The sequence below is a fragment of the Helicobacter sp. NHP22-001 genome (assembly GCF_030270165.1).
Lineage (GTDB): Bacteria > Campylobacterota > Campylobacteria > Campylobacterales > Helicobacteraceae > Helicobacter > Helicobacter gastrofelis.
The window spans coordinates 1-57,047 of record NZ_BSWS01000008.1; the positions used below are offsets into that span (position 1 = coordinate 1).

Below are 57,047 nucleotides of genomic sequence, written 5' to 3' on the forward strand. Positions count from 1 at the left end.
ACCGCTTTGGCTTTTTAACCTTTGGATTTTTAAACCGCTTTAAACTTTGGCAAAGTGCGATTATATGCTTTTGAAGCTTAAGGGTTGCTTAAATGGGGGGGAGGTTTTAGCAATTGTGTATCATTTGGTTGTCATGTTAAATCTTAGTTTATTTTTTTGGCATAGAGTCCTAAAGTTACGCCAATAGAAACATTAAAGGTTGTTTGCATGGATACCTTCACCCTCAATTGGCACATCACAGAAGCCTGTAATTTCCAGTGTCAGTATTGTTTTGCAAAATGGCAGAAAAGAGAACAAAAAGAGCTCTTGCATACCCCCGCAAAAGTGCGTCTTCTATTGGATGAAGTGGCACAATTGCCTGTTTTGCTTAACTTTAAGACCTTGCGTCTCAATTTGGTGGGCGGTGAGATATTTTTATACCCTAGGGATCTTTTAAATATCATCCAAGAAGCCAAAGCTAGAAAAATGCATTTGTCTGCCATCACCAATGCAAGCCTGTTAGATCAGCATCTAAACAACCTCATCGCCACCCATTTTGAAACCATTGGCTTTAGCGTGGATTCTTTAAACACCGCCACCAACACCGCCATTGGCCGTTGCACCAAGAAACAGGCGATGGATGTTGCAAAAATGAAGGCACACATTGCTTCTATCCGCACACATAACCCCAAAATACAAGTGAAAATCAACACGGTGGTGAATTTACACAACCAAGGAGAATACCTTGGGGATTTTATCCAAGATGTCAAACCCAGCAAGTGGAAGATTTTTAAAATGCTCCCCATCCTGGATAAACGCTTGGCAATCAGCGATGGGGAGTTTCAGGCATTTTTAGACAGACACCAACAATTCGCCTCGATCATCAGCTCTGAAAATAACGATGAGATGACGCAATCTTATTTAATGGTCGATCCCTTTGAGCGGTTTTTTCAAAATGGCCAAGAACAGGGCTATTTTTACAGCGAGCCCATCATTAAAGTCGGGGTTTGCAAAGCTTTAAAACAAATCCCTTTTAGTTTAGAAAAGTTTTCTAGACGCTACTTGATGCATGCCGGTCTTTAATGGCTTTTTTTGAATTTTAAAGGGTGTTTAAATTTACAAATCGTAACTGATGGAGGTCATTAAGTAGCTGTGACTTGGGTGCTGGGGGCGAATTTGGGATTAGGCGCGCCAAAGTGGGCGGCTTGGTAGCCTCGATGCATCGTGACTTGGTAGCCACTTAAGCGCAACATTAAATGGATATGCCTAGTTACAACGCTCCTTATTGAAGCTACAATAAAGCCCTTTTAAGATATGGGGTTGGGGGGGTACACTTCATCGCCCTTGTTTGCTCTGCCATAGAGAAGATCATTGCCCAAAGTTTTCTGTGTGAATTAAAAGGCATTGAGCGAGCTAACGAGCTAATAAACAATTCAGTCAGCCTTAGTAAGACTAATTTAGTCGCTCCCAGCGACTTAGAAGAGATTAAACAAGCGATCTCAGACTAGCTAAGTCTGCATTTCAGCACCCAAGAATCCCTAGAGTTTTTAGACGATCACAATGGCAGGGTTGTTCTCAATTAGATGTTAGGGCATATCGATAGTGAAATGCTTCAGGCGCATTTTTCATGTACACTTAGAATTGCTTTACACAGAGATGCGATTACAATTGCAAACAGAACTAAGGGGGCTACATAGCAATCAAAAAGAGAATCAAACCCTAATCCAAAACTTACAAGGGGGAATGGCTCAGATTGAAACACAGAGACAACAGGCTCTAGAACAAACACAAAGCCGTTATGCCAATCATAACCTGGAGGGGATTAACAGAGGTCAGGCAGGCGTTGGAGGGCAATGTCAATCTTGTGCAAATTGTCTTACAAGGAGGGAATTTTGAAAGAGAAATCAATAACATCACCCGCCCCGTGTTATTAGCTGAAATCAAAAACTCATTGGGATCAACCAACACATCATTGAAGACTTTCAGGTGAGTGTGCATGGCATTGTGAAGCGGATAATCTCAACACTTGGGCAGATCATCTAAAGAGTTTTGTAGAGAGCAGTTGTTTCGCTGCGATGCGGGCTTTAGAGAGCAAGCAAGAAGGCAAAACAGGGTTTTTCTCCAATCTTGCCCTAGCTTCTTTAGGGGCAGTAGTTCTGCAAACTTTAGAGCGTTTGGGCTTTACAATTAACCCATTAGTGGGTACAATCCTAAGTACACTCTTGTCTATCTTGCCTAGTATCTTCTCCAAATTTGTGGAGAGCAAGAAAGAAGAGTTAGTCAGAGGAAAGGTTACTAACCAAGTAATTCCTAGTATCCTGGCCCAGATTAGACCTGAGCTGGGTGCTTGCTTTAGCACTCAAGTCTCTGTTACACTCAAAGACTACGAAAAAAGGAACAAGACCAATGCCTCTACCCCCTAAGCCTTATAAACTCAAATGCCCTTGTGGGTTTTCTAAGATTGTGGCTTTTAGGAGCGATGCCCTAAGCGCCCTAGACTTAGCCAAAATGACAACAACTTGCCCCAAGTGTGGGCAACAAATGCAAAAGGTTTCTTTAAATTTATTCGATCAAATATTCAAGGTGTTTAAAAAATGATCCAAAATCTTTTAATTCTTTACAATCCCTTTTACCAAGAAAATGTCATTGAGTTGCACTTAGAAATACTGAAAGAAAAAGGCAAAGTCGCCTTTGGTAAAATCCGTCCCCGGAGCAAAGACCAAGAGCACAAACACCCTCAAACTTTAGAGCGCATTTACCAAAGCACCACGTCCCAAAACTTTTTACAACTTTTTTTAACTAATTTCGCCAGCTTATTCGTGGCAAAAGTGGAGGCGGTGCAAAAGGATTTAGAAGGTGTGAGCGCGCCAGAGTATTATTTTAGCGAAGATAGAAAGTTTAGCGTGGAGGCGTGGTTCATCATCACAGACATGCGCGAACTAGAGCGCAACGATTTTACCGCTGTGCGCGATCGCTACCTACCCAACTTCACCACGCCCGATCATAACAACCACACCTTTAGAATTTATGGCAATGATTACGATTACCCACTCGCCATAGAGATGAAAAAAGAGATCAATTACTTTGAAGACCCCAAAAAACACTACCCAAATGTCTTTAAAAGCGCGGAGTTTTTAGAGCTCAAAGAGCGCTTGATTGAGCTCAACTTTGGGGCTACTGCCTACAAGCTCCACCACGCCAGCCTAGACAATGTCATTTATGCCGAAATGGAGTATCAAAAGAACAAACAAGACCCCCTCTATGACTTTGGACCCATCGCGCTCAGGTATTCTAAAATCTTAGAGCAAGAAGCCTATGCTTTGTTTAAGGATTTAGTGCGCTTTTTAGCCCAAAACAACCCTAAAATCCTAGAAATGCGCTACTTCTCCCACTCTAAAAAGGAGAATACCCCTCTGGGTCAAATCTTAAGCGATGACTACAAAGACAAGCCCGTCTTAGCCGACTACAAAAACATCATCGCCTTGCCCAGCCTCCAACAGCCCCTTTTAGATTTGCTCCCTAGCCCGGTGCGTGTATTCTTATCTAAGAGCCTTTTAGAGGTGATTGAAATTTTCCGCTCTGTCCGCAACAAGAGCGCGCATGGCAACGAGCGCACTTCTTTAAAAGAGGCGCAAGCCTTACGCAATAAAATTTTAGGCATCACGGGGATAAATATTTTAAAAGAGATCGTCAACTACAAAGCCACCCTCACTCCGCCCAAACCCAAAAATAGCCCCAGAAAGGTGCTTGAAAACATCGGAGAGATTCGGGTTGTGGGGTACAAGTAAGAAAGGTGAATATGAGCAAAAATGACGATTTAACACAGACACAAAGAGACTCCCAAGAGGGCGGGCTAGGTGGTTTAGCAAGCGCACAAGGGGCGCAAGATACAAATTTGCAGGGGCAAACGCTAGAGCAAGGTAAAGGGCAAGTTTGGCAAAGGCAAAATATGGAGCAAGCGCAAGCGTTAAATGCGCAAAACCCTTTAAAATCCCAAGTTTTAGAATTATTTCAAGATAGCGAGGTGCAAGAGGCGATGTTTCAATGGTTATTAAATCTTCTTAAACGCAGGGACACCACACTTTTAACGCAAGTTGAGAGAGCCGAGCAAGAGGCAAGGCGGCAATATGAGCAGGCACAAGCGCAAATCCAAGAGCAACAAAGCACCCTAGCACGGCTAGAGAGAGATTTACTAGCCTTGCAAAAAACAGAGAGAGAAAACCAAGCCAAGCTAGCCAAAGCGCAAACAGAATTAAGCCAAAGCCAAAGCGCACTAGAGAGCACACAAAAAGAGCTAGAAAACACCCAAGCAGACTTAAGAAAGCATAAAGTGCAAGCCTATGAATTGTTTTTGACTCTGCCCCCTAATCTCAAGCAGGGTTTGAGCAATCTTTTTAGTGAGAGCGACCCACTTGCCTTTTTAGCCATCGGCACGCAGGGCAAGAATATCGAAATGCTGTGGGATTACACCAATAACGCCCTGAAGGAAAACAAAGAGGGGGCGCAAATTCTGGTAGAAATCTTTTATAGCCTCTTTGGCTACTATGCAAAAGCCACCCCCTATAAGCTAGACCCCCTAGAAGTGGGGCAGCCCTACAACCCCACCAAGCACCAACGCCACCACTCTAGCTTGAACGCCAGCGGGAGCATTACCCAAGTGTTGTTGCGTGGCTACCTACACGCTAAGAGCGGGGAAGTCAAAAGACAATCTGTGATTAAACTTTAAGGAGCAAACATGGAACACACAAAAGCGATCAAAGGAACTTACCTTTCTAAAGAAGCCCTAGAGGCACAAATGGCAGAAAGCTGGCAAGAGTTTATCAAAAATGAAGCCCTAGAAAATCCTAAACAGCCTTTCACCAAGCACATTGTGGCATGCTTTGAACTTTTTAAAGAATACGCCACAAAAACAGAGGTGATTACACTCAATGAAACAAGCTTTTACTTGCCCCAACAAAAGCTTTTTGGGTTTGTGTATCACCACAATGACTATTATTATGTCTATATCCCAAGCCCACTACATGTTCTATGCGCCCATTTAGCCGGCGATGCCTACCACGACACCAAATTTAGCCAAGAGCAAGTGGAAAATGCTTTTAAAAGTCTTTATCCTAAATTGCCCGTCTTAAGAGACCAACAACAACAAAAAATTACAAATGGTATCCGCATTTGGCGCAATAACCTAGATATCTTAGATAGTTCTTGTGAAAATTATTTGAGGGATAACAATTATTACTACCGCTCCGGAGATAATGATAGTTGGTTGTGCGATTACAACCCAAACTACACCCGATGGTTTTTAGACCTTGTCCCCGCCCCCAAAGCCTTACAAAAAATATTTAAACGCTTTTATCGCACCCCAAAAACCCAAATTGGCATTAAATGTTTAGAGGGGCAAAATTGGTTAAATATATTGAGAAACGATATGCGCAATAACTACACATCAAACGCACAAGATTATCTACAGCGTTACACTTTTAGCCAGCTTGCCACCCAAGAACAAAAAGATTTTTTAGCAAAAATCTTAGAGGTCTGCAACGCAGGGTTACCCCTTGAAAAAGCCATAGAGCAAGCCTACAAAAGAAGCCTTGTCTACAATCAAAATCAACCGCCTCAAAGCCATTGTAGAAAGCCCCGATTACGCCGTGTTGCAAGCCTTTAGCTACGACTCCCAAGCACAAAAATACACCCTCAAAGACCCCAAAGCCCTAAGCGCTAGGGAGGATTGCTTTGAAGAACTTTTGCAAGCCGATACAATCCGTGCCAATCTCAAGCCCTACGACTCTAAAATCTTAAGCGATGCCAACCGCGGGCTATGGGAGCTTTGGGAGGATCAAGGCACAGGGGAGGGCGAGCTAGTCCCCTTTAAAAGCCCGGTTATGGCGCGCAACCCCAAAGCCGACATTAAAGAGGGGATTGTGGGGATTGACTTTGGGACCACAAGCAGCGTTGTGGTGTGCCAAGAGGAGAGCGCGCACATTTATCCCCTGCGTATCGGGTTAGGGGATTTAACCCAAGAGATCGAGAAAAACCAATACGAAAACCCCACCATCATCGCCTTTAACGATTTGACCGCCTTTTTACAAGCCTACAACGCCCAAAAAGGACGCCCCAAAACCAAATGGGAGAGCGTGAAAATCGCCCACGAAGCCAAGAATGACATGCACAACAGCCCCTCTAACCATTACAATTCGTTTTTCAGCGCGCTCAAGGCATGGGCGGGGGATAAGTCTAGAAAAATGCAAATCTTAGACAGACAGGGGGCGCATTTTGAGCTAAAGGGGAGCTTGGATTTGAGCGAGGGGGATTTAAACCCCATTGAGCTTTACGCCTACTATCTAGGGCTTTACATCAACAACCAATACAATGGGATTTTTTTAAATTACCTCTTGTCCTTCCCCGTAACCTACGAGCTAGAGGTGCGTGAAATGATCTTAGAGAGCTTTAAAAAGGGCATTGCTAAATCCTTGCCCAATGCTTTGCATGCTCAAGGGGTGCTAGATCGCCTCAAGGTTGAAAAGGGGGCAAGCGAGCCAGCCGCCTATGCGATCAGCGCTTTAGAGGGCTATGGCTTTGAGCCTAGCGATGAGGAGCAGGTGTATTATGGGGTTTTTGACTTTGGGGGCGGGACGACAGATTTTGACTTTGGGCTATTCATGGAGGCACCCGAGCATAGCCGTTATGATTATGTCTTGGAGCATTTTGGGGCGGGTGGGGATCGCTATTTGGGCGGGGAGAATTTATTAGAGCTCGCTAGCTTTGAGGTCTTTAAACGCAACCAAAATTTATTGTTAAAACAGCAAATCCCCTTCACAAAGCCCGCTGAGGGGCAGTTTTTTGCCGGTAGCGAGGTGCTCCTTAGCCAAAGCCAAGAAGCCCGTAGCAACACAAAAAACCTAGTGGAAAAACTGCGCCCCCTTTGGGAGGGCAGAGAGTTTAGCGATGAGGGCGAACTGGCCTTAAATCTCTTTGATAGCCATGGGCAAGAGATCGTGGGTGTGCGCTTGGATTTTAGCGTGCAAGAAGCGCAAGAGCTTTTTAAGGAGCGCATTAAAAGAGGGGTGGATAATTTTTTTAGCGAGTTTTTTAGGGCGACCGCGCGCTTTTTTGAAAAGAAGGGCATGTTAGAGGAGGGGCAGGGCATTAACACCTTTCATATTTTCCTAGCGGGCAATTCAAGTAAATCGCCCCTCGTCAAAGAACTCTTTGAAGCAAAGATCGCCCAAATCAGCGAGCAAGATGCCAACCAAGCCCAAACCCCCATTAGCTACAAACTCTACGCCCCTTTAGAGAGTGCGGATTTTGCTAAACCCAATGGCAAAACCGGGGTCGCCTTTGGTTTGGTGCAAGCCCGCAAGGGTGGGTCCATTCTAGTTATCGACTCCAATGTAGAGGAGAATATCCGCTTTAAATACTATTTAGGGCGATCTAAAAAGCGCAAGTTTTATACACTCATCGATCGCGATCACCCTTACAATAAATGGGTAAAATTCTTAGATGCCTCTGAGAGCCAATTTGAGGTGTATTACACCACGCAAGCCAGCGCAGTCAATAATCATTTAAGCCTTGAGGATCACGCCATTAGGAAAAAATCCCTAGAAACGGGCGTGAGCAACCCCCATGCTTTTATTTTTATCCGTCTGGTGAGCCCGAGTGCCTTTGAGTTTGTGGTGGCTACTGATGAAGGGCTAGCAGACGAGAATTATTTAAGCAGCGTGCAAAAAGTGGAGTTATGAAAATAAACAGATAAGGGAGGCTAGAATGATGGCATGGGTTGCAAAAATGCGGGGGTCTGTGGTGTTGCTCGCCGTGTTGGGGGCTGTGGTGTGGGTTACAGAGAAAATTGCCCCGGGCATGCTGAAATCTTTCTTGGAATTTGTGTGGGATTTTTGTTTGGGTTTGGTGTGCTTTGGGATTGTCTTTGGCTTGTGCTGGGCTGAGGGAGTGCTTTGGTATCGGCTGATTCAAAGATGGGGCAGTCCATTTTTCACAAGAGTTTTTAAAGAGGAACGCTTTTTTTGGCTTAAGAATCGCTTGATTGCGTGGGTTGTAGGGGTTTTAGTGTTTGCCATCGCTGTATCAGCCACAAGTGAGGGGTTATATTTTCTCTCTTACTGTGCTTTCTTGTGGATGGGCTATTCTATTTTTGTGTTTTTAACAACCAATAACAATGCTCCCTTTAGGGATAAAGTGAGGGCAGTGTATCAAAATGCGTGGCAAGACATTTTGGACAAAAACACCCAAGCCTCACGCTACTTGTCGCATGTGTCCTTGCTTTTGACAAGCATTTTAGCAGGCATCATGGTCTTGGGCGTGCTTTGGGCGATTTTTGGGTCTTTAATCCTCTTTGCTTTGCAAATCATTTTATTTGTGTCTGTGGTGTGGCTCGTGTATTTATTTGTCAAAATACGCCTTGACTCTAAAAAGAGCATTAAAAGCGTGCAGGGCTTGACTATGCCCCAAGAGTGGGCACAAGATTACATTAATGCCCTACTCCAAGCTGACAGAGTGCGTGCCGACATCACCCCCTATGACCCTAAAATTTTAAGCGATGCTAATCGGGGATCTTGGGAGCTGTGGGACTTAGCAGAGAGTTTGAGCGTGCCTAGGGCAACTTTTGTGCGTTTTGAAAAGCCCTTGATTGCTAGAAACCCCAAAGCGGACATCAAAGAGGGGCTAGTGGGGATTGATTTTGGCACGACTAGTAGTGTCGTGGTGTGCCAAGAGGAAAACCAAAGCGTGCCCATGCGCGTAGGGTTAGGGGATTTAACCCAAGAGATTGAGAAAAACCACTATGAAAACCCCACTATTTTAAGCTTTAACGATTTAGCCAGCTTTTTACAAGCCTATAAATCCCAAAGAGGCAGACCCCCCACAAAATGGGATCAAGTGCAAGTCTCCCACGCCGCTTATAGCGCCTTTTTAGGCAGCCCCTCAAGCGATTACAACGCCTATTTGAGCGGGTTAAAGCAATGGGCGGGGGACAAGCAGAGAAAATTACAAATTTTAGACAAACAAGGGGCACATTTTGAGATCAAGGAGAGTCTAGCGATCAAAGAGGGGGATTTAAACCCCATCGAGCTTTATGCCTACTATTTGGGTCTATACATCAACAACCAACACCATGGGGTGTTTTTAAATTATCTCTTATCCTTCCCGGTAACCTACGATTCAGCGGTGCGTAACATGATCTTAGAGAGTTTTAAAAGAGGTTTGGCTAAATCCTTGCCCAATACTTTGCATTCTCAAAAGGTGGTAGAACAACTTAAAGTTGAAGAAGGGGCAAGCGAGCCGGCGGCTTATGCGATCATCGCTTTAGAAAATTATAATTTTGATCCGAGCGAAAACGAGCGGGTGTATTATGGGGTCTTTGACTTTGGGGGTGGGACAACGGATTTTGACTTTGGGGTTTTGCAGGGCACGCCAGAATCTAGCCGCTATGATTATGAATTGGAGCATTTTGGCGGGGCAGGGGATCGCTTTTTAGGCGGGGAGCATTTATTGGAATTAGCCAGCTTTGAAATTTTCAAGCGCAACCAAGCTTTATTGTTGTCTAGGCAAATCCCCTTTAAAAAACCCGCCGAGGGGCAAGGCACTTTAGGCATTGAAACCTTGTTAAACGACTCGGCAGAAGCCCACACCAACACTAAAACCCTCATGGAGAAACTCCGCCCCCTTTGGGAGGGTAGAGAGTTTGAAGATGAGGGGGTGTTGTCTTTAAACCTCTTTGATAGCGGTGGGCAAAACATCGCCGGCGTGGATTTGGATTTTAGCACCCAAGAAGTGCAAAATCTTTTCAAAGAGCGCATTAAAAGGGGGGTAGATTTATTCTTTAGCGAGTTTTGGCGCGCTACAGATGCGCATTTTGAGAGTGTGCAAGAGGCAAGAGACATCGATACTTTCCATATTTTCTTGGCAGGCAATGCGAGCAAATCGCGCCTTGTGCAAGAACTCTTTGAGGCAAAGATTAATCAAATCACCCAAGATACCCAAGCCCGCTACCAAGTCTATCTGCCCCTAGAAAGCCCTGATTTAGCCAAGCCCAATGGCAAAACAGGGGTCGCTTTTGGGCTGATACGCACCCGTAAGGGCGGGCAAATCCAAGTGATCAACAATTACACGCAAGGCGGAGCACATTCTAAATATATCTTAGGGCGGGGGCGCAAACAAAAATTTGAAATCGTGCTAGAAAGAGATCAGGCCTACCAAGAATGGGTCAAATTCTTAGATGCAAGTGAAAGCCGATTTGAGCTTTACTACACTTTGCAAACCAACCCCTATAATTGCCACTTAAGCGACCCGGCCATTAAGAAAAAATCCCTAGAAACGGGCGTGAGTAACCCCCATGCTTTTATTTTTATCCGTTTGGTGAGCCCGAGTGCCTTTGAGTTTGTGGTGGCTACTGATGAAGGGCTAACAAGTGAGAGCTACCTAAACCTAATCCAAAAAGTAGAATTATAGGGTTAGCGTTTTTTGCGCTCTTTGGCGAGCATGCGCTTGGCATGCGCGACTATGCCCTCTTTGCCCTCTTCTGTGGGGTTTGGCTCGGGGTATTTACCCCGCATTTTACCCTGTGCAATTGCCTCTAACAACGCTAAAATTTCTTGATCTTGCATACAATCCTCTAAACTTTAAATGCGCCTAAGTCTTTAGGGCTGAGTGCCCAGCCATTAAATTTCACTCCCTGCTCATCCACCAACACCTCAACTTGCACTTGGCTTTTAAAATCTTTGAGGCTATAAGTGTCCGTAAAAAAGTGGATTTCTTGGTTGCTTGATCCCACAATCCCCCGACTCTCATCATACAAAGAGTCCACATACTCCCCATCCACCAGCACATCCACAAAGTCCAATAATTCTTGTGCCCCCTCAAGGGGTAGTTTTTGTATTTGTGCCAAAGTGTAGCCACTAAAGAGTAAAACCGATAGGTTGTTTTGCTTGCACCAACGCACCACCGGCAATAAACCCTTAGCCTGCAAAAGGGGCTCCCCGCCCAAAAGCGTGATCCCACAAATTTGATATTTCTCATAGGCTAAATAAATTTGCTCTATCAATGCCCCCTCTTGCATGAGTTCTTTTTTAACAAGGGGTTGCATGTGTGGGTTACAGCAATTAAAGCAACGCTTCAAACAGCCTTGCAACCAAATAGCCATGCGTTTTCCGGGACCTTCTGCTTGTGTGCATAAGCGCATGCTGGCGACATTCAACATGGCTCTAACTTAAATTCAAAGCTGTCAAATTCGGGCATAGACTGCTTGATGTAGATTTTTTTACAACCCTCCCTTTCTTCCCATTGATCGAAGATAGAAAGACTCAAAGCATCTACAATTTGTTTTTCTAGGCGATTGACCACCCCCCGCCCCCCTTGCCCTTTATTGACATTCTTTGCTAATGCCTTAAAGCCCTTTTGTGCATCCTCTGGGGTTTTAAACTCTAGGCTGATATTGTATTTTTCGGCGACTTGTTGGGCGATCTTTTCAAATTTGCTTTGAATAATGGCGATCAAAAAGTCCTCATTTTTGATGAAATTAAAGGGGACAATGTTATCGCCTATGCGGTTTAACAATTCGGGTCGCCCTAATGTATGATTAAAATGATCCCGCACGGCTTGCATGAATTTTTGTGCTACTTCTTTAGGATCGTCATCAATGCTAATATCTTTGTCAGCCGCCCCAATGTTGGAGGTAAAAATGATCACCGACTCGCCAAAAGAGGCGGTTTCACCCCGCCCATCTGTGAGCCGCCCATCCTCTAAAATTTGCAAGAATTTATCTAAAATGCGCCCATGCGCCTTTTCAATCTCGTCAAATAAAACCACACTAAAGGGCTTGGCACGGATCGCGTTGGTGAGTTGCCCACCATCTTCATGCCCCACATATCCCGGGGGCGCGCCCACAAGGCGTTGATCGCTTTGCTCATGATTAAACTCGCTCATATCAAAGCGTAAAAATGCGCTCTCATCGCCAAATAAAAACTCGGCTAAGGATTTGGCAAGCTCGGTCTTGCCCACCCCCGTAGGTCCTACAAAAAATAAAACCCCCTTGGGCTTTTGGCTCTTGCTGGAGTGTGCTGCCCCTGAAAACCCCGTAAAGGCACGGATGATGACCTTTTCTACCTTGCTAATGGCATGGCTCTGCCCCTTGACACGCTTTTCTAGGGCTTGGCAAATGCCATCTAATTTATGCTTGTCTAAATCCTCCCACGGGCTGCGACTCTGTTTGTAGCGGTAGAATTTCACGCTTTTTTCGGGGCTTAAATGCTTATTGTTTTGGGAGAGTTGCAAAATTTGGGCAATTTCTTTGAGCATAAAACCCTCTAGCATGTCAATGAAGTCGGCTAATTTACTGGGGTCTTGGGTGATGGGCGGTTTAAAGGGGAGTTCTCCAAACCTCTCGATAAAGCTTTTGCGCTCGGGACGGCTGGGCAAGGGGATTTCTAGGCTAGCGATGTGGCAGTCATTGATGTAAAAGGAGGAGGGCAAAGCGGTGCGTTTGTGGGCTAAAAAGATCACCAAATTTTTAGATTGCATGGCTTGAGTGGCATCCAAGGTGTAATGGGCGTTGCGCTGGATGGCTTTTTTGAGCCGAATGATCCAATGGCGTTCTTGTTCGCTAAGGCTGGCTTGCGTGCCAAAAATATAATCTGTGTAATCTAAGATAAAGCATTGCCCTGACTTCTTGGTAAGATCGTTCATAATCACAGAGAAAAACTCCTCTGGGTTTTTTCGCTCGGGGCGATCTTGGGAGGTATTAGTCTCGCCAATGTCATAGAGATTTTTATCTTGGGGTTGTGGGGCAACTTTACTCTCAGGCAAGATAGATAGATCATAATCAATCCCGCCCACGCAATCCCACAGCCACACGCTTGAAAAGCCCAATTCCTGGTGCAACAACTCGATCAAAAAGCGATCTAGATTTTTATATTGCATGTCAAACTTGCTTTTAAAAAGATCATCCACATTTCCGCTTAAAATCACCACGCCTTTAAGCTTGGCATCGCACACGAATTGTTGTAACCATTCGCTTTCTTTTTCCATACAAACCTCCTTACAGCGATTTTTTATGGGGGTTGTTCAAATCAATCGCCCCCTTAGAAATGCGATCGGGATTCTCCCAAAGAACCTTTTTGTCTTCTAGTTTAAAGCCATAGACCTCTTCTAATTCTTTTTCAAATTTGGCAATGTCCTCTTTGCAAGTGAGCCCCTCGTATTCATCAAATTTATACCAAATCTTCCCATGCTCAATGCGGCATTGCACCCTTTTACCCGAAGGGCGGGCTGCCTTGATGATCACCGCCCCCTCTTTTAAAACGGGGGCTTGCACTTCAAACTCATGCCCTCTTAGGGTTTTGACAATGGAGATCACCACTTCTTTGCGGGCATTTTCCTCTACAATGAGTGAATCGGCTTGGGCGTTGATTTGCACTATTTGGCTCTCTAAGGTGTTAAAATCTTGGCTGGCTAAACCCTCTATTATTTTTGCAATTTGTGCCAACAACGTCTCTTGCTCAGGGCTAGTTGCAATTTGTGCCACCTCGTTTTTAAGGTGCTCTAATTCTTGCCGCCACATCTGCCTTTGGCTCTCTTGTTTAGCGTTATTTGCTTGCGCTTGCGCTTGCGCCCTTTGTAACACTTGCTCTAAATCTGCTTGGATTTGGCGCTGTGTGTCTGCATTGAGCCCATCAAAGGCGGCTAAACGCTCTTGCAAGCGCGCTAGATCGTTTTTAGCGCAAGCAATCACCGCCGGGTCTTTAATGGCTTGCAAACGGGCATAAAAATCTTGCTGGGCTTTTTCTTGGTTTGCCCCTGCTTGTGCCCTTTGCAAATCCAAAGCCTGCCTTTGCAATTTTTCTAAATTGTAGAGCGCCTCTAGGCTTTGTTGCTGGGCTTTTAGGGGATCTGTTTGGATGAGGGTTTGCAAGCTTCCTAGCTCTTGCTTAAGAGATTGCAAAGACACAAAGGTATCTAGCCCTTGTGCTTGCATTTTTTGCAAGTTGCTTTGTAAATCCTTGCAATTTTGTTGCGCATTTTTGGTCGCGTTCTCTTTTTTGATCTCTTGGCGGGCGATCTCTTGGCGTCGCCTTAGGGCTTTATCTTGTGCCCCTTGGAGTAGTGTGTCCATTTGGTTTTGCAACTTGGGGTAAAAGCCTTTGAAATCCTGCCCATCAAAGGCTTTCACTTGGGCTTCTAGTTTTTGCAAGCCCTCTTTGGCAAACTCTAGCACTAAATCATCTTGGATTTGCTCCCTTTGGGTGTGAAAATACTCTTGAACGCTGGCTTGATTGGCTCTAAATTGTGCCTTTTGCAATTCTTTAGCGTGGTTCTCAAGGCTGTTGAGCTGGGAGAGGATGGCATGGCTTAATTCTTGGGCTTTAAAGGGGTTGTCATCTAAGAGACGCACATGATCCTCAAAAGTCGAATCATAACCCCCATATTTTTGTGCGGGGGGTGGCAATTCTAGGCGCGCGCTCTGGGCTAACTGGCGCACTTGTTGTATTTGTTGCTCTATTTGGGTTAAGGATACAAAGGCATCTAAGCCTTGGGCGTGCATGCGTTCTATGTGTTGTTTAGCTTGTTCCAAATGGACTTGGCTTATCTCTAAGGCGCGTTGCCTCTTAGCAAGCGCGCGTTTTTGGCGCTCTTTGGCGCGCTGTCTTTCTAACTCAATACGGGCATAATGTTCTTGACTCATGGTTGCTCCCTTAAATGGATTTGTGCCTTGATCCCACTTGGGGCATTGGCAAAACAAGTTGTAAATAAAGACTCTTGTAACTCTGGGCTAGGCATTTCTGGTAAATCTGTCAAATTAGGGGTATGCGTGCTTTTGAGCCAAATGGTTTTTTTGCTATTTAAAATCAGGGGCAAGAGATCGAGATTTAACCCACCATCATCTAAAATTACTACCACATCAAAGGGGCTTGCCATTTCTAAAACACACGGATCACTCCCAAAGGGGATAAAACACAAGCTTGTGTCTGTGGGGGTGCTGGGGTTTAATGCCTCTTTTAAGCCCTCTAGGCGGGTGTTTAGGGCATTTGGGATTTGCTCCAAATTTTCAAGGCTGTATTTTTTTTGGATTTGCTCTAAGCTGGCTTGCACTTGTGCTTTTTGGGTGGTGATTTGCTCTATTTGGGCTTTTAAATCTTGGATTTGTATCTCTAGGACTTGGCATTCTGTGGGCTGTGTTTTTGGCTCTGGTTGAAAATTTTGCGCTTGGGCGTGTAGGGTGGTGCTAAAATGCCCCTTTAATCGTGCCACTTTTGTTCTATGGGTTTCTAATAAATCTTTAATCTGTTCTAATTTGCCCGTGCCAAAGAGTTTAGCATACTTGCCCAAAGCAAACGCCCCCCTTTGCTCTTGTTTCTTGTGGCGGATTTGTTCTTGGAGTGCCTCTAAGCTTTCCATATCGGCAACTCTATCCTTTTGGTTTTCAAGGTCTTGGATTTCTCGGGTAAGTTTGGCGTGCTTTTCTTGCAAGGCACTAAAATCAATCTTTGCCACCTCCTGATCGCATTGTTCAAAGTGCAAAATGTCTTGGTAGATCGCTTTTAGTGCGCTTGAAAAGTCGTGTGTGGGCATGTCTAAAGAGAGGGGGCTAAATTTAAGGGGAGCAAGGGTGTTTAAATCCTCTTTGAGAGTATGGTAGATGGGCTCTAAAAGCCCGCTAGGCAAAATAAAATCCCCCATCTGCCCCTCTAAAAAGCTGAGGAATTTATCTAAATTTGTTTGTGGTTGGGGGGTGTTGTTGGTTTGCTCTTGGAGGCTCTCTAGTTGTTGGTAACTCGCCTCAAGCTGGGCTTGTAGGTTAGTTGTGTCCATGCTTTGGCTTTGGGCATAAAGCCTCTCAAAGTTATCTAAATCCGCTTGCAAGGCACTACATTGCGCCATCACCTGCCCTAACTCTTGGGTGCTCAAATCACAAAAGCTCAAGGGCGTGTGCGAGCTTGTTAGCTTGTTTTCTAAGGACTCTTTAAAGGCTATGGGGCTGGCTAATAAAATTTTATCTTGTTGGTTGGTGTGGTGTTTAATCGCTGTGGCGACCAACTCTAAGCTGTGTGCTAATTTTCCCTCCACTTGGATCAAGCAGACCTGCAAGCTAGCAATCATCTTTGCAAGGGCAACACGCAAGGGCGGCGCAAAACGCTTGATGAGGGTTTTTGCCATATTTTGCGAAATGCTTTGGCAGATGTGATCGGGGTGTAATTCTTGTGCCTCTTTGGGGTTTAAAAGCCATAAGGGATGGGGGCATACACCAAGCAAGCCGGGCAAAGTGCGGGCATTTTGCAAGACACACACCCTCTTTTGTGCATTGTGGCTGGCGTTATGGGTGCAAGACCCAAATACGCCCCCCCATTTTTCCCAAGAAAAGTGTGCTTGCAGTTGTGCTAAAAACTCTTGTGGGCTATCCATGGATTTTAGGGCATTGGCTAAATCTTGCCCTTGTGCTTGACTCGCATCAATCAAAAGCTCCACCTCAAAACGCGTCCCCAACCCAAAAGGCACAAGCACCACCCGATCCAACACCAAAAAGCCCTCATCCACACAACCCCCAAAAGCAAGGCTCTCTCCCTTAAAAAATGGGCTTGAGTGGTCGGGATCGCCATAGATGAACGCCCTCTGTTGGGTCTCTCTTGTAGCATTGATGCAATATAAAATCTCTGGTATGCCTTGTGCTTGAAAACAGATTTCAAGCAAGGATCGTAGCATCGCCCCCTCTTTATTGGGCACGCTATCGTAAATTTTTAAGGTGGTGTCTATTTTGTGGAAGCGTTTCCTCAAGTAGGCGATGTCGCTTTGCAAACAAGCAACCTTAAATCCTTGTGCGACCTTGATATAGAGCTTTTGCATCTAAACCTCCAATCTGGCAAAATTATAGCACCGCTTGGTAAATTGGGGGCGGGCAGAGTCCAAAAAGGCAAATCTAAAAAGTGTAGTTCAAGGTTATAAAATAAACTCTACTCACAAAAAGTTATGTTTAGCATAAATTTAAGAATCAGCCTTTCAACATGATCACTTACTAAAACAAGCAAAGAGCTATAATCTTGTCTAAATTTCTTAGGGCTTTGTAAATAACCATTAAGATATTCTTTTGCAGAAAGCAATTTATTGCCAAATATCTTAGTAGCTTGACGTATTCTTTTTAGATGCAGGAAGTGCTGCGCTCTCCCCACTAATGGTCATAGTCAACACATCAAATTCTTTACTTAAAAAAGAAGAATACGACAAAACACCACAAACAGCAAATTAGGATACCTACCCTAGTTTTACTTTTTTAATAAAATCAACATATTTTTGAAAATAGTTTCTAACTATTTTTCGCTTGTTTGCCATTTTTACCCACTAATCCTAAACACTCTCTTTTAGAAATATTTCTACTCAAACTAATACATTTGCTATTTTGTATATGCTCAAACAATATTGTTTCTTTATGATTCTCTTTGGCAAAATTTACAAAATTATGATAGACAAGATAATCATCTGGGTATTTAGTGGCTATACCTTCGAATTTGTGTTTCATCATATCTTTTATGTGGCTATGATAACTATTGATAGTTTGAATGTTAAAAGCATCTGACTTATGTTTTTTCTTAGGTACTCTAATATGGCTTAACTCCATATCATTTGCTGGTTTTAAATAGGCTTACCTAAATTAGAAACTTTGGTAACAGACTCCCCATCTAAATTAACTCCGCTTGTTACACAAACTTGTTCTTTAGATAACCCACGCTTGGTAGCTTGTGTGTCTCGTTTTTTAGACAAGCGTGGTGGCTTGAAATTTTTATGATGACCTTTAAATGAAAGAGGAAAGTAAGTCTCATCAGCTTCTACGATGCCATTTAATTCCACTCCATCTTGTATGCTTTGCAAGGCATCTAAAATCTTGTGTCGCCAATAGCTGTTGTTACATCAATATTGCAAATCTTGGCAGTTTTTCTAAGTAAATATTTTTTTACTAGACAATGAACGAATTTTTCCAAATTTCAATTTTTCTTGTTTTCTTGTTTCTTGGTACCAACAAGGATAATGTTGTTAGTGTAGGTAAAAGTCCTTTTGCACGAATTACACATAAGCCTTTTTGCCTTTTTACCATTCTTGACAATTTAGTAGATTAACAATGCGGACACTCTTTAATTTATTTCTTTTTGAATAGGTGTTTAGCTTGAGAACTTTCCTTATTCTAATAATCCTTAAAAAGGCTTTTTTATTATTATCTGTTAGGGGTTAACGAAGACACTGTGGCAAATTTTTTAATTATAATCGATGCTTTGTACGAGTAGGGCCTGAATAATGTGTGCTGAACAGATAGGAATCTATCTAGGCAGTGGCTCGTATAGAGAACACTTTAGATTGCCGGCCACAAAAAATACGCTACTCTAAAAACGATGAATATGAGCGCAAAAAACATGTCCGCCCACATGTCGCCAACTTTGGTATTCTAGCAATGCTAATCGTGGGGTGCATGCGAGAATTGAGGAGTGGTATGGGGAAGTAGTGGATTGTACCCATGTGTGCGAACCATAATCTACCCATAAATGAACCCCTTAATGTCAAAGTGCACGCCATAGCTTTCGGCACACCAAAAATAAAATTATCCACAGAAGTGGGGTTTTCTGGTGTTGCCCCTGGTCATCTTCATCGTCTTTAATGTGTATCAAAAAATTCTTGGATAGTTTGGGGATTGGTGGTTTTAAGCAAGGCTAATTGCAATAAAACCCGTGCCTTTTGGGGGTTTAAATCCCCGGCACGCACGAAGTTGTGGCGCATATCATCCACTTCGCCGAGTTGCACCTCCCCACTGCCTACCCGGCTCGAACGCACCACCACCACGCCTTGCTTAATCGCCTGCGCCATCACTTCTAAGAGTGTGTGGTTCACATTGCCATTGCCCATACCCGCTACCACCACGCCTTGTACGCCCGCCTGCAAAGCCGCATTGAGGAGAAAATCCCCACAACCCACATAAGTGTAGACCACCGCCACTTTGGGTAGGGGCGTGGGGCCTTTTAAAGCTAATTGGCTTTGCAAGGTGTGTTTTTGGATGGGCTTAGCGTGAAAATGCACTTGCCCATAGTAGACATGCCCGATCGCCCCTGTATTTAGGGCCTTGAAGGCGCTTAAATGGCTGGTATGGGTCTTGCTGACATCGCGTGCACTAAAAATGCCCTCATCCATCGCCACTAAAACCCCAAGCCCCGCACTCTCAGGGTGGGCGCACACGGCTAGGGCGTTGTGAAGGTTCATCGGCCCATCGGGGCTGATACTCGTAGAATTGCGCATCGCCCCGGTGAATACAATGGGTTTGTGGGTTTGCACGCTCAAATGCAAGAAGTAGGCACTCTCCTCCATCGTATCCGTGCCATGCGTGATGACAAAGCCTTTAATGTCCTCCCTTGCGCTTAAGGCGTAGATGCGCTCCAGGAGTTTAAACCAAATGTCCGAGTCCATGTCTTGTGAGCCGACATTAGCGACCTGCTCACTCTCTATCTCTACACCCTTGGGCACAATGCCCTTGAGCAAGTCGTTTACGCCCACTTGTCCGCTGGTGTATGCCCCCCCCTCGCCTATGCCTGCGATCGTCCCCCCTGTCGCTAAAACCATGACTTTATCCACGAAAACCCCTTTTTAGGGAGATTGTAACGCCAAAAGTTTAACGGCGTTTAACACCTAAGAAATTTCTAAGAATTTTTGGGCGGCTTTGAGCTGGCGCATTTGTGCGCTTAGGGCGCGCTGCTGCTCTTGGAGGCGTTCAATGGTGGTGGCAATCAAAGTTTTTGCACTTTGCAGAGCTTCTAAATCAGTGCAAGGTTCGCTTAAGAAAGGGCAAGTTTCGACCAAAAAAGATGCACGCTCTAAGTTGTTTTCTAAGAGTGCAATTTTAAGCTCATCGACCCAATTCATGGGGGTGTATCTCTCTCCACGCTTCTAGTAAGCCCCGTGCCACACGCATGACCAAGTCAATTTTTGCGCTGTCGTTTTCCACATTGGCTTGGGTGAGTAGCTTGATTTGGTGGGTGTAAAGCCCGGTGAGGTACACGGCGACCTCTCCACCCCGCTCATAGTCTAAAATATTCAGCAATTCGGTAAAGATGTCGGTTACCTTGTTGATGTAGGTGATTTTCCTTTCGATATCCTCTGCCTCCATGTGGCGCTTGGCTTGGGCAGCGAATTTTAAAATCCCCTCGTAAAGCATTTCAATGAGTTTAGCGGGCGACTCCACGGTTACGGAATTTTGCTGGTACATATTGTAGGCGTTGGCTTTAAGCATTCTTTCCCTTTCTTAGTTCTTTTTAGCGGCCGCTTGGTCGATCATCATCTGCACCGCATCAAAGGATTTATTCGCTTTTGAAATGCGCTCATCGTAGGCAGCGAAACGTTCTGCCATTGTGTCGTAACGGGTTTTTAACATCTCCATCGCACTTTCCTTATCTTTTCTAAGGTCTTTGGCATCTTGCTCTAGCGAATCTTCGTATAATTTCAAACGCGCATTTCCACCATCGACCAAACCCGCCAAAACTTTATCCAAGCGGATAAAAATCCCATCTTGGTGGTTTTCTTTACCTCCCATGCTCTTGACATCACTGCCATAAAAGAAGTCTTGGGCGGCTTGGGGGTCGGTTTCAATCGCATTTGTGAGTCTGCCCTCATCTAGGCTCATTTTGCCATGCTCATCTAGGCTAATGCCATACTTCATTAAGCTATCCACCCCCTTTGCACTCGTGATGCTAAAGGCAATGGCGTTGTTGATGGAGGAACGGATGGTGCGGATGTCGCCCACCCCATTAAACACCCCGGCGATGTGGGTGTCAGGGTCGTAGCGAGTGGTTTCATCTAGTTTGGGGATCAATTCGTTGTAGGCTTTGACAAAGGCTTTGATGTTGTCCACGATCGCTTTGCTATCTCTAGTAACGCTCACAATGGCGGGCTTGCCCGGATCGGTTTTGGCAAGCAAGGTTAAGGACACCCCATTGATCACATCGTTTACTTCATTCGTGGGGCGGGTGATGGTCGCGCCATTGTAGGTAAATTTGGCATCCGAAGCCCTCTGTAAATTCTTAAACCCAAAGAGATCGTGGATTTTGGCGTAGGATTGGCTCAAACCCTCGCTTAAGCCCAAGTTAGACACCGCCGCCTTGCCCGCTGCCCCCACGCCTGCAATGCGCAACTCCCCGCTGTCGCTGTTTAAGACCAACTTGCCATCCGCACCTAGTAGGGCATGTAAACCGCTGATGGCGTTGATAGCGTTAACGATCGCCTTGCCATTGTCATCGCTAGAATTGGCTGAGTGTGTGATTTTAGAAAGGTCAATGGCATGTCCATTGAAGTTCACCACCCCTTTAATCTGCCCTGAAGGGATCCCCGTTGTGCCCTTGACTAAGTCGTCTTGGCTAGAAGTGGTTTTCACAAAGCCTAGCTCAACTGCCTTAGCCCCGCCCGCTTCTACACTAAACCCTCTTTTGTCATTAAGGATTAAGGACTTGCCATCATTGATTAAACCCACATTGAGCTGCCCGCTTTCAAGCAAAGGCTTGGTTTGGGGGTTGGCCTCTAAAGCCTTTTTGATTGCCTCCTGCAGAGCTTGGTTTTTATTCTGCACGGGGGTTTTGGTGCTGATGTTTAGGGTGATGGGGATTTTCACCTCTTGCCCCTGCGCATCTTTCACCTTGATGAAAAAATCGTCCTCGGTGGTTTTGCCCGTGGCTTGGTCTGTGCCCCCCGCCGCTAGAGTGATGGGCGCATCGCTACTTAAATGCGAGATCACGCTCGTGCCGAAGTAAATGCGGCTATTTGCCCCGGGGTTCTTGCTGTTTAGCATGAGCTGGTAGGGCTTGTCCCCCCCCGTTTTCATCACGATGCCTAAAACATTGCCATCGGTCGCATCTGTGATCGCCTGTGCCACATCCCCTAGACCCATGCCTGCTTTAATGTCAACAGTGTAATCTTTGTTGTTGGTGTAGAAGTGTAATTTTGTATTGGCCTGGCTAAAGGCATCGTCTCGGCTTCTAAAGTGGGTGGCTACTTCGTTAATGTCGCCTTGCGCTAGGTCTTCTACTTCAACTTTAATGTTCTGCACGGGGATACCTGGGTTCACTGTGGCTTTAACGGCGTTGCCACTCACGCTGCTGTTACGGCTTGTATAGGTGGAGTAGTCGGTGAGCGCACTTACGGGAGCTTTCAAGTTAGAGATCAAGGTTTTGATTTCAACGAGGGCCTTTTGTTTTTCTACATTAGCCTCCATTTTCTTTTCAATGGGGGCAACCATCACCTGCTCATCAGCTTTTTTGAGCTTGTCGATCACATCGTAGTTTAAGACCTTGCTGCCGATCCCCAAAGAACTAAGTTTTCCTATTCCCATGCTTTGCTCCGGTACACTCTAACCCTTCTTATCAAAGATGATCCCCAAAATATCCCGCATCTTTTCAGTCAACCTAATCGCTTCCTGTGAGGGGATTTCGCGGATGATCCGATCCCCATTGCTATCTTTGATCATTACAACAAGACTATGCAAAACCTCGTTATAACTAAAGGTCAATTGCGACTCAATTTGCTTCATCTTTTCATTGAGCTCTTTAGCTAACTTCTGCAAATCTTGTTCCTTTAAAGGAGACCCTTCTTCTTGAGTTTGTTCTAACTTGGTCTCACTGACAAAGGACGCTTGTTGGGGTTTTAAATCTTGGGCATGACTAGCATGCGACATATCCAATTGCATCGTGGTAATGTGAGGGGAGACACTCGCAATCTCAGTAGGCATAGGCACTCCTTTTTTCCCAAGATCGGCACGCCCTTATTTTTATTTATATATACCGTCGCAATATCATCACTGCGTACGAGCAATGATTTCCATAGGGTTAATGTGTTTGTCTTTTAAAGTGACTTCAAAACTCAAGCGTTGGTCGATACGCCCAATCACATAGCCTTTTTGCACCCTCAAGCCATGCCGAATCGTAGGGGCAATCTTATCAAGTTGGGAGTAAATGGTGTGCATGCCATCCTTATGTTCGATGATGATAACCTTTTTTAAAATAGGCACTTCTTTGGCATACACCACCCGTCCATCAAAAATGTTGCGGACAACAGCGTTAGGCTTGGTTGAAACCAAAGTTACTGCCTCGTTAAAGACTTTAAGTTTATACACTGGGTCAAAATAGGGGCCGAATTTCTGCACGATTTTATAGCTAGCTAAGGGAGCGATGGTCTTCGGTCCGTTGTAGACGGTTGTGGTTATATTTCTATAAGAGCTAGCCACTTGGCGCACCTCTAGAGGGGCTTTTAGGCCCGTGGTGGTTGTTTCGCTTCTTTGGGAGTGTCTTTGGCGTTCCAATTCTCTTTGCTTGACAATGTTTAAGGAGACCAAGAGTTGATCTAATTCCTTGCGTTCCTTATCCAAATTTTCAAGTTTTTTATTATAAAGCACCAACTCAGCACGCATGTTCTTGATCAACTTTTGTTGGGTGGCGACCATGTTCTGTAAATTGTGTTTGCGGTTCTCTTGGGCGTTGATGGTTGCGCCCATTTGGTTAATGTTGCGCACAATTTGGGCGATACGGGTACTGATCTGCTCTTCTTGGGCATTTAGGGTAGCTAGTCGGGATCGCGAATCATGGCTTAGATATTTGAAAGCGGTTTGGAGCATAATGTCCTCAGTGGTGGCTAAATCTTGTTTATCCAAAACCATTACAAAGAGCATATCCTTTAAGAGAAGAGTGGTGACAAAATCTTGGATCTTACTACGGCTCTTTTGTAAACTCTCTAAGAAAAGGCGGTTTTCCTCTAGGGATTTTTCTTGGGCTTGGTTTTGGGCTTGGTTTTTAGCAATGTCCCTTTGGATATTTTGTATTTGTCTAGAGAGTTCTTGGCTCTGTTGGTATTTTTGGTTAATGGCATCACCTAAGCTACTTAAACGGTTGCTGATTTTGGTTTTTTCTAGAGCAGTGGCTTTAAGCTTACTCTGGTTTAGGCTGATATTTTTATCGATCTCTTCAATTGCTTGAGCACCCAAAAAACTCAGGGACAAACACCACACTAAAAACCCTATGCATCTTTTCATGCCACTCTCCTTTGGACAACAACAATCCAAACACAGACGAAGGATACTATAACCGAAGTGAACAAAAAGATCAGGGTGTCTTCTTGCCACACGAATAAATGATTTTCAATCTCAAGCACTTGCAACATCGATTGGAATTGCTCCTGCCAAGACAGGTATAAACTCCCCAGCAACACCACTCCACTTGCAATGAGCGAATCTATGAAAGCTAGCCTGAATAAAAAGCCGTTTTTGATCCGCATGGGTGCGCCCAACAAGTCCATGATTTCGATGCGCTTGGCGTATTGCAAATGCCATACACTGATCTGCTTGACGAGCAAGAGAATGGAGAGCATGCCTACAATGGATGCGAAAATGAGGGTGTTTTTTTTCAGCAAAAGCAAGAGGCGGTATTCTTGATCGTGGGTCTTGCTAAAAACCTCCACCTTCTCCACGCCCGGGATTTTCAAGAGCCGTTGGTTGATTTGGTGCAACTGCTCTAAGGTGGGGAATAAGGACAACTTGAGCGAATAGAAAAAGGGTAGATTCTTCTTAAGATTAGCAATGCTCGCTGCGCTTAAATTCTGCTTCAAGCGTTCTAAGAGCGCATCGGGGCTGATGAGGTTCAAAGATGCGCTGCTTGGGATGTTTTGGCGGATGAATTGCAACGAGAGCTTTTGGTGGCTCACAATGGTGATGGCGTAATTCTTAGACAGCTTTTCCTCGCGCATATGCACCGCCCGCTGGATAAATAAAATGCTCTCTAGGCTAAATAAAAGGGCGATTAAGGGCAATAAAAAAGCTAAGTGCTCCTTAAGTGTATTCATGCACCTCTCCATCCTTGATATAAAGCTTGCGGTAGGGGATATTGAAATTGCTAGGGATTCTGTGTGTTACAACTACGATGGTGATGTCTAATTGTTTGTTTGCCCCCTTTAGCAAGCTCCAAATCATGTCGCTTGAGTAGTCGTCCAAATTGCCCGTGGGCTCGTCGGCTAGGATTAAAAAAGGCTTGTGGGCGATCGCTCTAGCCATAGCCACCCGTTGCTGCTCGCCCCCGCTTAACTCCAAAGGGTAGCGGTTAGATTTATAGAGTAAATCCACATGGGCTAAGAGCTTTTCGGCTTGGATATTGCACTCCTCTTTTTTATAGCCATTAATGATCATAGGCAGCTTGATGTTCTGCTCCACCGTCCACTCTTCAATGAGCTTATAGTCCTGAAACACCACCCCGATATTGCGCCTAAGCTCGTTGATAAAACTCTTAGAAGCCCGATTCACGCTGATATTACACACTTCTAAATCCCCCCTCAAAATGGGCAAATCCCCATACAAAGAGCGTAAAAGCGTGCTTTTTCCACTCCCACTCGCCCCCGAGATAAAGACAAAGTCTTTCTGCTCAATTTTAAAATGCGCCCCCTTAATCACCCACTCGTCCTTTTTGTAGCCTAAGGACAAATCCCGCGCAAAAATGATGCTTCCCAACTTCAAACCTCCTGTAAGAGAGCGCACAACGCTTCATGGGCGTGGCGTTGCGCTTTCGTGTTGAAAGGCACACCTCCCACATACTCCAAACCCCCACCCCCACGATCCCAACAAAGGATTTTATTCAAAGGGAAACGCACATCGCCCAAACTCACTGCGAGTAACCATGAATCCTCGTATTCTAGCACATCTTGGATATTTAAAAAATAATCCTCCCCTATTATGGGTTTTTTTTGCCATAAACTAGATGCTTTCACCCCTTTGGGTTTGACATTTTGCGGCATTGGCAACAATAAGGGTAAGTTTGGGTGCACGCTTTTAGCACTAGATTGTAGGCGCAAGTCGTAAATGTCCTTTTCCTGGCGCACCCAACGGGCTTCGTATTTACTCACCACCTCCTGGGGGGCGTTCTTGGCAATGGTGGCTTGGCAGGTGGGGGCATTTAGGGCGAGCTCTAGGCTGGATTTAAAATACTCCAAACTATCCGTCCTCAACCAAATCTCCCCCTTTGGGCGCAAAATGGCTAACATGTTCTCTAGGGTGTGTGGGGTGAAAATGCGCCGATTGGGGTGTTTTGGCCATGGCACGGGGAAGTGGATGTCTAGCCCCTCACAATTTGGGGGCAAAACCTCTAAGAGTGTCCTTGCATCGGCGTGGGCGATGTAAAGATTTTTGAGCTCCAAAAGCTCAATTTGGCGCAAGACCTGTTCTATGGATGGGGTATGTACCTCCAAACCGATATAAATATTTTCAGGGTTTGCTTGCGCCTTTTGGAGCAAGAAACGCCCCGAGCCAAAGCCGATTTCAAGGTAAAAGCTCTCAAAGTTAAAGTGCTTAAAATCTAGCAAAAACGCCTGACTAGGGCAGTGGCTTAGGGCTAAATTGCCCCTAACCTGCTTGCCATAGTGGCTTAAAATCTCTAGGGCGTGTTGCAAAATCCCCACAGGAATAGGGCGACTGGATTTCTCTCCCTTGCATAAAACCCCCCCTTGTTGCACAATTTTTAGCAAACAAAAATCGCTTGAGGGGTGTTGCACCCGTATTAGGCTCACCCTAGGGTCCCTTAAACTTTGGGCTTCATAGCAAAATTTAAAGCCCTGCTCTTCAAAGGGCATGGGCGGTGTGGCTAGCTCTTTGGCGTAAAAATGAGGCATGTTAGCGGTCTAGACGCAATTCCACTTCTTTACTAGGGCGTGATTCTAGTCCGGCACCATCAATGCTCACCACTTGGTAGCGGTATTTTTGCCCATTTTCCATGTGCTTATCGATGAATTGGGTGGTGGTTAAGTTGCCAAAGCGCAGGGGGCTAGAATTGGAACTGCCATCAAAGCGATAGACGGCATAGGACTTCACCCGTCCATCGCTCACCCCCTGCCACTCAATGATCGCCTGCCCGTCCTCAATCGTACCCTTGGTGATGATGGGCGTGGTTGGACGGGGCAAGGTCATGCCTTTAGCTGCTTCGTTTGGCATCGCCCCCTCTAAACCGCTGCTATCCACCGCCACGACCTTATAAAAGCGCTCTGCCCCGTCCATATCCACCTCATCGGTGTAGTGGGGGGCTTTGGTTTCGGCAATGCTCTTAAAATGCCCGTCTAGGCGGTTTGTGGCATAGATCCGGTAAGCCACCACATCGCTTTGGCTTGAAGGGGTCCACGACAGCTCCACCTTGCGGGTTAAATTGGTGCTCGCTTGCAAATTCACAAGGGGCAGGGGCAAGGGTCTAGTCTGCCCCTCCACCACCACGCTAGGCAAGGACTTTGCTCCATCAAAGTTCTCGGCAATCACTCTATAGTGTTGCTTCGCCCCACTGGGTAAATTCTTGTCAAAATACTCCACATACAAGCGGTTTTTCACCACCCCGATATTAGAGAACTTGCCATCAGGGTTTTCCCTTTGCACGATGTAACGGGCGATGCTAGGATTGGGGTGCGGACTCCAAAAGATTTTGATCTCTTGGGGGCTGGCTTGGCTGGCAAAGACCCTTTCAACGGGGTTAATATAAGAGGTATGCACTAGGATCGCCGCCGACATTTGCGAAATGCCCCCATTCCTGCCGATCGTGGCGATTTGGTAGGTGTAGTCGGTTTGCGGAGTCAGCCCATCATCGTAGTAGTGCGTGGCTAGGGGGTTTCTAATCGTGGCGACCCGCCGGTAGGTTTGGTCTTTTTGCATGCGGTAAATCACAAAGCCGTCAATGAGCCAAGGCCTATCAATCGCCTGCCACTCAAAGCCCACCGACTCCACATCGTTGATCGTTCTAATGCCTTGCACCACGGGCAGACTAGCGTTAGTCGCCTCTTTTTGTTGGTTGAAAGAGAGCGTGTCGTTCTTGTGGGGGTGGGCGCAACTGCTAAAAATCAGCCCCAAACAAATCAAAAATACGGCGTTCTTGTAAAAGCCCATCCCACAAAACCTCTTGAAAATTATCTTGCAAATATTCTAGCATATCAGGCAAAATTTGGGCTTTAAAAAGTAGGCTCTGTCCCGTGTGCGGGTGAATACAATAAAGCAAATAAGCGTGGAGCAAAATCCGCCCCCCATAGCTGTCCGCTTGCCCGTATAAAGGATCGCCCACAATGTGGCGGTTTAAGCTCTCTAAATGTGCGCGGATTTGGTGCGTGCGCCCACTATAAAGCTTTATGGCAATGAGCTGTTGCCCCTTGGCATTGGTTACAAGGGGCATAAACGCACTCTTAGACCACTTGCCCCCCTTGATTTCTTGGCGCAAAGCGTCTAAGTTTGTCATCTTTAGGCGGTTCTTGGGGTGGCGGCCTAAGCGGCACTCTACCTTAGTGGGTGCGTTTAAAGGCGTGCTTAAAATGGCTAAATAATAACGCCCCATCTCTTTGTTTTTGAGCTGTGTGGCTAGGTGGGCGTGGGCTAAATTTGTCTTGGCAATGACGATCGCCCCGCTCGTGTCCTTATCAAGGCGGTGCACAATCCCACAGCGCAACTCCCCACTAAGCGTAGACAAGCGATAGCCCTTTGCCTTTAAGTGGTCTAATAAAGTTGGTTCGCACACACCCTTAGCCGGATGCACCACCAAGTGAGGCGGTTTATTGAGCACCAACAAGTCTGCATCCTCATAAATCACCTCAAAATCTAAGGGGGCGCAAGTGGGCTTTGCTTGCACCTTTGGGGGGGTGAAAACCACCACATCCCCCGCCTTGAGCTTCACCCCCCCCTTGTTGCAAGGCTTAGAGTTCACCCACACACAGTTCGCCTTAATGCACTGCAGGGCTTGGTTGGTTGCCACGCCTAACTGCATAGCTAAAAAATGGTCTAAACGCCCCGTTTCTGTGACGCTAAATTCTTGCTCCATGTGGTCCTTTCGCTAAACTTCTAATTTTAGCAAAACTTTAGATATAATCTAGGTTTTCATTTTCATAGTCATTAAGGCAATCCATGCAAACGATCGTTGTCGCCCTCGTGGGGCAACCCAATGTGGGTAAAAGTTCACTCATCAATGCTCTAAGCGGAGCGCATTTAAAAGTCGGCAATTTTGCAGGCGTTACGGTGGAAAAAACCCAAGTGCAAACCACCTACAAAGATACACAAATCACCATCATAGACCTACCCGGCATTTATGCCCTCAATGGCTTCACCCTAGAGGAAAAGCTCACAAGGGAGTTTTTAGACATAGAAACCTATGATTTAATTTTAAATGTCCTGGATTGCACGAACTTAGAGCGCAATTTGGCCCTTAGCACCCAATTACTCAAGCTCCCGCATAAAACCCTACTTGCCTTGAATATGTTTGACGAGGCCCAACAAGAGGGGCTAGAGATAGACACCAAGACTCTAGCGCACAGATTAAACGCCCCTTGCATCCCCACCTCTGCCTACAAACGCACCAACATAAACACTTTATTAGATGCCATCATTGCCTTGCACTCCGCCCCCACCCCCGCCAAGAGTGCCGATAGCTTAAACTTCAAACCCACACAAGCCGACTTGCAATTTTGTAGACAGCTTGCTAAAGAAGTGAGTAAACAAACCAAACCCACCCCCACCCGCAAGCTCGACCGCCTCTTTTTGCACGAATACTATGGCTTGCCTATTTTCTTAGGCTTGATGTTTCTTGTCTTTACCCTAAGCTTTCTTGTGGGTGGGCTCGGGCAGGACTTAGTGGATAACTTCTTTGCTTTTTTAAGCCAAAGTTTAAAAGAGCACATCGCCAACCCACAAATCGCCTCAATGCTCAGCGATGGCGTGGTGGCGGGGGTGGGGGCGGTGCTCTCCTTCTTGCCCCTCATTGTCATCTTGTATCTAGGCATCGGGCTTTTGGAGGGCACGGGGTATATGAGCCGTGTCGCCTTCTTGCTCGATGGGATTTTGCACAAGTTTGGCTTGCATGGCAAGAGTTTTATCCCCCTTATTACGGGCTTTGGCTGTTCAGTGCCCGCTTATATGGCAACCCGCACCCTGCAAAACCAACACGAAAGACTGATCACTTTATTTGTCATCGGCTTTATGAGTTGCAGCGCAAGACTGCCCATTTATGTCCTCTTTGTCGGCTCGTTTTTCCCGCAAAAATACGCAAGCGTTGCGATCTTTGCCATTTACATCTTGGGGGCTGTGGTGGCTCTGCTTATGGCAAAGTTTTTAAATTTGAGCGTCTTTAAGGGCAAGCAAGAGTCCTTTGTGATGGAAATGCCAAAGTATCGCCTGCCAAGCCTAAAGGTGTTGTACTTTGGCATTTACACCAAAAGTCTATCTTATATCAAAAAGGCAGGGACTTATATTTTAGGCGGCTCGCTTTTAATTTGGTTTACCTCCCAATACCCTAAACCCGATTTAACCCCCTACAACGCCACTAAAACCCAAATCCAAGCGAGCGCACTAACCCCTCAACAAAAAGAGCGAGCTTTGCAAGCCTTGCAAGAGAAACTAGACAAAGAGAGTTTAGAAAATAGCTTTGTGGGGCGTGTGGGGCGAGGCATTGACGGGGTGTTTAAGCCCATGGACTTTGATTGGCGTTTATCGGTGTCTCTAGTTGCAGGCTTTATGGCGAAGGAAGTGGTGGTTTCGACCTTGGCGGTGCTGTATGCAGGGGAGAAAGATCCCAAACTTGCCCTGAGGCAAAGTGTGAGTCTGCCCTCGGCTATCGCTTTCATCGTGTTTATCGTGTTTTACATCCCCTGTTTTGCAGCGACCATCACCTTTGGTAAGGAAGCGGGTGGCTTTAAATTCGTGGTGTATCTCTTTGTTTTTACCACAGCAGTGGCGTATGTGTTCTCGTTAATCGCCTATGGGCTCACTAGATTTATTATTTCTTAAAATACTATATATTTTGAGAAATTATGGGCTAAAAACCTTGACTTTATTTTCTCATTTTAGCTATAATAATGATACAAACTAACAAAAGGAGTTTTTATGTTGCCTAAGGAAACTGTGAAATTGCTCAACGGACAAGTGATGGACGAGTTCTACTCAGCCAACCTTTACATGAGCATGAGCTCTTGGTGCTATACGCATGGCTTTGACGGGTCTGGCTTGTTCTTATTCGACCACGCCAGCGATGAATACGCGCATGCCACCAAAATCATCACCTACCTCAATGAAAACGAAGTGGGCGTGCATTTAAAAGAAGTCAAAGCCCCCGAGCATGAGTTTAAAAGTTTGGTGGAAATCTTTGAAAAAGCTTACAAACACGAGCAACACATCACCCACTCCATCAACAGCTTGGTGGATCACATGCTCGCCCACAAAGACTACGCCACCTTTAACTTCTTGCAATGGTATGTCGCCGAACAACACGAAGAAGAGGTCTTGTTTAAAAACATCCTCGACAAAATCAAGCTCATGGGCGAAAGCGGACATGGCTTGTATCTTGCCGACCAATACATCCGCAACATCACCAAGAAGTAACACCGCTTGGAGAGGGGAGGCAACGCCTCCCTTTACGCTCCCTACCCCTCCCCTTTTTTTAATATTTACCCAGCGTTAAATATCCAGTCCTAGCATACCCCCGTGTTGCAAAACACAATAAAGTAACAACAGCAAAAGGAGCATTCATGGGAAGCATCGGTAGTATGGGTAAACCCATTGAAGGGTTTTTGGTCGCTGCCATCCAATTTCCAGTCCCCGTTGTCAACAGCCGCAAGGACATTGACCACAACATTGAAAGCATTATTAAAACTTTACATGCTACGAAAGCGGGCTATCCGGGCGTAGAGCTCGTCATTTTCCCCGAATACAGCACGCAAGGGCTAAACACCGCTAAATGGCTCACTGAAGAATTTTTACTAGATGTGCCTGGCAAAGAAACAGAGATGTACGCTCAGGCGTGTAAAGAGGCTAAAGTTTATGGGGTTTTCTCCATTATGGAGCGCAATCCTGATTCAAACAAGAACCCCTATAACACCGCCATCATTATCAACCCCCAAGGCGAAATCATCCTAAAATACCGCAAACTCTTCCCTTGGAACCCCATCGAACCTTGGTATCCCGGGGATTTAGGCATGCCCGTGTGCGATGGTCCTGGTGGCTCTAAGCTTGCTGTGTGTATCTGCCACGATGGCATGATCCCTGAGCTCGCTAGAGAAGCCGCCTATAAAGGATGCAATGTCTATATCCGCATCTCTGGCTACAGCACACAAGTCAACGACCAATGGATTCTCACCAACCGCTCCAATGCATGGCACAACTTGATGTATACCGTGAGCGTGAATCTCGCCGGCTATGACAATGTCTTTTACTACTTCGGCGAAGGACAAATCTGTAACTTCGATGGCACCACCCTCGTGCAGGGCCATCGCAACCCCTGGGAGATTGTAACGGGCGAGATTTACCCCAAAATGGCAGACAACGCCCGCCTAAGCTGGGGCTTGGAAAACAACATCTACAACCTCGGTCACCGCGGTTATGTGGCTAAACCGGGCGGAGAAAGCGATGCAGGCTTAACCTACATCAAAGACCTAGCCGCAGGCAAATACAAATTGCCTTGGGAAGATCACATGAAAATCAAAGACGGCTCCATTTATGGTTACCCCACCACAGGTGGTCGCTTCGGCAAATAACGCTCTTGCAAACACCCGCATAGGTCTTTTAAAAGCCCTAGGGTGTTTGTAGGTTGGACATTTAAACCCACACGCAGTAAGGGTCTCTTTACCGTGGGGGGGCGGATCGCCCCACAAATAAACCCCTCTTCTAATAGTGTCTCTTGAGCTTCTAGCAAGTCTTTAATGCTGGCAAAAGGTAAGGTTAAAATATTGCTTGGCGTGTGCCAGCCAAAGCCCACTACACAGCCACGCATCTGCTCTAACAACTCTATATAGGAGCTGGGGTTTTTATAAACTTCTTGGATATTGACAAGGCTCAAAGCCGTGTCTAACACAGATAAACTCGTGGTATAAATAATACTCTTAGCGCGGTTGCATAAAAAATCTATAATTTCACCACTTGCCCCAATGAACGCCCCATAACTCCCATAGGCTTTAGAAAATGTGCCTAAGACAATCGTTTTTTCTGTGGGCTTTAAGCCGTAGTGTTCTAAAACCCCCTTTAAGTTTGTCCCAATAGTGCCTAGGCTGTGGGCTTCATCTAAAACTAAATAGGCGTTGTGCTCTCCAGCACACTTTAAAATCTCCAAAGGTGGAATTGTGCCATCCATAGAATACACCCCCTCAATGGCGATTAAAATCCGCCCTTTGGGTTGGTGTTGCTTTAATTTGGCGTGCAAGTCTTGGCCATCGTTGTGGTTAAAAAAAATCGTATTTGGGGATTTTTTAGCGATGAACTGCCCACTGGCATGGTAGTGCGCGTCCATGAAAAGCAGATCGTTTCTGCGCACTAGTGCCTCGATCAAAGCCACATTGCCCAAAAACCCGCTCCCCACCAATACGCACGCCTCAAAGTCCAAGAGCTGGCATAAATAACTCTCTAGCTCTTGATGCAAGGGGTGGTAGCCATTTACGAGCATGGAGGCTTTAGGCGCGTGGGTGCTTTGCTCTTGTAGGAGTTCAAAAGCTTGTTGCAATAAATCCTTGCGCCCCCCTAAGCCCAAATAGTCGTTAGAGGCAAAGTCAGCTAAACCTGGTGGGTAAAGGCGGCGTTTTCTATGTAAGTTTGCCCGCTCTAAGGCTTTGAGCTCAAACGCATAGTTGGGCAATTATTGGTGTTGCCCTAAGATATTTGCGATTTCTTTTTTTAATTCCTCTTGTTTCTCTTCAAACATTCTATCGATCGTATCGCGGACATTTTTAGAGCCTTGTTCTACGGCACTAATAGATTTTTCAATATCATTTTCGGTGATACTAGAGCGGTCTTTGAGCATATTCACTAGATTGTTGGCATCATCGTGCAAGCCGTTGTGGAAGGGTTCTAAAGAGCGGTAGCTAGAGGTGTTGCTAAAGAGTGTCTTACCCTCACCCTCGTAATACCACTTGCCTAAGCGGCAATTATGTCCATCCACAATCTTAAAGTTGTTGGGGATGTCAAAGATCACGCCGTATAAATTCGCCTTATAGACGACATGGTCGGTCTTAGCCAAACCACAAAAGACAAGATTGTTTAGATTATCGATAGAGTATTGGGCAGCATTGGCTGTATTTAAATTTATTGTAGCGATGTTTTTGATGTTATCAACATCGTTTTTAATCACTTCGGCAGTAGCATAGGTGTCGTGAGTGTTGCTTTGGATGTCGCTGGCCTCTTGTTGCATGGATTTAACCACCACGGCGATCTCCTTGGTCGCCTTTTGGGTCTTCTCAGCGAGTTTGCGTACCTCATCAGCGACCACAGCAAAGCCCCGTCCGTGTTCGCCCGCCCTAGCCGCCTCAATGGCGGCGTTTAGGGCTAGCAAGTTGGTTTGTTCGGCAATGTCGTCGATTAAAGAAATCACTTGGGTGATCTCGCTGCTGCGTTGGTTGAGCGAGTCGGCAAGAGTTGTGGCGTTTTGCATTTTCTCGTATAAGCTGTTGATATTGTCACTAGCTTGGGTGAGCTTATTGATCGTCTCTTGGGAATGTTCTCCCCCACTTGTAGCTGCTTTTGTGAGTTCATCCGTACCTTTAAAAATATCCTGCATGGTGGCTTGTAAACCCTCTAGCCCCTCACGCATGCCCGTGTAGTAGAGGCTAAAAATAGAGTTTTTACCGCACTCCGTGAGTAAATCTATGGTTTCTGTAATGGAGTGATAAAGCGTGTCATCGATGTGCTTACTCTTGGTTTTGTAGAGGCGGTTATTGAGGCTAAAGTCTTGGTTAGGGTTGCTAAGGTCGCTGGTCTTAGTGTCGATCCCTTCTAAATCCACAATGTCGCCATTTTTAAACACAATTTTATGGTCTTTTACCCCAATAAAGCCCATGTGATCGCATAAGTCAATCAATTGTTGGTAAAAATCCAACTTTTCTTGCAAAATCCTAATCTCTGCGTCTTTGTTTTCTAACTGCCTTATTAGGTCTTTTTTACCAAAAAACATACCACGCCCTTTCAAAGTGAATTTTTGATTATACCCTAATTTTAACCTTGCGTGCCTATATTGGCAAGTCATATTCACTACATTTGTGTATAATAGCGACTTTCGCTCTCTTTTATGGGATGATTTTAATAAGGAGTTGGCATGAACCGACTAGAAACTTTAGAATCCATTTTGGAGCGCTTGCGTTTGGCGATCCGCAAAAATGGGCTTAAAAATTCCAAACAGCGTGAGGAAGTGGTGAGCGTGCTCTACAAAAGCGGGACGCATTTAAGTCCCGAGGAAATCACACAAAGCATCCGTCAAAACGACAAAAACACCAGCATCTCTTCTGTTTACCGTATTTTAAATTTTTTAGAAAAAGAAAATTTTATTTACACTTTAGAAACGAATAAAAACGGCAGGCGTTACGAGATTGCAGCAAAGGAGCACCACGACCACATTATTTGCTTGCATTGCGGAGAGATCATTGAATTTGTCGACCAAGAAATTGAGGAGCGGCAAAATCAAGTCGCCAAAAAGCACCAAGCCAAATTGGTCAGCCACGACATGAAATTATTCGTGGTCTGCGCCAAATGCTTGGCTTCAGGGGTCGAGTAAATCCTGCCAACTTAGGGGGTGCCCCACTTCCAAATCTTGGTGGGCTTTTTTGCCTAGGATTTGGGGGAGAAACTTAGGGGCTAGCCCGGCGTTGGGGCGCAAGGCTTTGATGTGCCTTTTGGTGATGGTTTCTCCTTTTTTGAGCGGCTTAACCACAAACAGCGAACGGGCAAATTGCGCTCCTTGTGGCTCTTTAACTGGTGGGGTAGGGCTACCTAAAGCTTCTTTGGTGTCGCTCACGGCTTGCACAAGTGCGCTAAATTCTTTAGTGTCTAGGCTAAAGGCACTATCGGGGGTCTTTAAGCTCTTGTCGAGTGTAAAATGCTTTTCGATCACGCTTGCGCCCAAAGTCGTGGCGACAATCGCGCTCAAGTGCCCTAAAGTGTGATCGCTTAATCCGTAATCTGTGCCGTAAAGTTCTTTAAATTTTGGCATGGCTAATAAATGTGCGTCTTGCAAAGGGGCAGGGTAGGCACTGGTGCATTTTAAAAGCGTGATGTTTGTGTTGCCCACTTTGTGGCACACTTCTAGCGCATCTAGGATGTTCTCGTGCGTGGCAATACCCGTAGAAATGATTAAGGGCTTTTTGGTGCTAGCGGTGTGGCGCAATAATTCTAAATCCGTGATCTCAAAGCTGGCGATTTTATAAAGGGGGCAATCTAGGCTCTCTAACAGCTCCAAACCCTTGAGGCTAAACACCGAACTAAAGAGGCATAAATCCAAACTCTTGGCAAGCTCAAAAAGCGGTTTGTGCCACTCTAGGGGCATGGCGGCTTCTTGGTAGAGTGCGTAGAGGCTTTGTTGATCCCAAAGCGTGCCTTCAATGATGAAGGGTGGCTTGTTAATGGGCAGGGTCAGGCAATCTGGGGTATAGGTTTGCAACTTTGCCGCCCCCACGCCTATATTTTTAAGCACAATTAGGGATTTTTTAGCAATTTCTAGGGAGTTAGCATGGTTAGCACTAAGTTCTGCTACGACCAGGGGGGTCATTTTAAGCCTTTGTCTAGAGGAGAAATTTTAGAAAAGAGCCATACATCGTAATAAGTGTCTTCGTGGCATACAAAGTCGCGCAAGAACCCACCCTTGCGGTAGGCGTGTTTTTCGTAAAAAACAATGGCATGGGTGTTGTTTGCCATCACTTCCAAATGCAAGGCGTGCAAGCCAAACTTAAAAAAAGCGATGAACTCTAGCCCATCTAAGATCAAAGCCCCGATGTGCTTTAAGTCTGGGTTTTTATAAATACCCAAGAAGGCGTGGTTGTGGGCAAAGTCTATACGGGTGAGAGAACCCACGCCTAGCAATGTCTCACCTTGTTTAAAAAGATAGTAGGCGGCGTTTTGGCTGTATTGCAGCTGCTCGATGAAATGCAAATGCGCTTCTTTAGAAATGTGTTGCGTATACATCCAAGCGGTGGTGGTGGGGTGGTTGCGGAAGTCTAGGATTTGGAGCTTTTCGGCTTTGGTGGTGTGGCAAAAGTGGCAAGCGTGCAAGGGTGGGCTCTTATCAAAATGCTGGCTAGGGATTTCAAAGCTTTGGGTTAATAGGTGCTTAAGCATAGGTTAAAATCTCTTGTAAAGTGGGGAGGAGCTTATCCCCAAGTTTTAAACTCTTTTGGGCGGCTTGCATGCGCTCCCTAGCGTTTAGGTCTAGCAAATCTTGCAACACACATAAAAGATTGTCTAGGCTGGCGAGAAACAACGCTTCCACTTTGGCTAGGGCCTGCACTTGGGCGAGCTGGTTAGAGGCGATGGGTAGGCTAATGAGTGGGGTTTGACTTAAGATGGCTTCATAGATCATCTGCCCCCCGCCAAATAGAGCAATGTCGGCTTGAGATAGACGCTTAGCGAGCTCTGTGGGGTTTAAGAGCGGCTCAAAAACAAAGTTGTGGGCTGTTGGCAAGTGAGGCAGTAAAGGCTTGGGGGCGATGGTATGGATTTTTAGGGGGGTGTGTTTTAAAAGCTTTAGGGCGTTTTGCAAGAGAGTTAAAGTTAAATCACTGCCCCCCAAGCACAGCAAGACTTCTTTAGGGGTGGTTTTTAGGGATTTTACTTGGCAAAATATGGGATCAATGGGGTAATACCCACTGCCTAAAAAATAATGGGGGTGATTTTGCAACTCTTGAGGATAGGCTGTGTGGGCATTGTAAGCGGGGTTAAAAATATAAGTGGAGCTAGAAAACTTTATTTCTGCCCTATAAAAATCTTCAAAAACCACTAAGGGGGTTGGCACTTGGGCGTAAAACTTAGATGTGGCTAAGTAGCTGTCCACAACACACAGATCAGCCCCTAAAGTTTTTTGATTGAGCCAAGAAATGGGTTCATCGGCTAGCGGGTGTGGGGCAAAAAGGCGCACTTTTGCCAAAGGTGCTAACAAGACTTTGAGCTTTTGCATGCGCCTTAAATGCCCCAGCCCACTTTGTGGGCTGGCATCAGCAAAAAGATAAATCGTTTTCATGAAGAGTTGTGTACTTCAAGGTAGCGATGGTTAAATCTTCTAGGCTGTCGATGTCTTGCACGCACGCTTGGGGCAAGATGAGGGGCAAGGAGTGGGGGGCAAGGAGGGGTTCTTTAGCCATAAAATGCTGTGCTTGCCCTAAGTAAAAAAGCCCGACATCGTGGTAAAGCAAGGGCAAGTCCTGCGAGCGTTTGGACATGTTGTCTGCAAAAAGTGGGGTGGGGGTGTTGTTTTGAATGCTAAAGCTGCGGTAAGGCGAGGCGCTGTAAGCACTGCAAGCAAAGGCGTATTTTTTGTGAGGGTTTGTCTGCAAGGCTTGCAGAGCATCCTTAAGGTGTGTAGTCCTTAAAAGCACACTAGTGGCGTAAAGCACGCAAAGCAAAGCTTCAGGCTTTAACTTGAGCTCTAAAGCGGCATGGCTAGCCACATCTAGGGTCGTGCTAAAGTCATCGGCTAAATGGGTGGGGCGTTCTAAAACACACGCTCCATTTTCTTTGGCAATCTTGGCAATTTGGGCGTGGTCTGTGCTGACAAAGATTTGACTAAAAAGTTGGCTAGCTCGTGCCGTTTCAATGACATAGCTTAAAAGGGGCTTGCCCAAAAAGGGCGCAATATTCTTAAGCGGAATGCGTTTAGACCCCCCACGCGCCAAGATTAAGGCAATCATCAGTAAGGAAAGCTCGAATCTAGCACATCTCCCCCCACTTTTTTCTTGTTGCTGGCACTCAGTGCCCCCAAATTTGTGTAAGAAATCTTGGCATCCGCAATGTATTTAGATTGGATGGTGTTGTCGCGCGCGATGTCAAAGGGACGGATCACCCCACTGATTTTAATGACTTGTTTTTCTCCATCGACCAAGACCTCACGGCTACCATAGATAAAATAATTGCCATTTTCTAGGACTTTGACAATGCGTGCGGTGAGGGTGAGTTTTAAATCTTCGCTTTTCTTCTGCGCACCCCCGCCCTTAAAGGTGTTGTTGGTCGCCGATTGCGTGAGGCTGTAGTTAGTATTGTCGTCTAAAAACTGGGCTTGGTTGCGCTTGTTGGGGTTTGTGCCATTGTAGGTAAGGCGTGGGGCTGTAGCAGTGCCATTAGAGGTTTTGGTATAGTTTTTAGAGGTGCTGTAGTTTGCGCTGGAGTTTTCGGACACAATCACGGTGATTAAATCATTGGGTTTCATCGCTCGTCTGTCGGCAAAAAGCGGTCTTTCGCCCTGCCCGAATAAACTGCCCGGCTTGGCAATTTGCGGGATAAACTCTTTAGAGGGCATGTCTTCGACATAATCGGGGGGGTCAAATTTCATGCTAGGCTCCACAGCCCCCATAAAAGAAATCCCCACAGCCAAAACGCCCAGGCTAAAAATCCGTTGCAGCACCATAGAGTATCCTTTGAGGTTGGCATATTTTAGGGCTAAATTATACTATAATAAGGGCTTATCACCAAGATTTTAGGGAGTGGTATGGCAAAACAGAAGGTATTGGGTTGGGTTTTTGGAACGGCTTTGGGGTTGGTGTCCGCACAGGCGCAAAGTAGCGATCAATTCAGGCAACATAACTCTTGGACGGACGGGCTCTTTGTGGGCGCAAATTACCAAACAGGCGCGGTTACGATCCTAACCAAAAACTCTAGTGCCATGAGCACAAGCCACCCCGGGCGCGACAACATGAATGCGGGGGCAAATGGGTTGGGCTTTAATGTGGGCTACACGGGCTATTTTAGAAAAGACCAAATGTTTGGAGCGCGTTACTACGCCTTTTTAGACTGGCAGGGTTTTGGCGCACATTACCCTAAAACCCTCTATGGGGGAGGGCAGTATTATGGGGGTAATAATTTACTCACCTATGGTGCGGCGGCGGATTTTTTTTATAACTTCTTTCAAGGGGCTTTTTATCGTAACGACATTTCTTTGGACTTGGGCTTTTATGTGGGGGTTGCCCTTGCGGGGACCTCTTGGCTTATAGGTGCAGATGGGCAAAAGGCAATGGGTTTACCCGCTGATGCCAGCCCTAGCGTGAGTGCATTTCAGTTTCTCTTTAATGTGGGACTTAGGGCTTTAGTGGTGGGGCAGCATGGCATTGACATTGGTTTTAAAATCCCCACCATCAACCACATTTACTACAGTGGGGGCGACTACAGCGTTACCTTCCGCCGTACCTTTGCCTTTTACATTGGCTATAATTATCACTTTTAGCGGCATTCGCTCCACATTTTTTTGTAGTAGCTCTGGGCTTTTTGGATGAGGCTGTGGTCGTTATCCCTTAGTAGCAATTCATAATTGTTTTCAAAGGCGTTTTTGCTCCAGTTAGCCGAGCCTAAAAAAATCGTGTTGTTGTCAATGATGGCGAGTTTTTGGTGCATGATGCCTCTGTACTCTTTGCCTTTGCCAAAAAAGTGCGCTTGCCTACCGCTGAGAGTGCAGGTAGAAATCCCTCTATATTTAGCTAGATAGCCCATTGTGGAGTACTTGCCTTGTGCCCCACTGGTGTCGTAAATGATGTGGATTTTCACGCCCCGACTCGCCGCGTCTTTAAGGGCTTTAGCGATGTCCTTGTGTGTAAAGCTGTAAATGGAGATGTTGATTTGGCTTTTAGCGGCGTTGATCCCACTAATCAAGCTTTTTAAGGCTTCGTGTTGTTCGTAGGGGAGCATGTATAGGGTAGGGGTGGCTTGTAAAACAGAGGCTAACAGACAAGGGAGTAGAAAAGTTTTTAAGCGACCCATGGGACTTCCTTTGAGTGGTGTTGTTAAAGTAAATTGAATTAGTTAAATTAAAGCAAATTAAAGCAAATCAAGGGAACTTATATTATAATCCGCAGCCTAGGTAGCCTAGCTTAAGGAGTGTCCTTGAAAATTCTCTTAGTAAACCAGAACAAAATGGTGGGTAAACTTTTTGAGAACATCGCCAAGAAGCTAGGCTTAGAGCTTGTAGCCGAGGAGCATGTTAAAGAGATTTTGCCCACCCTTGAGGAAAATCGGGATTGTTTCTTTTTCGCTGATGACACAGCGGTAGATGGTGAGGAATATGAGTGCCTAAAACCGCATTTAGGTGGGGTGTCTTTTAGTGGGCTTTTGTTGCGTAAGGGTATTAAAGAATTTGGAGAATTCACTCACTATATCAAAAAACCCTTTTTACCCACAGATGTGCTCCATATTCTCCAAAGGAATATGGGATCTGCATCGCCCACCGTTTACCCCGCAAATGAGCTGGAGACGCACTTGCCGACGGTTGAATCAGATAGTGATTTTTTTAAGGATATTAACTCGAGCCTTGACCAGCTAGAGGGGCTCTTAGATATTAATAAGCCTATAGCCCAAGATGGACAAAAGGCGGAAGTTTTAGAAATCCCAGAGGACAAGTCCACGCTAGAAAAAAACCCCCAAGAGTTCCCAGAAAAAGAGATTGAAGCCCAAATGCCACAAGAAAGTGTCAAAGACCTAGAAACATCCCAAGAGCAAGGGCTCCAAGAGTTAGAAGAATCCCAGTCAAAGCCAGAACAAGAACATCAAGAGCCCGAGCCCCAAGCGGTCTCTCCCCAAGCAGCAGAAGCTAAAAATTCCCCCGATGAACAAGTCCCCCAACCAAGCCCCCTAGCTTTGGATTTGGAGGATTTGTTGCCCATAGATAGCGGTAAGGATGAAACCCACGCCGGCTTAGAACACGATAAAATGTTAGAGGATTTGGTGCAAGAGGACTCTCCAAAGGCGCAGGATTTGATGGACAGCATGCAAAACATGGGCGATCTCATGCGATCTGCAGACCACGAAATCGAGGAACCTAAAAAACCCGAATTACAAACCTCCAAAGAGCCCCCAGCCCCTAAAGAAAACGCAGACCAGGACCCCATGGATATGCTAGGGAAACTAGAAGCCCTAGAAGCAGAGGCTCAAAAAAGCGCAGAAACCCCACAAGAGCCCGAATCTAAATCTACAGAACCAACACCCCAAGTTGCAGATCCTACTGAAGAGATCCCCCAAGAATCCAAACCCACAGAATTAGAAGCACCCACACAAGAATCACAAACCCAAATCCCCACAGAACAAGAACCCACAGCTACACAGAACGCTACAGAAACCCCCAAAGAGCTAGAGCCCCAAACCATGGAGAGCGCGCAAGAAAATTTAGAACAACTGGGATTAGAGGACTTGGAGGGGCTAGACAATTTGGAGCAAGAGTCCGAAGAACAAGAGGCCCAAGCCACAGAGGGGGCGCAAGTCCCCAAATTGGAAGGGTTAGATGATTTAGAGTTAGAATCCACAGAACCCGCACCACAACCCGAACCTAAAGCGCAAGAACCTCAGACCACAGAAGAGGCGCAAGTCCCCAAGCTAGAGGGATTGGACGATTTAGACACATCCACAGCCCCTAAAGAACCTGAGCCCCAAGAACAAGAACCACAAACACAAGAGAGCGCACAAGAAACCCCTAAAGCGCAAGAACCTCAAGAAACCCTACAAGAACCCCTAAAACCCCAAGAGAGTGCACAAGAAGACCCAGAGCTAGAAAACCAAGCAGAGTTAGAGAACACCCCTGCGACAAAAGACACGCAAGAATCTCAAGTAGAGCTAGAAAAAGACCCGCAAGAGTATGAAAACATTGAGGACATCCCCGAACCGGTGATGTCTAGCGTGGTGGACGGCTCGTATGAAGCCCCAGCCCCAAGCCCCAAAAAACCCCCAGCAGACACTAAGCAAGCCCCCCAAGAGATAGAAAACTTAGCAGAAGAACCCCCCCAAGAAACAGAAAGCCCAAAACCCGAAACCACAAAAGACCAAGCAGAAGCTCCCCAAGAGCAAAAGGCGCAAGAAACCCTCCAAGAGAGCGCGCCCACAGAAAGCCTTAAAATGGGAGCAACACCCTTGCATTTGAGTTTTAATTTGCAAGATTTGCTCAAAGACCTACCCATTGACCCCAAACTCTTAGAGGGCAAAACATTAAAAATACAAGTCAATTTAGCGGATAAAGATGAGTAACCACGCTTACCGCATGTTGGTTTTAGCAGGGCCTAGTGGTTCGGGCAAAAGCACTTTAATCAGCTATTTATTACAGCATTGCCCCAACATTTACTTTTCCATTTCCACGACCACCCGTCCCAAGAGGGCGGGCGAAGTGGAGGGGCAACATTACTACTTTGTGAGCCAAGAAGCGTTTATCAAGAGCATTGAGAATAAGCAGTTTTTAGAGTGGGCTAAGGTGCATGGGCATTATTACGGTACTTCGCTAGAGCCGATTAACAAGGCCCTAAAGGCGGGCAAGTTGGTCTTGTTTGACATCGATGTGCAAGGGCATCGCAGTGTGAAAGAAGTTTACAAAAAAGCAACTTCTATTTTCATCACTACAAAGAACATCCACACCTTAAAAGAACGCCTAGAACAAAGGCACACAGACAGCCACGAGATGATCGAGCGGCGTTTACAAACCGCCTTGCAAGAGATCCAAGAGATCGAGTTGTTTGACTATGTGTTGATTAACGAGGATTTGGAATTGTCTAAAAGAATGGTCTTGGAAGTCGCCCACACCCTGGGCTACAAACAACAGATGTTCCCCAAAGAGACATTTTGTGAGGCGTGGGGTGCAAGTCATAAATAAAGGATAAAAATGGGTACTTTTAGTGTTTGGCATTGGTTGATTGTTTTAGCGGTGATTTTGCTTTTATTTGGGGCAAAGAAAATCCCCGAGTTAGCCAAAGGGCTAGGCAGCGGGATTAAAAACTTCAAAAAGGCGATTAAGGAGGACGAGGAGGAGGGCAAAAAACCCGAGAGTGTGGGCATGCAACCCCCGCAACAGAGCGCGCAACCCACCCCCACCGCCCCCAAGCAAGAACAACAAAGCTAACCATGCACCGCAGAGTCAAGGAGTTATTAGAACGGGTGTTACAAACTGAAGTGGTGCTAGAGCACCCCAAAGATCGCTCTTTAGGGCATTACGCCAGCGTGGTGGCCTTCCCCCTAGCCAAGGTGCGTAAAAAAGCCCCTAAACTCATTGCTGAAGATCTGGCAAAGAGTTTAAGCACCCACCCCGAGTGCCAAGAGGTGTTTAGCCAAGTCGCTCCGCTCAATGGGTATATCAACTTCACACTCAAAGAAGAGTTTTTAAACAGCCTTTGTAATGAGGCTCTAACTTTAGGGGAGGATTTTGGCAAACAGCCCAGCAAAGAGGAGAGTTATTATGTGGAGTTTGTGAGCGCAAACCCCACGGGGCCCCTGCATATCGGGCATGCAAGGGGGGCGGTGTTTGGGGACAGCTTTTGTAGACTCGCTAAATTCTTGGGTTATAAGGTGCATAGCGAGTATTATGTCAATGATATGGGCACACAGATCAAAACTTTGGGGCTATCTGTGTTTTTAAGGCTTAAAGAGAGTTTAGGCTATCAAGTGGATTATCCCAAAGAGTGCTATCAGGGGGAGTATATCTATGAGCTTGCCCAAGCCGCTAAAGAGCACTTTAAAATAGAGAGTTTAGAGGGGGTGGATGAGGAGGTGTTGAGCGCAGAGTTTGGGGGTTTTGCTAAGGATTTAATGCTTACAGAAATCCAAGAAACCCTAGCTGAGGCGAGCGTGCATATGGATGCGTATGTCAGCGAAAAGGCGGTGTTTTCTAAGAGTGCAGAGGTGTTTCGACGCCTAGAGGCGGGCGGGGGAGTGTATGAAGAAGAGGGTAAGTTGTGGCTTAAATCCAGCGACTTTGGCGATGAGAAAGACCGCGTGGTGCGTAAAGCTGATGGGGATTTTACCTATTTAGCCCCCGATATTGTTTACCACGACTATAAGTTTCAGCAGGACTATCACCACTACATTAATATTTTTGGGGCAGATCACCACGGCTATGTCCCCCGCATTAAAGCATCCTTGCAGTTCTTGGGTTACGACTCGTCCAAGTTAGAGGTTTTGTTGGTGCAAATGGTGGCTCTGCTAAAGGGCGGGCAGCCTTATAAGATGAGCAAGCGGGCGGGCAATTTCGTGTTGCTTAAAGATGTCTTGCAAGACATGGGCAAGGACGCTTTGCGTTTTATTTTCTTGTCTAAAAAGCTAGACACGCATTTAGACTTTGATGTGGCGAGCTTGCAAAACACGGATAGCACCAACCCCATTTTTTATATCCATTACGCCAACGCCCGTATCCACACCATGCTAGACAAATTCACCCAAAAAGGGGGGAGCTTAGAGGCGGTGCACCAAAGCCACCTATTGGACTTGCCCCCCGCCGGGCAGAACTTGCTCTTTAACGCTCTCAACCTACCCAGGGTCTTGCAAGGGGCGTTCAACGACAAGGAATTGCAAAAAATTTGCGACTATTTAAAAGCCCTCGCGGCGGATTTACACAGCTTTTACAACGCCCATAGGATTTTAGACACGCCCCAAGAATTACCCTATTTGAAGCTATGCCAAATGGTAAGCTTGAGTTTAACAATCGGGTTAAAACTGCTAGGGATTGAAGCCAAGAAGAAAATGTAAAAAGGGTGGGCGAGGATAAGGAGGGGGAGGTTACCCCGCCCATGCCCGGTTGGAAAGCCAACCAAGACGCATGATACCTAAAAAACTTATATCTTTCTCTTAAACTTTACAAGAGCTTAAAAACTTATGTTATAATTCTTCAAGTTTAAGTTTAAGGTAAAGGATTGAAATGCGTATCTTATTAGTCGAAAACGATGGGGACTTGAGTAAAGAGGTCAGCACCTTTCTCAATGAAAAGGGTTTTCAAGTTGATGTCGCCGAAAATCTTGAGGATGGGGAATATTATATCAGTATCCGCAACTATGATTTGGTGCTGATTGGGTTTGAACTCAAAGATGGCAATGGTTTAAGCCTCGTGCCTTACGCCAAAGCCAAACACCCCTCCATTGTCAGCATCATTTTGGCCGAGCATGACTCGAGCGAGCAAGAGATCAAGGCATTTAAAGAGGGCGTGGACGACTTTATCGCCAAACCCTTTGACATGGGGGTTTTGGTGGCAAGGATCGAGGCGCGCTTGCGTTTTTGGGGCTCTAGTATCATTGAGATTGAGGATTTAATCATTAATCCCGATGAAGAGAAAATCGTGTATAAGGGCAAGGAAATTGAAGTGAAGGGCAAGCCCTTTGAAGTGTTGACACACCTTGCTAGACATAGGGATCAAATTGTGTCAAAAGAGCAGCTTTTAGATGCGATTTGGGAAGAACCCGAACTTGTAACGCCTAATGTGATTGAAGTGGCGATCAACCAAATCCGCCAAAAAATGGATAAACCTTTAGGCATCTCCACGGTGGAAACCGTGCGCCGTAGGGGTTATCGCTTTTGCTACCCTAAAGGCAGCACCAACTAAACCTTCAAGCCCCTTTGGGCGATGAGTTCCAAGAGCCTTAAGAAAACAAGGCTCAAGCCCTCGAGTTGCTTGATCTCCAAGCGTTCATCAATGGCGTGTATGTGCTCATTGGTCAGCCCAAACTCCACCACCTCCACCCCAAAGGCATGTAAAAATCGTGCGTCGCTTGTCCCTCCGTTTGTGTTGAGTGTGGGTGTGGTGTTTAAAACTTCACTAATAGCTTGCTCTAAACACCCCACCAAGAGCGAGTCCTTAGATGAGAGAAAGGGCATGGAGTTTTGCTTCAGATTCAAGTCGTAGGGGACTTTGGCAAGGACAATTTCTAAAAAGTTTTCAAGGTCTTTTAAAGTCGTGGCGGGCGAGTTGCGGACATTAAAGGCGATGTCTAGGGTCTTTGGGGTAACATTTTCAGCACTCGAGTCGGTTTTCATGGAAGTGATGACAAGCCTAGATGGCTCAAAGTTAGTGTCTCCTTTGTCTAAAAATGCCCCCGCAACTAAATTTAGCTTATCAGCAACGACATCAATAGGGTTTAAGCAAGTTTTAGGGTAGGCGACATGTCCAGGTACGCCATATATGGTAAGCTTGCCCGCAATCGAACCACGCCGCCCGATTTTCACGCTATCGCCCAAATGCTTGACGCAAGTGGGTTCTGCCACAAGCGCAAAATGGGGCAGTAATTTTTTTTCTTGCAACACTTCTAGCATGTATTTTGTGCCAAACTCCGCCGGACCCTCTTCATCACTTGTGAGTAAAACAGAGAGTCTTAAGGGTGTATTTGGGGCAACTTTGGCGCAAAACTCCTGCAGGGCGCACACAAACGCCGCCACCCCACCTTTCATGTCCTGTGCCCCCCGCCCATATAAACACCCCTCTACAATTTCTCCGCCAAAGGGCGCAAAACGCCACCCCTGCCCCACAGGCACGACATCTATATGCCCCACAAAGCAAAAGTGCAAGGGGTTTTCTCCACCAAAGTCCTTTGTCAAAAAAAGATTTTTTACCCCGTTTTTATCTGCCCTTAGGGGCGTGAAGTCGGGCAAGAGCGATTGTACATACTCATAAATCCCCTCCTCCTTGGGAGTGATGGTTTTGTAGCTTATGAGCTTTTGGGCGATTTTAGTGGGATTCATGGGGGGTTTTCTTGAGTTTTTGGTGTAGGTGTAAATAAAGTTGCAGGACCTCTAAGTTTGCGGGGGTGATCCCGCTGATTTGGGAGGCTTCAAAAAGGCTTTTTGGGCGGAATTTCTCCAATTTTTCGCACGCCTCTAGCCCTAAACCTGTGATGCTTTGGTAGTTAAAATCTAGCGGTATGGGGGTGTTTAGCATTTGCGCCATTTTGGCAATGGACGCGCTTTGTTTGGCGATGTAGTCGTGGTATTTGCACTCAATTTTAATCTGCTCTAAAATAAAAGGCTCAAGCTCTGTTACAAAACCCAAAAATTCGGGCAAAATGTCCGGGCTAAAGCCCTCCCGCCCCATTAAAAACACCCCATCGCACTTGTCATTTAGGGGGGCTTGGTCTGCGTCTTTTAAGCGTTTTAACACTTCCTTAGTGGGGGTGATGGCGGTGTTTTTGAGCCTCTCTAAGACACTTTGGATCTGCGTTTTTTGGGCGCAAAGGGCGTTATATTCTGCGTCGCCCATCAGCCCCAAAGCATAGGCGTATGCGCCAAGCCTTAAGCGGGCATTATCCTCTCTTAAAAGCAAGCGGTACTCCGCTCTTGAAGTGAACATTCTATAAGGCTCTTGCGTGCCCTTACTCACCAAATCATCTATCATCACCCCGATATACGCCTCATCGCGGCGTAAAACTAGCTCTGGCTTGTTTTGTAGGCTTAAACATGCATTGATACCTGCCATAAGCCCCTGTGCGGCTGCCTCTTCATAGCCCGTAGTGCCATTGATTTGGCCGGCCAAATAGAGATTACCCACTTGCCTTGTTTCTAGGGTGTATTTGAGCTGTGTGGGGGGGATAAAGTCGTATTCAATGGCGTAGCCATAGCGCGTGATTTGGGCGTGTTCCAAGCCCTTAATGGAGTGGATGACCTGCTCTTGCACCTCAAAGGGCAAAGAAGTGCTTAAACCATTGACATAATACTCGCTGCAGCTCCTCGTCTGCGGCTCTAAGAAAAGCTGGTGGCGTTCTTTTTCGTGGAAGCGGTAGACTTTATCTTCAATGCTCGGGCAGTAGCGCGGCCCCACGCTCTCAATCTGCCCGCTAAACATAGGGGCTAGGTGGAAGTTTTGGCGGATAATCGCGTGTGTGTTTGCGTTCGTGTAGGTGATGAAACAAGGCAGCTGTTGGGGGTTAAAATCCTTGGTGTGATGGCTAAACTTGGGAGGGGTTAAATCGCCCCCGTGCGCTTCTAGTTGGCTAAAATCAATGCTGGCCCCGGCAAGTCTAGGGCAGGTGCCCGTCTTAAGCCGCCCCATTTCAAAGCCCAAATCCGCAAGGTTTAAAGACAGCGCCACCGCTGCGCTCTCGCCAAAACGCCCATTTTGGCTTCGGTGCGTGCCAATATGCACCAAACCTTGTAAAAAAGTCCCCGTGGTTAAAATGACTTTTTTGGCGTAATACTCCTTACCCAGCGCGCTTTTCACGCCCACCACAGCCCCACCCTCCACTAAAAGCCCCTCCACCATCTCCTGCGACACGCTCAAATTCGGGGTGTTGAGCACCAAATTACGGGCGTTGATGCGATAAGCGTCCATGTCAATTTGCGCCCGAGTTCCCCTAACCGCTGGACCCTTAGAGGCGTTTAAAGTGCGAAACTGCAAGCCGCTCATATCCGTGAGCACCCCCATAACCCCGCCCAGCGCATCCACTTCCTTAACCAAGTGCCCCTTGCCAAGCCCGCCAATGGCAGGGTTACAGCTGGCGAGCCCGATATTTTCAATCAACAAGGTGAGTAAATGCACCCTTGCGCCCATTTTTGCCGCTACAACGGACGCTTCAATGCCGGCGTGTCCACCACCCACCACAACTATATCAAAATGACTCAACATGTCCCTATTCTATTGTGAAACATGTTAACGCTGACTTAACCGACAAGGGCTTTATGCTAGAATTGTGCCCATGTTAAACCCCATCAATGCGCTCCAACAACTCGGCTTGCTCCAAGACCTCTTAAAAGACCATCCGCAGGCGCAAAACTTCAACGGGACGCTACCCCTGCTCTTAAAGGTGTTAGAGAAAAAGGGGGCGGATCAATACCTCTTACAGCTGGGCAACCAAATCTTAGAGAGCAAGAGCCAAAAGAACCTTGTTTTAGGCAAAACCTATTGGGCTTTGGTGCATAAAAGTTCCGTGGGCGCGACCATGCTCTCTAATTTAATCCCACAACCGCCCATCCTAAGCGAGCTGAAAAACGCTCCCTTAAAGCTGGACTTGCAAGAATTGCATAAACTCTTAAGCCATGAGAGTAAGGAAGTCTTTAAAGACTATCACGAGCAGATTTTGCAGAACTTCACCCACGCCCCCACCCGCCAAGACTTTTTATTCTTTGGCAATCTCTTGCTCTCTTTGCAGCATGAAGTGGCGAGCTTTGTCATCACAGACGGGCATAAAGAGTCCTTGGTGCAGTTTAAAAAGGGGGGCAAACAAGAACGCTTAGAATTTTACGCCCTCTACCCACACTTAGGTCCTCTGCAGGGCGTGCTTTACAAGCAAGAGGGGGGGGTTTGTCTGTCCCTTGGCGTGGCGTATGAGAGCGTGGCAAACCTCTTAAGGGGGCAAATAGATAGCCTCAAGGGCTTTAGCCACATAGAGATTTACACCGCCAAAGCCCTGCCCGAACCGCTCTTTAGCTTTGAAGAAAATTTATTAGACACTAGGGGCTAGTTAGGAAAACCATAGGCATTTAGAGGGGTGTGGGCGTTAAGGGGGGTGTTCAAAGGCGTGTTTGCGCTCTTAGCCAAAATCCCCACCTGCATCGCCATCGTTTCGTTTAAAAAGGCTAAATGCCGTGTGAGCTCTAAAAGCAATTTAAGCTCTAAAGCTTGGGCTTGCTGGTTGTAGGTGGCGTAAGCTACAGCCCTTGCGTTGGTGTCTTTGGCTTGTTTTAAAGCGGTGGCGAGTTTTTCATTGAGGCTTTTAATTTGCTGCTCTAGGGGGTTTTTGGCAAATCTATGTTGCAACTCTGCTAGGCGCTGTTCTAGGGCGTGGGTGGGGGGCTTTTGGGCATTCTCATTAAAACTTGCAAGTGCGTTAAAGTCCTTCGCCTGCAGCTCTTCATAGTGGGTAAAATCCCCCCTAAGCAGGGCTTCTTGCATGCTTTTTAGCCGCTCTTGGTGCTGTGCGCTGGCTTCTCTAGCTTGCACCTTTTGGCAAAGAAGGGCACTTAAGGGCTTGGGGGCTAGGGGTGGGTTTTGCTCCTTAAGCTGGTTTAAAATCTCTTGGGCGGTGTCATTGGGGGTTGTAATTGTGGCGGTGTCAAAGTCCAGCCACGCACAGGCGCGCTTGAGGCGTGCAAGTTGGGCGTTTTGGGCGTGCTCATAGGCGCTTAGGCGCGTTTGCAGCTCCTGCTCCTGCTCTTTGGCGTGCTGCAACTCCTGCTCTAAATAGGCGCGCATGGGCTCTAGGGGGGCAATGTTAGCTTCACTGAGGGCTTGGCTTTGCTCTAGGGTGTGGCGCATGCCCTCTAGGGTGGCGGCCTGCTCTTTGGCGCGCTCTAGCAGCTGGCTAAAGAGGTGCAAATGCTCTTGCATTTTGGCAATCATCGTGCCCTCATTGGCGTTAGAAGTGGCTAACCTTGCATTGGCTTGCACATCTAAAGTGATCACCGCCGCTGCGTGCAGCAAGCCAAAAAGGCAGAGGAGTAAAAACTTCAGGCAAACTCCCCGAACAACGCCCCCAAATGCACCCCTTGCAAAAAAGTGCTTTGGCATTTTTGTTGGATTTTCTTCGCCCCATGCACCAACACATCGCTTTTAATGCCATGCGCAATGGAGATTTTAGCTTCTAAAAAGGCACTCAATTGATCGCAAAACTTTAACAACCGCCCACTCACCCCATTAAACCTATCTTCGTTAAAGCACTCCCAAAGAGCGGTGTTGCTCTCTAAACTCTTCACTTCTTTAGTGGTGGGGTCTATGTAGCGGTCGTCAAATTCCTTTTCTGTGAAATAGCGCAAATCTTGCGCCAAATCTGCATCCAGGTAGCGCCAAATGTGCTCTTGCATCACCTCCGCCTCTAGGTCTTTTAAATGGCTCTCTAGCCCCTTCACGCCGTGTTTTATGGGCGAGATGATGTCTCTGGTCAGCACTTCGGGCAAGTCGTGCAACAGTCCGCCCAAAAAGTGGTTTAAACGCATTTGGCGGCAGGCTTTTAAATCAAAGCTCAGCAAGAAAGCACAAAAGGCGACAAAGAGCGCATGCCCTAGCACGCTTGTGGGCGGCACGCGGGGGGTTTGACTCCAGCGCTTTTGAAAACGCAGCTGCCCGAACATGGAGGCTAAGAGCTCCAAATGCGCCACTTTTTCTAAAATGGGGGCGTGCTTTGCTAGGGATTTTTCTAGGCTGTCTTGAATGTCTTGCACCCCATAGCCCTTAGGGTAAAAGCGGTAGATAAAACCAAACTCCCACGCCGACACATAGTCGTGGGCGGCTTTGAGTAATTGGCTCTCTAAATCTTTAGGGGGGTTACAAAAGTAATCTTGCAAAGCTAAGAATAAACCATAACCCCTCACTTCAGGCTCAAGCACGCCCCACACATAGGCAGCTAGGTCTATGCGATGCTTTTCTAAGAGCTTGTAGTGAATGGGGGGCTTAATGTCAGTCAGCACCACACGGCTTAAAAACTCAAAGCAAAAGTAGGAGAGCAGCTTGTCCCAATCCACGCCCACATGGTGCTTAGCCAACAGGACAACTACCATCGCCTTGTGGGCTTGTTTGTCTAACTCGCTAAACTCAATGGGGCAAGCTTGGTCGTTCCAGCGGCGGATAGAGGCGGCCACAAAGAGCCGCTCTAAGAGAGCCTTGCTTAAGAGGGGAGGGGTCATAGGTACTTAGGCACAGACTTTAAAAGCAAGTCTTCGAGTTTAGAGTCAGAGGTGGGCTCGCCAATAGCACTAAACTTCCACTCCCCATTGTGTCGATAGAGCTTGCCTAAAATCATGGCTTCTTTGCCCGCAAAGGCGGCATTGTTGGCGACATTGTAGGTCGCAAAAATAGATTTGACTTGGCTAGGCGTGCCCTCATATAAGCGGATACTTGCAAAAGGGATCGCGTCAAATTTAATGTGGGTGTAGGAGCTTAACACAAAGACTAATTGCGTGATCTCTGGCTGCAGGCTGTCTAGGGCAATGCTAATGACTTCATTGTCTAGCCCGTCATCGCCCCCCACATCGCCTGTGCGGTCATCCCCGCTGTGCTTGATCCCGCTAGCCGCTTGCTTGCCATAATACACACAATCTACGAACTTCGTGTCCGCAAACAGCCCCACGCTCAAATCCAAATCCACGGCTTCCGTCTTGGTGTTGCCAAACCACCCTTTTTTGCTGATCGCCCCCCAATTTGCCCCCACACAAAAGGCACTTAATTTCTCTCCACTCTCTTTTTTAAGCGAAATTTTTTGCCCCTTAACTAGACTGACCGCCATTTGCCCCCCCTAAATATTCACGCCAAATTGCTTACAAAAGCCCGCCAAGCCCTCTTTAAAGCCGGTGCCCACGGCGGCAAACTTCCAATCCGCTCCATCCCGATACAACCTGCCAAACATCAAAGCGGTTTCTACCGAAAAATCCTCCTCTAAGTCGTAGCGCAAAATTTCTTGGTTGTCGCTCTCATCGACGATCCTCACGAAGGCGTGGCGCACCATGCCGAAGTTTTGCTTGCGGGTTTCGGCTTCGTGGATGGTAACCACAATGTGGATTTCTTGCACCCCACTATCTACATGGGCTAAATCCACCTTGATTTGCTCGTCGTCACCCTCGCCTGCCCCCGTGCGGTTGTCGCCCATATGCACCACCGCCCCGTCCTTGCTTTTAAGATTGTTGTAAAAGATGAAATTCGCATCATCGCTCACCTTACCATTGCCCGCCGTCAAAAACACCGAAGCGTCTAGGTCAAAATCTGCGCCCGTATCCGTGCTATTGACATCCCAACCCAAGCCTACAACGATTTTAGACAGCCCGGGTTTTTCCTTATTCAAAGACACCCGCCCCCCTTTGACTAAACTGACAGACATAAGCACTCCTTTTTAAAAATAAAAGGCATTTTAGCAGATTTTCGGCTAATGGGCGAGATAATCTAAGATTTGTTTTAGGATTTGGGGCGCGATCTCTAGACGCAAGTCCAAAAGGCTTAAGGGCAGGGGGCAGTTTGTGAGCTTCACTGCGTCCTTAGCCGTAACCAATAACGAAGTGGCGTTGTGCTCTTTGTAAGCGCGCTCGAGGCGTTTGAAGTCAAAAGTGGCATGGTCTTTGAAGTAGAGCTTGCCCACCAGGGGGGGCAAATAGGGGTCTAGGCGTGTGGGGTTAGCGATAGCCGTAACCAAGAGCATGCGCTGAGTGGAGTTTAAAAGCTTTGTGTGTCTAGTGTAATCTAGTCCCTCTTGCACCACAAGGTCGGCGAGGGCGTAGCATTTAGGGCTCTCTCTGTAAATGCCACTGGGCAAACAAAAGTCAAAATAAGGTTTTAAGGCGGGCTTTAGCAAAATGCTCAGCTTCTTAAAATTGAATCGGAAGCCATCGTCTAAAAGCACCACCTGTACGCCCATCTCTTTAGCCTTCAACACCCCCATTTTGCGCTTTTCGCTCACCACCACGCCACAGGTGCTTAACTTACTTGCCAATAAAAACGCCTCATCACCCGCCATGTTTTGCTCCACTAACACCTTGCCTCCCTCACTCACCACCACAAGCCCCCTAGAAGTGCGCCCATAACCCCGGCTCACCACCACCACTTGATACAGCGGGGCTAATACTTGTGCCAAAGCCAAAATAAAAGGGGTTTTGCCACTGCCCCCGGCCACTAAATTCCCCACGCTGACAATTCGAATGCCTAAATCCTCAAAGGGCGCAACTTGGCGTTTCATTGTGGCTATTGTTTGATACACTAAAGATAGGGGGCTTAGGGCGTAGGCTAGGGCTTTTTGGCAGAGTGTGGGGGCGTAAAAATAACGCTCAAGCCAAGTCATAGAGGGCAAATGGCGGGCATTTCTAACTTGAAGGCGTTTTTTGCCATGCGCTCTTGCACGCTGGTAACTAGGGTGGGCGCAAAGCCTAGGGCCACAAGGGCGTTTGTGTCTAAATGGGGGTTTTGCTCTATGGCAAAAAGTAAGGGGTCAATTTCGGCGTAGCTAAAACCTAGCTCATCCTCATCGCTTTGCCCGGCGTAAAAGTCCGCACTCGGGGGCTTGTTTAGAATATTTTCGGGCACTTGTAAAAGCCGTGCCAAAGTGTAAATTTGGCCTTTATATAAATCGCCTATGGGGTTGATTGCGCATGCCAAATCTCCAAAAATTGTGCCATAGCCAAGTAACCGCTCGCTCTTATTGCTCGTGCCGACAACTAGGGCGTTGCGCTCTAGAGCGTGATCGTAAAGGGTTGCCATGCGTAACCTAGCGCAAAAATTGCCCTGCCTAATGAGGCTTGCATCTTTGTGGCTGTCCTTAAAAAGGGCGTGGTGGGGGGCGATGGAGTGTAGGCTGTAGGCAATGTTAAAGCTTTCGCAAAGCTCTGTGGCGTGTGTTAGCGCGCTTTGGGGGGTGCTAAGGGAGGGCATTAACAAGGCGTGGGCGTTGTCTTTAAACGCCCTTTGGCACAGCAGAGCCACCACCGCGCTATCCACCCCTCCACTTAGACCATAGACCACTCGCCTAAAGCCCCTTTGGGTGGCTTGGGTTTGTAAAAAGCAAACGAGGGTGTCTAGGGTGGTGGGGGCTAGCCCCGCTAAAGGGGCAACTTGGGGTTTAGTCCTCAATTTTATTGGTTTTGAGGCGTTTGGCGTAGATTTTTCTAAGCTTTCTTATGTCTTGTTGGACCTCAAAGACCCCATGCCAGTGTGAGTAGTCTGGCGCAGCCATGATGCCACCCTGACGCATACGACGACCCTCGTGGTGCCACATATGATACATGGTGTTTTGGAAGTCATCGCTCCACATGTCTTTGCCAAGCAGGTGTTTTTTAGCAAGCTCATCCTTCATTTTCACCGCTTCCTTCCAATACTCGTTGTAGAGCATGATGTTTTTATCCGCCATGACAAAGAAGTTATCGATGTGTTGCTTATTGTGGCAATCGATACAACCCGCCTTCATTTCAGCGCGGGCGGCCTCTGGACCTTTGGGGTTACCCGCTAGGGGGTTACCGATGGTGATTTTATTTTCGTATTTAAAATCATCGCTGGCGGTTTCATACCCTCCCGTGCGTAGTTTGCTAAGGGGCATAAACAAGTTCCATTTTAAGCGGCGGCTCACATTGTGCGTTACCATGCTTTTAGTGTTTCCGCTCATGTGGCATGTAGCGCAAGTGGGGGCTCTAAAATCAGGGACTTTCCAAGTGCCCGGCGCAGCATCAAAGTTCCACTTAGCCCCTTCGGCGTTGAAGACATGCCCGTGCATAGAGTTGTTGTAAATTTCGATGTCGGGGTGATCGGGTCCTAAGTGGCAGCTTGCGCACGCAGCGGGTTTTCTCGCCTCTTCTAGGCTGAATTTATGCGCGCTGTGGCAGCTGGCACAATTACCCACAGAGCCATCGGGAAAGGCGGTGCCGATGCCATAAGTGGGCCAAGTTTCGGGGGTGGGGCGGCGGTTTTTATCAAGCTTGATGATGGAGCCGTGGCATTGTTGACAACCCGTAGCCGCAGGGGCGTATTTTAAATCGGGGTGGTTTCTACCCTCCACCATCACCATCAGATCACGCATGTTTGCTTTGGCCCAAACTTGCACCGCACCTCTTACATGCCCGCTGTGGCGAAACTCGGTCACTTCCTTTTCGTGGCACTTGGCGCAGGTGTTGGTGGAAACCAACACAGAGATGGGCACCTTAGATCCTTCATGTCCATCCCTAGTGAGCATGGGGCTATCCTTACTCACGGCGTGGCAGTCGATACAGCTCACCCCAGCGTGAGCGTGGCGACTCATTTTCCAATCCGCCACAATCCCCGGATTTTTCTTAGCGTGGCACTCAATACAGCCCTTAGCCTCTGCTTTCATGCCCCTAAAAGTTTTTAAGGGCAGTTGTGTATCCATTGCGTTATCGATGCTTGTCCCCCCTCTGGGTGGGTGTGCGCTAAGCCACCCTAGACAGAACACAAAGGCTAAAAATCCAGCCAAACTAGCACGCATGCTTTTCTCCTTTTAGTAAAATCAACATTTTTACTCCTTTAGTTGTGGCTCGTGCTGATCAAGGCACGCACAGTCGGTTTGTAGTCTTGTTTTAAAAACTTCCTTAGGTGGATGCCTAAGTTTTTATGCCCCACCTCATCCAAATGGCATTCCACGCAATGCTTTTTGGTGAGTTTGGCAAAGTAGTCCCTGTGGGGTAAAAAGGCTTTCATATTAGATTGTGTGGCGTCTTTTAGGTTAGTGTGGCAGCGCAAACAACCGGAGTCAAAGACATAGTCTCTAGCCTCGCGGCGATTCATCTCCCAGTCAAATTTGCGGGGGTTTTTCATGGTGTTGCCATAAACATCTTCCATTCCAAGCAAGGTCTTTTCCACGAAATAATGGATGATATTATCGTGGGGTAGGTGGCAATCCACGCACTCTGCCTTCACCCCCGTGTGGTTATGCCCACCGTGCTTGTCTAAGTGGTAGGACTCCAGCTCAGGGGTCATGAT

The 57,047-nt window shown here is 46.7% G+C and carries 53 protein-coding genes and 1 pseudogene (1 of these 54 running past the window's edge); 18 read left to right on the plus strand and 36 right to left on the minus strand.

Features of this window, described 5'->3' with window-relative positions; translation table 11 throughout:
* Positions 1-207: 207 nt before the first annotated feature.
* Positions 208-1,062 (plus strand): viperin family antiviral radical SAM protein, encoded by an 855-nt coding sequence (locus tag QSJ47_RS06180; RefSeq protein ID WP_285602778.1) that lies wholly within the window; start codon positions 208-210, stop codon positions 1,060-1,062.
* A 59-nt stretch (positions 1,063-1,121) separates the two neighbouring features.
* Here the strand turns inward: QSJ47_RS06180 and QSJ47_RS06185 are convergent, their stop codons facing one another.
* On the minus strand, positions 1,122-1,232 hold the full coding sequence (locus QSJ47_RS06185; protein WP_260321502.1) for an outer membrane family protein: 111 nt from the start codon (positions 1,230-1,232) through the stop codon (positions 1,122-1,124).
* Between the two features lie 1,153 nt (positions 1,233-2,385).
* Here QSJ47_RS06185 and QSJ47_RS06190 point away from each other — a divergent pair.
* From QSJ47_RS06190 to QSJ47_RS06215, 6 genes are read left to right on the plus strand one after another with little or no spacing between them, the layout of a single operon-like run.
* Complete coding sequence (locus QSJ47_RS06190; protein ID WP_285602779.1) at positions 2,386-2,577, plus strand: hypothetical protein; 192 nt, start codon at positions 2,386-2,388, stop codon at positions 2,575-2,577.
* On the plus strand, positions 2,574-3,767 hold the full coding sequence (locus tag QSJ47_RS06195; RefSeq protein ID WP_285602780.1) for an HP0729 family protein: 1,194 nt from the start codon (positions 2,574-2,576) through the stop codon (positions 3,765-3,767). The genes QSJ47_RS06190 and QSJ47_RS06195 overlap by 4 nt, the downstream gene beginning before the upstream one ends.
* Before the next feature lie 11 nt (positions 3,768-3,778).
* Complete coding sequence (locus QSJ47_RS06200; protein ID WP_285602781.1) at positions 3,779-4,705, plus strand: coiled-coil domain-containing protein; 927 nt, start codon at positions 3,779-3,781, stop codon at positions 4,703-4,705.
* Between the two features lie 9 nt (positions 4,706-4,714).
* The gene (locus QSJ47_RS06205) at positions 4,715-5,641 is read left to right on the plus strand and encodes a hypothetical protein (RefSeq protein ID WP_285602782.1); all 927 of its coding nucleotides are present in this window, start codon (positions 4,715-4,717) and stop codon (positions 5,639-5,641) included.
* Positions 5,568-7,715 carry an acetate and sugar kinases/Hsc70/actin family protein gene (locus QSJ47_RS06210; protein WP_285602784.1) on the plus strand — a complete coding sequence of 716 codons (2,148 nt, stop codon included), beginning with the start codon at positions 5,568-5,570 and terminating at the stop codon, positions 7,713-7,715. The genes QSJ47_RS06205 and QSJ47_RS06210 overlap by 74 nt, the downstream gene beginning before the upstream one ends.
* Positions 7,716-7,740: 25 nt before the next feature.
* The gene (locus QSJ47_RS06215; protein WP_285602785.1) at positions 7,741-10,440 is read left to right on the plus strand and encodes a molecular chaperone DnaK; all 2,700 of its coding nucleotides are present in this window, start codon (positions 7,741-7,743) and stop codon (positions 10,438-10,440) included.
* 2 nt (positions 10,441-10,442) lie between these two features.
* Here QSJ47_RS06215 and QSJ47_RS06220 read toward each other — a convergent pair whose 3' ends face one another.
* The 17 genes and pseudogenes from QSJ47_RS06220 to QSJ47_RS06300 form a co-directional block, all read right to left on the minus strand.
* The gene (locus QSJ47_RS06220) at positions 10,443-10,595 is read right to left on the minus strand and encodes a hypothetical protein (RefSeq protein WP_221271026.1); all 153 of its coding nucleotides are present in this window, start codon (positions 10,593-10,595) and stop codon (positions 10,443-10,445) included.
* 8 nt (positions 10,596-10,603) lie between these two features.
* Entirely contained in the window at positions 10,604-11,188 is a 585-nt protein-coding gene (locus QSJ47_RS06225; RefSeq protein ID WP_221271025.1) for a 4Fe-4S single cluster domain-containing protein, read from the minus strand.
* Positions 11,182-13,014: an AAA family ATPase gene (locus QSJ47_RS06230; protein ID WP_285602786.1), complete on the minus strand. Its 1,833-nt coding sequence runs from the start codon at positions 13,012-13,014 to the stop codon at positions 11,182-11,184. The genes QSJ47_RS06225 and QSJ47_RS06230 overlap by 7 nt, the downstream gene beginning before the upstream one ends.
* A gap of 10 nt (positions 13,015-13,024) precedes the next feature.
* The gene (locus QSJ47_RS06235; protein ID WP_285602787.1) at positions 13,025-14,668 is read right to left on the minus strand and encodes a coiled-coil domain-containing protein; all 1,644 of its coding nucleotides are present in this window, start codon (positions 14,666-14,668) and stop codon (positions 13,025-13,027) included.
* The gene (locus QSJ47_RS06240; protein WP_285602788.1) at positions 14,665-16,824 is read right to left on the minus strand and encodes an AAA family ATPase; all 2,160 of its coding nucleotides are present in this window, start codon (positions 16,822-16,824) and stop codon (positions 14,665-14,667) included. Before QSJ47_RS06240 ends, QSJ47_RS06235 begins: the two co-directional genes overlap by 4 nt.
* A gap of 457 nt (positions 16,825-17,281) precedes the next feature.
* A pseudogene (locus QSJ47_RS06245) lies at positions 17,282-18,195 on the minus strand (transposase-like zinc-binding domain-containing protein); the annotation flags it as partial.
* A gap of 423 nt (positions 18,196-18,618) precedes the next feature.
* Positions 18,619-19,587 carry an asparaginase gene (locus QSJ47_RS06250; protein ID WP_285602789.1) on the minus strand — a complete coding sequence of 323 codons (969 nt, stop codon included), beginning with the start codon at positions 19,585-19,587 and terminating at the stop codon, positions 18,619-18,621.
* Positions 19,588-19,641: 54 nt separating this feature from the next.
* Entirely contained in the window at positions 19,642-19,875 is a 234-nt protein-coding gene (locus QSJ47_RS06255) for a hypothetical protein (protein ID WP_221271022.1), read from the minus strand.
* The gene (fliS, locus tag QSJ47_RS06260; RefSeq protein ID WP_285602790.1) at positions 19,859-20,242 is read right to left on the minus strand and encodes a flagellar export chaperone FliS; all 384 of its coding nucleotides are present in this window, start codon (positions 20,240-20,242) and stop codon (positions 19,859-19,861) included. The genes QSJ47_RS06255 and fliS overlap by 17 nt, the downstream gene beginning before the upstream one ends.
* Before the next feature lie 12 nt (positions 20,243-20,254).
* Entirely contained in the window at positions 20,255-22,330 is a 2,076-nt protein-coding gene (gene fliD, locus QSJ47_RS06265) for a flagellar filament capping protein FliD (RefSeq protein WP_285602791.1), read from the minus strand.
* An 18-nt stretch (positions 22,331-22,348) separates the two neighbouring features.
* The gene (locus QSJ47_RS06270; RefSeq protein WP_221272525.1) at positions 22,349-22,726 is read right to left on the minus strand and encodes a flagellar protein FlaG; all 378 of its coding nucleotides are present in this window, start codon (positions 22,724-22,726) and stop codon (positions 22,349-22,351) included.
* A gap of 66 nt (positions 22,727-22,792) precedes the next feature.
* Positions 22,793-24,022, minus strand: a complete 1,230-nt coding sequence (locus QSJ47_RS06275) for a murein hydrolase activator EnvC family protein (protein ID WP_221272524.1) — start codon at positions 24,020-24,022, stop codon at positions 22,793-22,795.
* Positions 24,019-24,828 (minus strand): cell division FtsX domain-containing protein, encoded by an 810-nt coding sequence (locus QSJ47_RS06280; protein WP_221272523.1) that lies wholly within the window; start codon positions 24,826-24,828, stop codon positions 24,019-24,021. The genes QSJ47_RS06275 and QSJ47_RS06280 overlap by 4 nt, the downstream gene beginning before the upstream one ends.
* On the minus strand, positions 24,815-25,486 hold the full coding sequence (locus QSJ47_RS06285; protein ID WP_221272522.1) for a cell division ATP-binding protein FtsE: 672 nt from the start codon (positions 25,484-25,486) through the stop codon (positions 24,815-24,817). The genes QSJ47_RS06280 and QSJ47_RS06285 overlap by 14 nt, the downstream gene beginning before the upstream one ends.
* A gap of 2 nt (positions 25,487-25,488) precedes the next feature.
* A complete protein-coding gene (gene trmB / locus QSJ47_RS06290; RefSeq protein ID WP_285602793.1) occupies positions 25,489-26,640 on the minus strand; it encodes a tRNA (guanosine(46)-N7)-methyltransferase TrmB in 1,152 nt (383 codons plus the stop codon).
* 1 nt (position 26,641) lies between these two features.
* Positions 26,642-27,892: a fibronectin type III domain-containing protein gene (locus QSJ47_RS06295; RefSeq protein ID WP_221272520.1), complete on the minus strand. Its 1,251-nt coding sequence runs from the start codon at positions 27,890-27,892 to the stop codon at positions 26,642-26,644.
* The gene (locus QSJ47_RS06300) at positions 27,840-28,811 is read right to left on the minus strand and encodes an RluA family pseudouridine synthase (protein WP_221272519.1); all 972 of its coding nucleotides are present in this window, start codon (positions 28,809-28,811) and stop codon (positions 27,840-27,842) included. The genes QSJ47_RS06295 and QSJ47_RS06300 overlap by 53 nt, the downstream gene beginning before the upstream one ends.
* An 83-nt stretch (positions 28,812-28,894) precedes the next feature.
* On the opposite strand from QSJ47_RS06300, the gene feoB reads away from it, so the two are divergent.
* The 3 genes from feoB to QSJ47_RS06315 all read left to right on the plus strand — a co-directional run bounded on the left by feoB (position 28,895) and on the right by QSJ47_RS06315 (position 32,511).
* Positions 28,895-30,769, plus strand: a complete 1,875-nt coding sequence (gene feoB, locus QSJ47_RS06305) for a ferrous iron transport protein B (protein ID WP_285602794.1) — start codon at positions 28,895-28,897, stop codon at positions 30,767-30,769.
* Positions 30,770-30,865: 96 nt separating this feature from the next.
* Positions 30,866-31,360, plus strand: a complete 495-nt coding sequence (locus QSJ47_RS06310) for a ferritin (RefSeq protein WP_221272518.1) — start codon at positions 30,866-30,868, stop codon at positions 31,358-31,360.
* A gap of 146 nt (positions 31,361-31,506) precedes the next feature.
* A complete protein-coding gene (locus tag QSJ47_RS06315; RefSeq protein WP_221272517.1) occupies positions 31,507-32,511 on the plus strand; it encodes a formamidase in 1,005 nt (334 codons plus the stop codon).
* Here the strand turns inward: QSJ47_RS06315 and QSJ47_RS06320 are convergent.
* Together QSJ47_RS06320 and QSJ47_RS06325 are read right to left on the minus strand one after the other, a co-directional pair.
* On the minus strand, positions 32,478-33,602 hold the full coding sequence (locus QSJ47_RS06320) for an aminotransferase class I/II-fold pyridoxal phosphate-dependent enzyme (protein WP_285602795.1): 1,125 nt from the start codon (positions 33,600-33,602) through the stop codon (positions 32,478-32,480). The genes QSJ47_RS06315 and QSJ47_RS06320 overlap by 34 nt on opposite strands.
* Positions 33,603-34,913 (minus strand): methyl-accepting chemotaxis protein, encoded by a 1,311-nt coding sequence (locus tag QSJ47_RS06325; RefSeq protein WP_285602796.1) that lies wholly within the window; start codon positions 34,911-34,913, stop codon positions 33,603-33,605.
* 141 nt (positions 34,914-35,054) lie between these two features.
* Here QSJ47_RS06325 and fur point away from each other — a divergent pair, with 141 nt between their 5' ends.
* Positions 35,055-35,510 carry a ferric iron uptake transcriptional regulator gene (fur, locus tag QSJ47_RS06330; protein WP_221272514.1) on the plus strand — a complete coding sequence of 152 codons (456 nt, stop codon included), beginning with the start codon at positions 35,055-35,057 and terminating at the stop codon, positions 35,508-35,510.
* On the opposite strand, the gene pseI is transcribed toward fur, so the two are convergent.
* Genes pseI through flgH form a run of 5 tightly spaced genes read right to left on the minus strand, consistent with a single transcriptional unit; the run spans position 35,496 to position 39,338 of the window.
* Entirely contained in the window at positions 35,496-36,500 is a 1,005-nt protein-coding gene (pseI, locus tag QSJ47_RS06335; RefSeq protein ID WP_285602797.1) for a pseudaminic acid synthase, read from the minus strand. The genes fur and pseI overlap by 15 nt on opposite strands.
* On the minus strand, positions 36,497-37,066 hold the full coding sequence (pseH, locus tag QSJ47_RS06340; RefSeq protein WP_221272512.1) for a UDP-4-amino-4,6-dideoxy-N-acetyl-beta-L-altrosamine N-acetyltransferase: 570 nt from the start codon (positions 37,064-37,066) through the stop codon (positions 36,497-36,499). The genes pseI and pseH overlap by 4 nt, the downstream gene beginning before the upstream one ends.
* Positions 37,059-37,964 carry a hypothetical protein gene (locus QSJ47_RS06345; protein ID WP_285602798.1) on the minus strand — a complete coding sequence of 302 codons (906 nt, stop codon included), beginning with the start codon at positions 37,962-37,964 and terminating at the stop codon, positions 37,059-37,061. Before QSJ47_RS06345 ends, pseH begins: the two co-directional genes overlap by 8 nt.
* Positions 37,939-38,631 carry a pseudaminic acid cytidylyltransferase gene (gene pseF / locus QSJ47_RS06350; protein ID WP_285602799.1) on the minus strand — a complete coding sequence of 231 codons (693 nt, stop codon included), beginning with the start codon at positions 38,629-38,631 and terminating at the stop codon, positions 37,939-37,941. Before pseF ends, QSJ47_RS06345 begins: the two co-directional genes overlap by 26 nt.
* Positions 38,631-39,338 (minus strand): flagellar basal body L-ring protein FlgH, encoded by a 708-nt coding sequence (flgH, locus tag QSJ47_RS06355; protein WP_285602810.1) that lies wholly within the window; start codon positions 39,336-39,338, stop codon positions 38,631-38,633. The genes pseF and flgH overlap by 1 nt, the downstream gene beginning before the upstream one ends.
* An 87-nt stretch (positions 39,339-39,425) precedes the next feature.
* Here flgH and QSJ47_RS06360 point away from each other — a divergent pair, with 87 nt between their 5' ends.
* The gene (locus tag QSJ47_RS06360; protein ID WP_285602800.1) at positions 39,426-40,157 is read left to right on the plus strand and encodes an outer membrane protein; all 732 of its coding nucleotides are present in this window, start codon (positions 39,426-39,428) and stop codon (positions 40,155-40,157) included.
* Here the strand turns inward: QSJ47_RS06360 and QSJ47_RS06365 are convergent.
* On the minus strand, positions 40,154-40,687 hold the full coding sequence (locus QSJ47_RS06365) for a phospholipase D-like domain-containing protein (RefSeq protein WP_221272508.1): 534 nt from the start codon (positions 40,685-40,687) through the stop codon (positions 40,154-40,156). The genes QSJ47_RS06360 and QSJ47_RS06365 overlap by 4 nt on opposite strands.
* Positions 40,688-40,810: 123 nt before the next feature.
* Between QSJ47_RS06365 and QSJ47_RS06370 the strand changes: the two genes are divergently transcribed.
* The 5 genes from QSJ47_RS06370 to hsrA all read left to right on the plus strand — a co-directional run bounded on the left by QSJ47_RS06370 (position 40,811) and on the right by hsrA (position 46,265).
* Positions 40,811-42,937: a midas domain-containing protein gene (locus QSJ47_RS06370; protein WP_285602801.1), complete on the plus strand. Its 2,127-nt coding sequence runs from the start codon at positions 40,811-40,813 to the stop codon at positions 42,935-42,937.
* Positions 42,930-43,553 (plus strand): guanylate kinase, encoded by a 624-nt coding sequence (gmk, locus tag QSJ47_RS06375; RefSeq protein WP_221272506.1) that lies wholly within the window; start codon positions 42,930-42,932, stop codon positions 43,551-43,553. Before QSJ47_RS06370 ends, gmk begins: the two co-directional genes overlap by 8 nt.
* 9 nt (positions 43,554-43,562) lie before the next feature.
* Positions 43,563-43,799 carry a twin-arginine translocase TatA/TatE family subunit gene (locus QSJ47_RS06380; RefSeq protein ID WP_221272505.1) on the plus strand — a complete coding sequence of 79 codons (237 nt, stop codon included), beginning with the start codon at positions 43,563-43,565 and terminating at the stop codon, positions 43,797-43,799.
* Positions 43,800-43,801: 2 nt separating this feature from the next.
* Positions 43,802-45,418, plus strand: coding sequence for an arginine--tRNA ligase (gene argS / locus QSJ47_RS06385; RefSeq protein ID WP_285602802.1), 1,617 nt, complete (start codon positions 43,802-43,804; stop codon positions 45,416-45,418).
* A 169-nt stretch (positions 45,419-45,587) separates the two neighbouring features.
* Positions 45,588-46,265, plus strand: a complete 678-nt coding sequence (hsrA, locus tag QSJ47_RS06390; protein ID WP_221272503.1) for a homeostatic response regulator transcription factor HsrA — start codon at positions 45,588-45,590, stop codon at positions 46,263-46,265.
* Here the strand turns inward: hsrA and dapE are convergent.
* Positions 46,262-47,398 (minus strand): succinyl-diaminopimelate desuccinylase, encoded by a 1,137-nt coding sequence (gene dapE / locus QSJ47_RS06395; protein ID WP_285602803.1) that lies wholly within the window; start codon positions 47,396-47,398, stop codon positions 46,262-46,264. The genes hsrA and dapE overlap by 4 nt on opposite strands.
* On the minus strand, positions 47,385-49,274 hold the full coding sequence (gene mnmG / locus QSJ47_RS06400) for a tRNA uridine-5-carboxymethylaminomethyl(34) synthesis enzyme MnmG (RefSeq protein WP_285602804.1): 1,890 nt from the start codon (positions 49,272-49,274) through the stop codon (positions 47,385-47,387). Before mnmG ends, dapE begins: the two co-directional genes overlap by 14 nt.
* A 70-nt stretch (positions 49,275-49,344) precedes the next feature.
* On the opposite strand from mnmG, the gene QSJ47_RS06405 reads away from it, so the two are divergent.
* Complete coding sequence (locus QSJ47_RS06405; RefSeq protein WP_285602811.1) at positions 49,345-50,109, plus strand: hypothetical protein; 765 nt, start codon at positions 49,345-49,347, stop codon at positions 50,107-50,109.
* On the opposite strand, the gene QSJ47_RS06410 is transcribed toward QSJ47_RS06405, so the two are convergent.
* The 8 genes in view from QSJ47_RS06410 to QSJ47_RS06445 are tightly spaced (at most 45 nt apart) and all read right to left on the minus strand, a layout consistent with a single transcriptional unit that may run on beyond the window.
* The gene (locus tag QSJ47_RS06410; RefSeq protein WP_285602805.1) at positions 50,106-51,050 is read right to left on the minus strand and encodes a hypothetical protein; all 945 of its coding nucleotides are present in this window, start codon (positions 51,048-51,050) and stop codon (positions 50,106-50,108) included. The two genes, QSJ47_RS06405 and QSJ47_RS06410, sit on opposite strands and share 4 nt — an antisense overlap.
* Before the next feature lie 44 nt (positions 51,051-51,094).
* Positions 51,095-52,267, minus strand: coding sequence for an HD domain-containing protein (locus tag QSJ47_RS06415; protein ID WP_221272500.1), 1,173 nt, complete (start codon positions 52,265-52,267; stop codon positions 51,095-51,097).
* Complete coding sequence (locus tag QSJ47_RS06420) at positions 52,264-52,866, minus strand: TerD family protein (RefSeq protein ID WP_221272499.1); 603 nt, start codon at positions 52,864-52,866, stop codon at positions 52,264-52,266. Before QSJ47_RS06420 ends, QSJ47_RS06415 begins: the two co-directional genes overlap by 4 nt.
* Positions 52,867-52,875: 9 nt before the next feature.
* On the minus strand, positions 52,876-53,454 hold the full coding sequence (locus tag QSJ47_RS06425) for a TerD family protein (RefSeq protein ID WP_221272498.1): 579 nt from the start codon (positions 53,452-53,454) through the stop codon (positions 52,876-52,878).
* 45 nt (positions 53,455-53,499) lie between these two features.
* Positions 53,500-54,405 carry a tetraacyldisaccharide 4'-kinase gene (locus QSJ47_RS06430; RefSeq protein ID WP_285602812.1) on the minus strand — a complete coding sequence of 302 codons (906 nt, stop codon included), beginning with the start codon at positions 54,403-54,405 and terminating at the stop codon, positions 53,500-53,502.
* Positions 54,402-55,190, minus strand: a complete 789-nt coding sequence (locus QSJ47_RS06435; RefSeq protein ID WP_285602806.1) for an NAD+ synthase — start codon at positions 55,188-55,190, stop codon at positions 54,402-54,404. The genes QSJ47_RS06430 and QSJ47_RS06435 overlap by 4 nt, the downstream gene beginning before the upstream one ends.
* Positions 55,180-56,553 carry a multiheme c-type cytochrome gene (locus tag QSJ47_RS06440; protein ID WP_221272496.1) on the minus strand — a complete coding sequence of 458 codons (1,374 nt, stop codon included), beginning with the start codon at positions 56,551-56,553 and terminating at the stop codon, positions 55,180-55,182. The genes QSJ47_RS06435 and QSJ47_RS06440 overlap by 11 nt, the downstream gene beginning before the upstream one ends.
* Before the next feature lie 38 nt (positions 56,554-56,591).
* Positions 56,592-57,047 carry the 3' portion of a cytochrome c3 family protein gene (locus QSJ47_RS06445; protein ID WP_285602807.1) on the minus strand. Its footprint extends 147 nt past the window's final position, so the window shows 456 of its 603 coding nt (coding positions 148-603); the start codon falls outside the window, past its right edge — the gene reads right to left on this strand; it ends in the stop codon at positions 56,592-56,594.

Excerpts from the sequence above, each read along its gene's own strand:
- QSJ47_RS06180 (WP_285602778.1), top strand. The coding sequence starts at position 208 with ATGGATACCTTCACCCTCAATTGGCACATCACAGAAGCCTGTAATTTC.
- QSJ47_RS06185 (WP_260321502.1), bottom strand. The coding sequence starts at position 1,232 with ATGTTGCGCTTAAGTGGCTACCAAGTCACGATGCATCGAGGCTACCAA.
- QSJ47_RS06190 (WP_285602779.1), top strand. The coding sequence starts at position 2,386 with ATGCCTCTACCCCCTAAGCCTTATAAACTCAAATGCCCTTGTGGGTTT.
- QSJ47_RS06195 (WP_285602780.1), top strand. The coding sequence starts at position 2,574 with ATGATCCAAAATCTTTTAATTCTTTACAATCCCTTTTACCAAGAAAAT.
- QSJ47_RS06200 (WP_285602781.1), top strand. The coding sequence starts at position 3,779 with ATGAGCAAAAATGACGATTTAACACAGACACAAAGAGACTCCCAAGAG.
- QSJ47_RS06205 (WP_285602782.1), top strand. The coding sequence starts at position 4,715 with ATGGAACACACAAAAGCGATCAAAGGAACTTACCTTTCTAAAGAAGCC.
- QSJ47_RS06215 (WP_285602785.1), top strand. The coding sequence starts at position 7,741 with ATGATGGCATGGGTTGCAAAAATGCGGGGGTCTGTGGTGTTGCTCGCC.
- QSJ47_RS06220 (WP_221271026.1), bottom strand. The coding sequence starts at position 10,595 with ATGCAAGATCAAGAAATTTTAGCGTTGTTAGAGGCAATTGCACAGGGT.
- QSJ47_RS06225 (WP_221271025.1), bottom strand. The coding sequence starts at position 11,188 with ATGTTGAATGTCGCCAGCATGCGCTTATGCACACAAGCAGAAGGTCCC.
- QSJ47_RS06230 (WP_285602786.1), bottom strand. The coding sequence starts at position 13,014 with ATGGAAAAAGAAAGCGAATGGTTACAACAATTCGTGTGCGATGCCAAG.
- QSJ47_RS06235 (WP_285602787.1), bottom strand. The coding sequence starts at position 14,668 with ATGAGTCAAGAACATTATGCCCGTATTGAGTTAGAAAGACAGCGCGCC.
- QSJ47_RS06240 (WP_285602788.1), bottom strand. The coding sequence starts at position 16,824 with ATGCAAAAGCTCTATATCAAGGTCGCACAAGGATTTAAGGTTGCTTGT.
- QSJ47_RS06255 (WP_221271022.1), bottom strand. The coding sequence starts at position 19,875 with ATGAATTGGGTCGATGAGCTTAAAATTGCACTCTTAGAAAACAACTTA.
- fliS (WP_285602790.1), bottom strand. The coding sequence starts at position 20,242 with ATGCTTAAAGCCAACGCCTACAATATGTACCAGCAAAATTCCGTAACC.
- fliD (WP_285602791.1), bottom strand. The coding sequence starts at position 22,330 with ATGGGAATAGGAAAACTTAGTTCTTTGGGGATCGGCAGCAAGGTCTTA.
- QSJ47_RS06270 (WP_221272525.1), bottom strand. The coding sequence starts at position 22,726 with ATGCCTACTGAGATTGCGAGTGTCTCCCCTCACATTACCACGATGCAA.
- QSJ47_RS06275 (WP_221272524.1), bottom strand. The coding sequence starts at position 24,022 with ATGAAAAGATGCATAGGGTTTTTAGTGTGGTGTTTGTCCCTGAGTTTT.
- QSJ47_RS06280 (WP_221272523.1), bottom strand. The coding sequence starts at position 24,828 with ATGAATACACTTAAGGAGCACTTAGCTTTTTTATTGCCCTTAATCGCC.
- trmB (WP_285602793.1), bottom strand. The coding sequence starts at position 26,640 with ATGCCTCATTTTTACGCCAAAGAGCTAGCCACACCGCCCATGCCCTTT.
- QSJ47_RS06295 (WP_221272520.1), bottom strand. The coding sequence starts at position 27,892 with ATGGGCTTTTACAAGAACGCCGTATTTTTGATTTGTTTGGGGCTGATT.
- QSJ47_RS06300 (WP_221272519.1), bottom strand. The coding sequence starts at position 28,811 with ATGGAGCAAGAATTTAGCGTCACAGAAACGGGGCGTTTAGACCATTTT.
- feoB (WP_285602794.1), top strand. The coding sequence starts at position 28,895 with ATGCAAACGATCGTTGTCGCCCTCGTGGGGCAACCCAATGTGGGTAAA.
- QSJ47_RS06310 (WP_221272518.1), top strand. The coding sequence starts at position 30,866 with ATGTTGCCTAAGGAAACTGTGAAATTGCTCAACGGACAAGTGATGGAC.
- QSJ47_RS06315 (WP_221272517.1), top strand. The coding sequence starts at position 31,507 with ATGGGAAGCATCGGTAGTATGGGTAAACCCATTGAAGGGTTTTTGGTC.
- QSJ47_RS06325 (WP_285602796.1), bottom strand. The coding sequence starts at position 34,913 with ATGTTTTTTGGTAAAAAAGACCTAATAAGGCAGTTAGAAAACAAAGAC.
- fur (WP_221272514.1), top strand. The coding sequence starts at position 35,055 with ATGAACCGACTAGAAACTTTAGAATCCATTTTGGAGCGCTTGCGTTTG.
- pseI (WP_285602797.1), bottom strand. The coding sequence starts at position 36,500 with ATGACCCCCCTGGTCGTAGCAGAACTTAGTGCTAACCATGCTAACTCC.
- pseH (WP_221272512.1), bottom strand. The coding sequence starts at position 37,066 with ATGCTTAAGCACCTATTAACCCAAAGCTTTGAAATCCCTAGCCAGCAT.
- QSJ47_RS06345 (WP_285602798.1), bottom strand. The coding sequence starts at position 37,964 with ATGAAAACGATTTATCTTTTTGCTGATGCCAGCCCACAAAGTGGGCTG.
- pseF (WP_285602799.1), bottom strand. The coding sequence starts at position 38,631 with ATGATTGCCTTAATCTTGGCGCGTGGGGGGTCTAAACGCATTCCGCTT.
- QSJ47_RS06360 (WP_285602800.1), top strand. The coding sequence starts at position 39,426 with ATGGCAAAACAGAAGGTATTGGGTTGGGTTTTTGGAACGGCTTTGGGG.
- QSJ47_RS06365 (WP_221272508.1), bottom strand. The coding sequence starts at position 40,687 with ATGGGTCGCTTAAAAACTTTTCTACTCCCTTGTCTGTTAGCCTCTGTT.
- gmk (WP_221272506.1), top strand. The coding sequence starts at position 42,930 with ATGAGTAACCACGCTTACCGCATGTTGGTTTTAGCAGGGCCTAGTGGT.
- QSJ47_RS06380 (WP_221272505.1), top strand. The coding sequence starts at position 43,563 with ATGGGTACTTTTAGTGTTTGGCATTGGTTGATTGTTTTAGCGGTGATT.
- argS (WP_285602802.1), top strand. The coding sequence starts at position 43,802 with ATGCACCGCAGAGTCAAGGAGTTATTAGAACGGGTGTTACAAACTGAA.
- hsrA (WP_221272503.1), top strand. The coding sequence starts at position 45,588 with ATGCGTATCTTATTAGTCGAAAACGATGGGGACTTGAGTAAAGAGGTC.
- dapE (WP_285602803.1), bottom strand. The coding sequence starts at position 47,398 with ATGAATCCCACTAAAATCGCCCAAAAGCTCATAAGCTACAAAACCATC.
- mnmG (WP_285602804.1), bottom strand. The coding sequence starts at position 49,274 with ATGTTGAGTCATTTTGATATAGTTGTGGTGGGTGGTGGACACGCCGGC.
- QSJ47_RS06405 (WP_285602811.1), top strand. The coding sequence starts at position 49,345 with ATGTTAAACCCCATCAATGCGCTCCAACAACTCGGCTTGCTCCAAGAC.
- QSJ47_RS06415 (WP_221272500.1), bottom strand. The coding sequence starts at position 52,267 with ATGACCCCTCCCCTCTTAAGCAAGGCTCTCTTAGAGCGGCTCTTTGTG.
- QSJ47_RS06420 (WP_221272499.1), bottom strand. The coding sequence starts at position 52,866 with ATGGCGGTCAGTCTAGTTAAGGGGCAAAAAATTTCGCTTAAAAAAGAG.
- QSJ47_RS06425 (WP_221272498.1), bottom strand. The coding sequence starts at position 53,454 with ATGTCTGTCAGTTTAGTCAAAGGGGGGCGGGTGTCTTTGAATAAGGAA.
- QSJ47_RS06430 (WP_285602812.1), bottom strand. The coding sequence starts at position 54,405 with ATGACTTGGCTTGAGCGTTATTTTTACGCCCCCACACTCTGCCAAAAA.
- QSJ47_RS06440 (WP_221272496.1), bottom strand. The coding sequence starts at position 56,553 with ATGCGTGCTAGTTTGGCTGGATTTTTAGCCTTTGTGTTCTGTCTAGGG.